The organism is Micromonospora sp. DT46 (assembly GCF_049841735.1).
Classification (GTDB): domain Bacteria; phylum Actinomycetota; class Actinomycetes; order Mycobacteriales; family Micromonosporaceae; genus Micromonospora; species Micromonospora reichwaldensis.
Genome location: NZ_JBNCKW010000007.1, coordinates 403,700 through 460,010 on the forward strand (window position 1 = coordinate 403,700; position 56,311 = coordinate 460,010).

Annotated in this window: 49 protein-coding genes (2 of these 49 cut by a window edge); 21 read left to right on the plus strand and 28 right to left on the minus strand. The window is 73.4% G+C overall.

Features of this window, described 5'->3' with window-relative positions; genetic code table 11:
- Positions 1–295, minus strand: the start of a protein-coding gene (locus ACLQ20_RS21615) for a maleylpyruvate isomerase N-terminal domain-containing protein (RefSeq protein WP_151457265.1). It extends 374 nt beyond the left edge of the window; 295 of the gene's 669 nt are visible here — the first part of the coding sequence; the start codon lies at positions 293–295; the stop codon falls past the left edge of the window.
- A 101-nt stretch (positions 296–396) separates the two neighbouring features.
- Between ACLQ20_RS21615 and ACLQ20_RS21620 the strand changes: the two genes are divergently transcribed.
- Entirely contained in the window at positions 397–849 is a 453-nt protein-coding gene (locus ACLQ20_RS21620; RefSeq protein ID WP_151457266.1) for a YbhB/YbcL family Raf kinase inhibitor-like protein, read from the plus strand.
- Between the two features lie 4 nt (positions 850–853).
- Here ACLQ20_RS21620 and ACLQ20_RS21625 read toward each other — a convergent pair whose 3' ends face one another.
- On the minus strand, positions 854–1,741 hold the full coding sequence (locus ACLQ20_RS21625; RefSeq protein WP_151457267.1) for a phosphatase PAP2 family protein: 888 nt from the start codon (positions 1,739–1,741) through the stop codon (positions 854–856).
- Between the two features lie 84 nt (positions 1,742–1,825).
- Here ACLQ20_RS21625 and ACLQ20_RS21630 point away from each other — a divergent pair, with 84 nt between their 5' ends.
- A complete protein-coding gene (locus ACLQ20_RS21630) occupies positions 1,826–2,518 on the plus strand; it encodes a DUF3159 domain-containing protein (protein WP_425857447.1) in 693 nt (230 codons plus the stop codon).
- A gap of 287 nt (positions 2,519–2,805) precedes the next feature.
- On the opposite strand, the gene ACLQ20_RS21635 is transcribed toward ACLQ20_RS21630, so the two are convergent.
- Entirely contained in the window at positions 2,806–5,697 is a 2,892-nt protein-coding gene (locus ACLQ20_RS21635; protein ID WP_192581586.1) for a glycoside hydrolase family 48 protein, read from the minus strand.
- Between the two features lie 959 nt (positions 5,698–6,656).
- On the opposite strand from ACLQ20_RS21635, the gene ACLQ20_RS21640 reads away from it, so the two are divergent.
- Positions 6,657–8,072, plus strand: a complete 1,416-nt coding sequence (locus tag ACLQ20_RS21640; protein ID WP_327028975.1) for a GH1 family beta-glucosidase — start codon at positions 6,657–6,659, stop codon at positions 8,070–8,072.
- Between the two features lie 99 nt (positions 8,073–8,171).
- On the opposite strand, the gene ACLQ20_RS21645 is transcribed toward ACLQ20_RS21640, so the two are convergent.
- The 3 genes from ACLQ20_RS21645 to ACLQ20_RS21655 all read right to left on the minus strand — a co-directional run bounded on the left by ACLQ20_RS21645 (position 8,172) and on the right by ACLQ20_RS21655 (position 12,619).
- Positions 8,172–8,594, minus strand: a complete 423-nt coding sequence (locus tag ACLQ20_RS21645) for a roadblock/LC7 domain-containing protein (RefSeq protein ID WP_088999490.1) — start codon at positions 8,592–8,594, stop codon at positions 8,172–8,174.
- Positions 8,591–11,140, minus strand: coding sequence for a sensor histidine kinase (locus ACLQ20_RS21650; RefSeq protein WP_151455264.1), 2,550 nt, complete (start codon positions 11,138–11,140; stop codon positions 8,591–8,593). Before ACLQ20_RS21650 ends, ACLQ20_RS21645 begins: the two co-directional genes overlap by 4 nt.
- A 99-nt stretch (positions 11,141–11,239) precedes the next feature.
- Positions 11,240–12,619 (minus strand): FGGY family carbohydrate kinase, encoded by a 1,380-nt coding sequence (locus ACLQ20_RS21655; protein ID WP_425857449.1) that lies wholly within the window; start codon positions 12,617–12,619, stop codon positions 11,240–11,242.
- Between the two features lie 254 nt (positions 12,620–12,873).
- Between ACLQ20_RS21655 and ACLQ20_RS21660 the strand changes: the two genes are divergently transcribed.
- Positions 12,874–14,814, plus strand: coding sequence for an anthranilate synthase family protein (locus ACLQ20_RS21660; RefSeq protein ID WP_425857451.1), 1,941 nt, complete (start codon positions 12,874–12,876; stop codon positions 14,812–14,814).
- Between the two features lie 135 nt (positions 14,815–14,949).
- On the opposite strand, the gene wrbA is transcribed toward ACLQ20_RS21660, so the two are convergent.
- On the minus strand, positions 14,950–15,567 hold the full coding sequence (wrbA, locus tag ACLQ20_RS21665) for an NAD(P)H:quinone oxidoreductase (protein ID WP_151455261.1): 618 nt from the start codon (positions 15,565–15,567) through the stop codon (positions 14,950–14,952).
- A gap of 355 nt (positions 15,568–15,922) precedes the next feature.
- Positions 15,923–16,312 carry a DUF4190 domain-containing protein gene (locus ACLQ20_RS21670; protein WP_425857452.1) on the minus strand — a complete coding sequence of 130 codons (390 nt, stop codon included), beginning with the start codon at positions 16,310–16,312 and terminating at the stop codon, positions 15,923–15,925.
- Between the two features lie 127 nt (positions 16,313–16,439).
- On the opposite strand from ACLQ20_RS21670, the gene ACLQ20_RS21675 reads away from it, so the two are divergent.
- Together ACLQ20_RS21675 and ACLQ20_RS21680 are read left to right on the plus strand one after the other, a co-directional pair.
- Positions 16,440–17,549 carry a winged helix DNA-binding domain-containing protein gene (locus ACLQ20_RS21675; protein WP_425857454.1) on the plus strand — a complete coding sequence of 370 codons (1,110 nt, stop codon included), beginning with the start codon at positions 16,440–16,442 and terminating at the stop codon, positions 17,547–17,549.
- A 181-nt stretch (positions 17,550–17,730) separates the two neighbouring features.
- Positions 17,731–18,465 (plus strand): PRC and DUF2382 domain-containing protein, encoded by a 735-nt coding sequence (locus ACLQ20_RS21680; protein ID WP_151455258.1) that lies wholly within the window; start codon positions 17,731–17,733, stop codon positions 18,463–18,465.
- 60 nt (positions 18,466–18,525) lie between these two features.
- Here the strand turns inward: ACLQ20_RS21680 and ACLQ20_RS21685 are convergent, their stop codons facing one another.
- The 4 genes from ACLQ20_RS21685 to ACLQ20_RS21700 are packed head-to-tail and all read right to left on the minus strand — an operon-like array spanning position 18,526 to position 22,907.
- Entirely contained in the window at positions 18,526–19,731 is a 1,206-nt protein-coding gene (locus tag ACLQ20_RS21685; RefSeq protein ID WP_425857456.1) for an ABC transporter ATP-binding protein, read from the minus strand.
- A gap of 9 nt (positions 19,732–19,740) precedes the next feature.
- Positions 19,741–20,574, minus strand: a complete 834-nt coding sequence (locus ACLQ20_RS21690; RefSeq protein WP_121400801.1) for a carbohydrate ABC transporter permease — start codon at positions 20,572–20,574, stop codon at positions 19,741–19,743.
- 1 nt (position 20,575) lies between these two features.
- Complete coding sequence (locus ACLQ20_RS21695; protein ID WP_425857458.1) at positions 20,576–21,571, minus strand: carbohydrate ABC transporter permease; 996 nt, start codon at positions 21,569–21,571, stop codon at positions 20,576–20,578.
- A gap of 46 nt (positions 21,572–21,617) precedes the next feature.
- A complete protein-coding gene (locus tag ACLQ20_RS21700; protein ID WP_425857460.1) occupies positions 21,618–22,907 on the minus strand; it encodes an ABC transporter substrate-binding protein in 1,290 nt (429 codons plus the stop codon).
- 231 nt (positions 22,908–23,138) lie between these two features.
- Between ACLQ20_RS21700 and ACLQ20_RS21705 the strand changes: the two genes are divergently transcribed.
- Positions 23,139–23,717: a DsbA family protein gene (locus ACLQ20_RS21705; RefSeq protein ID WP_151455254.1), complete on the plus strand. Its 579-nt coding sequence runs from the start codon at positions 23,139–23,141 to the stop codon at positions 23,715–23,717.
- Positions 23,718–23,980: 263 nt separating this feature from the next.
- On the opposite strand, the gene ACLQ20_RS21710 is transcribed toward ACLQ20_RS21705, so the two are convergent.
- Entirely contained in the window at positions 23,981–24,421 is a 441-nt protein-coding gene (locus tag ACLQ20_RS21710) for a hypothetical protein (protein ID WP_425857462.1), read from the minus strand.
- Positions 24,422–24,632: 211 nt separating this feature from the next.
- Here ACLQ20_RS21710 and ACLQ20_RS21715 point away from each other — a divergent pair, with 211 nt between their 5' ends.
- From ACLQ20_RS21715 to ACLQ20_RS21725, 3 genes are all read left to right on the plus strand, one after another.
- Positions 24,633–25,064, plus strand: coding sequence for a hypothetical protein (locus ACLQ20_RS21715; RefSeq protein WP_425857464.1), 432 nt, complete (start codon positions 24,633–24,635; stop codon positions 25,062–25,064).
- 47 nt (positions 25,065–25,111) lie between these two features.
- Entirely contained in the window at positions 25,112–25,387 is a 276-nt protein-coding gene (locus ACLQ20_RS21720; protein WP_121400795.1) for a hypothetical protein, read from the plus strand.
- A gap of 121 nt (positions 25,388–25,508) precedes the next feature.
- Positions 25,509–25,889 carry a YccF domain-containing protein gene (locus tag ACLQ20_RS21725; protein WP_101415103.1) on the plus strand — a complete coding sequence of 127 codons (381 nt, stop codon included), beginning with the start codon at positions 25,509–25,511 and terminating at the stop codon, positions 25,887–25,889.
- A 745-nt stretch (positions 25,890–26,634) separates the two neighbouring features.
- On the opposite strand, the gene ACLQ20_RS21730 is transcribed toward ACLQ20_RS21725, so the two are convergent.
- The 3 genes from ACLQ20_RS21730 to ACLQ20_RS21740 all read right to left on the minus strand — a co-directional run bounded on the left by ACLQ20_RS21730 (position 26,635) and on the right by ACLQ20_RS21740 (position 31,482).
- A complete protein-coding gene (locus ACLQ20_RS21730) occupies positions 26,635–27,342 on the minus strand; it encodes an HAD family hydrolase (RefSeq protein WP_425857466.1) in 708 nt (235 codons plus the stop codon).
- Between the two features lie 311 nt (positions 27,343–27,653).
- The gene (locus ACLQ20_RS21735; protein ID WP_425857468.1) at positions 27,654–28,232 is read right to left on the minus strand and encodes a TetR/AcrR family transcriptional regulator; all 579 of its coding nucleotides are present in this window, start codon (positions 28,230–28,232) and stop codon (positions 27,654–27,656) included.
- 541 nt (positions 28,233–28,773) lie between these two features.
- Positions 28,774–31,482 (minus strand): MGH1-like glycoside hydrolase domain-containing protein, encoded by a 2,709-nt coding sequence (locus ACLQ20_RS21740; protein ID WP_425857470.1) that lies wholly within the window; start codon positions 31,480–31,482, stop codon positions 28,774–28,776.
- Positions 31,483–31,524: 42 nt separating this feature from the next.
- On the opposite strand from ACLQ20_RS21740, the gene ACLQ20_RS21745 reads away from it, so the two are divergent.
- From ACLQ20_RS21745 to ACLQ20_RS21755, 3 genes are all read left to right on the plus strand, one after another.
- Positions 31,525–33,468: an amylo-alpha-1,6-glucosidase gene (locus tag ACLQ20_RS21745; protein WP_358122903.1), complete on the plus strand. Its 1,944-nt coding sequence runs from the start codon at positions 31,525–31,527 to the stop codon at positions 33,466–33,468.
- A gap of 139 nt (positions 33,469–33,607) precedes the next feature.
- A complete protein-coding gene (locus ACLQ20_RS21750) occupies positions 33,608–34,939 on the plus strand; it encodes a glycosyltransferase family 4 protein (protein ID WP_425857472.1) in 1,332 nt (443 codons plus the stop codon).
- Between the two features lie 212 nt (positions 34,940–35,151).
- The gene (locus ACLQ20_RS21755) at positions 35,152–35,961 is read left to right on the plus strand and encodes a metal-dependent hydrolase (RefSeq protein ID WP_311412960.1); all 810 of its coding nucleotides are present in this window, start codon (positions 35,152–35,154) and stop codon (positions 35,959–35,961) included.
- Positions 35,962–35,978: 17 nt separating this feature from the next.
- Here the strand turns inward: ACLQ20_RS21755 and ACLQ20_RS21760 are convergent, their stop codons facing one another.
- On the minus strand, positions 35,979–37,043 hold the full coding sequence (locus ACLQ20_RS21760) for a phosphotransferase (protein ID WP_425857473.1): 1,065 nt from the start codon (positions 37,041–37,043) through the stop codon (positions 35,979–35,981).
- Positions 37,040–37,567, minus strand: coding sequence for a hypothetical protein (locus ACLQ20_RS21765; RefSeq protein WP_358121733.1), 528 nt, complete (start codon positions 37,565–37,567; stop codon positions 37,040–37,042). The genes ACLQ20_RS21760 and ACLQ20_RS21765 overlap by 4 nt, the downstream gene beginning before the upstream one ends.
- Before the next feature lie 298 nt (positions 37,568–37,865).
- On the opposite strand from ACLQ20_RS21765, the gene ACLQ20_RS21770 reads away from it, so the two are divergent.
- Positions 37,866–38,450: an N-acetylmuramoyl-L-alanine amidase gene (locus ACLQ20_RS21770; RefSeq protein WP_425857475.1), complete on the plus strand. Its 585-nt coding sequence runs from the start codon at positions 37,866–37,868 to the stop codon at positions 38,448–38,450.
- A gap of 31 nt (positions 38,451–38,481) precedes the next feature.
- On the opposite strand, the gene ACLQ20_RS21775 is transcribed toward ACLQ20_RS21770, so the two are convergent.
- Together ACLQ20_RS21775 and ACLQ20_RS21780 are read right to left on the minus strand one after the other, a co-directional pair.
- Positions 38,482–39,075 (minus strand): nucleotidyltransferase family protein, encoded by a 594-nt coding sequence (locus tag ACLQ20_RS21775; protein WP_151453217.1) that lies wholly within the window; start codon positions 39,073–39,075, stop codon positions 38,482–38,484.
- 230 nt (positions 39,076–39,305) lie between these two features.
- On the minus strand, positions 39,306–40,118 hold the full coding sequence (locus ACLQ20_RS21780) for an NAD(P)H-binding protein (RefSeq protein ID WP_425857477.1): 813 nt from the start codon (positions 40,116–40,118) through the stop codon (positions 39,306–39,308).
- Positions 40,119–40,199: 81 nt separating this feature from the next.
- Between ACLQ20_RS21780 and ACLQ20_RS21785 the strand changes: the two genes are divergently transcribed.
- Positions 40,200–40,613, plus strand: a complete 414-nt coding sequence (locus ACLQ20_RS21785) for a winged helix-turn-helix transcriptional regulator (protein WP_425857478.1) — start codon at positions 40,200–40,202, stop codon at positions 40,611–40,613.
- Positions 40,614–40,628: 15 nt separating this feature from the next.
- Here ACLQ20_RS21785 and ACLQ20_RS21790 read toward each other — a convergent pair whose 3' ends face one another.
- Positions 40,629–42,332 (minus strand): bifunctional 3'-5' exonuclease/DNA polymerase, encoded by a 1,704-nt coding sequence (locus tag ACLQ20_RS21790; RefSeq protein ID WP_425857480.1) that lies wholly within the window; start codon positions 42,330–42,332, stop codon positions 40,629–40,631.
- Between the two features lie 225 nt (positions 42,333–42,557).
- Here ACLQ20_RS21790 and ACLQ20_RS21795 point away from each other — a divergent pair, with 225 nt between their 5' ends.
- Both ACLQ20_RS21795 and ACLQ20_RS21800 read left to right on the plus strand, forming a co-directional pair.
- Positions 42,558–44,288 (plus strand): ABC transporter transmembrane domain-containing protein, encoded by a 1,731-nt coding sequence (locus ACLQ20_RS21795; protein WP_425857579.1) that lies wholly within the window; start codon positions 42,558–42,560, stop codon positions 44,286–44,288.
- Positions 44,285–46,015, plus strand: coding sequence for an ABC transporter ATP-binding protein (locus ACLQ20_RS21800; protein ID WP_425857482.1), 1,731 nt, complete (start codon positions 44,285–44,287; stop codon positions 46,013–46,015). The genes ACLQ20_RS21795 and ACLQ20_RS21800 overlap by 4 nt, the downstream gene beginning before the upstream one ends.
- A gap of 11 nt (positions 46,016–46,026) precedes the next feature.
- Here ACLQ20_RS21800 and ACLQ20_RS21805 read toward each other — a convergent pair whose 3' ends face one another.
- Genes ACLQ20_RS21805 through ACLQ20_RS21825 form a run of 5 tightly spaced genes read right to left on the minus strand, consistent with a single transcriptional unit; the run spans position 46,027 to position 51,052 of the window.
- Entirely contained in the window at positions 46,027–46,956 is a 930-nt protein-coding gene (locus ACLQ20_RS21805; RefSeq protein ID WP_151453223.1) for a carbohydrate ABC transporter permease, read from the minus strand.
- Positions 46,956–47,864, minus strand: a complete 909-nt coding sequence (locus ACLQ20_RS21810) for a carbohydrate ABC transporter permease (protein ID WP_151453245.1) — start codon at positions 47,862–47,864, stop codon at positions 46,956–46,958. Before ACLQ20_RS21810 ends, ACLQ20_RS21805 begins: the two co-directional genes overlap by 1 nt.
- Positions 47,865–47,880: 16 nt before the next feature.
- Positions 47,881–49,317 carry an N-acetylglucosamine/diacetylchitobiose ABC transporter substrate-binding protein gene (gene ngcE / locus ACLQ20_RS21815; RefSeq protein WP_151453224.1) on the minus strand — a complete coding sequence of 479 codons (1,437 nt, stop codon included), beginning with the start codon at positions 49,315–49,317 and terminating at the stop codon, positions 47,881–47,883.
- Between the two features lie 26 nt (positions 49,318–49,343).
- Positions 49,344–50,093 (minus strand): sugar isomerase domain-containing protein, encoded by a 750-nt coding sequence (locus ACLQ20_RS21820; RefSeq protein ID WP_151453225.1) that lies wholly within the window; start codon positions 50,091–50,093, stop codon positions 49,344–49,346.
- A complete protein-coding gene (locus ACLQ20_RS21825; protein WP_327028992.1) occupies positions 50,090–51,052 on the minus strand; it encodes a MurR/RpiR family transcriptional regulator in 963 nt (320 codons plus the stop codon). Before ACLQ20_RS21825 ends, ACLQ20_RS21820 begins: the two co-directional genes overlap by 4 nt.
- A gap of 190 nt (positions 51,053–51,242) precedes the next feature.
- Between ACLQ20_RS21825 and ACLQ20_RS21830 the strand changes: the two genes are divergently transcribed.
- The 4 genes from ACLQ20_RS21830 to ACLQ20_RS21845 all read left to right on the plus strand — a co-directional run bounded on the left by ACLQ20_RS21830 (position 51,243) and on the right by ACLQ20_RS21845 (position 54,866).
- The gene (locus tag ACLQ20_RS21830) at positions 51,243–52,229 is read left to right on the plus strand and encodes an N-acetylglucosamine kinase (protein ID WP_425857485.1); all 987 of its coding nucleotides are present in this window, start codon (positions 51,243–51,245) and stop codon (positions 52,227–52,229) included.
- 196 nt (positions 52,230–52,425) lie between these two features.
- Entirely contained in the window at positions 52,426–53,121 is a 696-nt protein-coding gene (locus ACLQ20_RS21835; RefSeq protein ID WP_151453228.1) for a class I SAM-dependent methyltransferase, read from the plus strand.
- Between the two features lie 7 nt (positions 53,122–53,128).
- Entirely contained in the window at positions 53,129–53,929 is an 801-nt protein-coding gene (locus ACLQ20_RS21840) for a Stf0 family sulfotransferase (RefSeq protein WP_358121717.1), read from the plus strand.
- Positions 53,930–53,963: 34 nt separating this feature from the next.
- On the plus strand, positions 53,964–54,866 hold the full coding sequence (locus ACLQ20_RS21845; RefSeq protein WP_425857487.1) for an aldo/keto reductase: 903 nt from the start codon (positions 53,964–53,966) through the stop codon (positions 54,864–54,866).
- On the opposite strand, the gene ACLQ20_RS21850 is transcribed toward ACLQ20_RS21845, so the two are convergent.
- Positions 54,867–55,328: a hypothetical protein gene (locus ACLQ20_RS21850; protein WP_425857489.1), complete on the minus strand. Its 462-nt coding sequence runs from the start codon at positions 55,326–55,328 to the stop codon at positions 54,867–54,869.
- Positions 55,329–55,398: 70 nt separating this feature from the next.
- A protein-coding gene (locus ACLQ20_RS21855) for a prolyl oligopeptidase family serine peptidase (RefSeq protein WP_425857491.1) crosses the window boundary here: on the minus strand, positions 55,399–56,311 show its end. 1,181 nt of this gene lie beyond the right edge of the window; the window shows 913 of its 2,094 coding nt (coding positions 1,182–2,094); its start codon lies beyond the right edge, outside the window — the gene reads right to left on this strand; its stop codon occupies positions 55,399–55,401.

A 56,311-nucleotide genomic window follows, 5' to 3' on the forward strand; every position in this document is an offset into this window, starting at 1 on the left:
GCCCGTCGAGTTCCCGGGCCTCCCGCCGGCCGCTGTCGACGCGGGCGGCGTCCACGGACGGGGTGAACTTGGCGGCGCCGTAGTAGGCGGCGGCGTCGACCTCGGCGCGGGGCGGGGCGGGCTCGGCGAGCATGTCGACCAGCCGGCCCGCGCCGGTGCGTACGTGGGCCAGCAGTTCGCGTACAGCCCACGGCCGGCAGTCGGTCGGACGGTCGAGATCCGCCTCGTCGACGCCGCGCAGCACCTCGCCGAGCCGCTCGCACTCGTCCCGGAACGCCGCCCGTACGCTCTCCATGGCCCCCTCCCCCGTCCCGCCGACCCTCTCACACCGGCGCGGCCGTTTCGGGTCCCGTCCGGCGGGTACGCGCGGCCGGGCCGACGAGAGGAGCGCCAGGGATGGCCGGGATCATGCTGCGCAGCACCGCGTTCAACGACCACGACATGCTGCCGAGCCGCTTCTCGAAGGAGGGCGGCAACGTCTCGCCGCCGCTGGAGTGGGAGCGGGTGCCGGAGTCCGCCGCCGAGCTGGTCCTGCTCGTCGAGGACCCGGACGCGGGTAGGACACCGTTCCTGCACTGGCTGGTCACCGGGATCGCGCCGAGCGCCGCCGGGGCGCCGGAGGGCGGCGTGCCCCTGGGCGGCCGCGAGTGGCCCAACGACTTCGGCACCACGGGGTGGGGCGGCCCGCACCCGCCCCAGGGCGACGATCCCCACCGGTACTTCTTCCGGCTCTACGCGCTGGACCGGCCGCTGGAGCTGCCCGAGACGCCGCGGGCGGAGGAGGTGCACCGCCTGCTCGTCGAGCGGGACGCCGCGAGCGGGACGATGGTCGGCACCTACTCCCGCTGAGCGGTCAGCCCTTGACCCGGGGCACCAGCCGGTGCACGGCGGCGAGCACCAGCGCCATGACCACGCCCATCGTGCCGACGATCCCGGCGGCGCTGCCGGCGTAGCCGACGAGGAGGGGCCTGCGGGCCAGCTCGCTGGGCGGGGTGGCGCGCAGGTCGACCAGCCAGGAGAGGGCGAACCCGCAGGCCACCACCGCCAGTACGCCGCCGACGCCGAGCACCGTCGTGGCGACCCGGTGGGCGTCGGCCGACTCCACCTGCGCCTGTTCCCGCTGGGTGATCAGCAGCATCAGCCCGGCCAGCGCCGCCCAGACCCCGACCACCAGGAACGCGGCCACCGCGTCGCTGGGCCGGTGCCAGCCGGCGGAGAGGGTGGCCACCCCGGCGATCGCGGCGTAGCCGGCGCCGAGGAAGGCGCCAAGCACCCGCACCTTGCGCGGCAGGACGAGCATCAGGGCCACCGCGACGGAGGCGGCGACCGTGGCGTGCCCGCTGGGCAGGCTGTTGCCGGCGTAGATCCGTTCGGGGTCGATGCCGAAGTCGGGCCGGGCCAGGCCGTACTTGAGCAACTGGGTGGTGGCGTTGGCGCCGGCGATCAGCAGGGTGGCCGTGACGGCCAGGGCGATCCGGCCCCGGATCAGGGCGATGAAGCCGATCACCGCGGTCGCCGCCAGCAGCGAGACGACCGACATGGCGTTGAGGATCCGGTTCACCGGCTCCTCGATGTGGTCCTGCCCGATCCGGTTGCCGGTCAGGGCGACGGTGTCGACCCACTGGCCGATCTCGACGTGCACGGCGACCCGCCACACAGCGATGAAGGCCGCCGCCTGGACGAGCGCCAGGACGACCAACCAGACCGCGGTCCAACCCCTCGGCGTCGTTCGCACCCGCACACCGTAGCGGCAGGCGCGGCCCGGTCGGCGGGTGGCCTGTCGCTCGGCTACGGCTAGGTTGGTGGCGGACGTGAGGAGGGTGCGGTGACGCGTACACCGGAGGGTGCGCCGGCCCCGACGGACCGGCCGGCGACGCTCGCGGACCTGCTCGGCGGGCGCCGGGGCGCGGTCGACGCCAGCCTGCCGCCGGTGGCGTTCGCCCTCGGTTGGCTGCTCGGCGGGCACTCGCTCTGGGGCGGGGTGGGCGCGGCCGTGGTCACCGGCGCCGCGCTGGCCGGCTGGCGGCTGCACCGGGGCGACCGGCCGCGTTCGGTGCTGATCGGGCTGCTGGCCGTCTGCGTGGCCGCGCTCGTCGCGTTGCGCACCGGTCGCGCCGAGGACTTCTTCCTCGTCCAACTGCTGTCGAACGCGGCGAGCGCGCTGGCCTGGGTGGTCAGCATCGTGGTGCGCTGGCCGCTGCTCGGGACGGTGGTGGGCGTCGCGCTCGGCCAGCGGACCCGGTGGCGGCGGGATCCGGCGCTGCTGCGCGCGTACGGCCGGGGCAGCTGGGCATGGGCGGCGTCCTACGTGCTGCGGGTGGCGGTGTTCCTGCCGCTGTGGCTCGGCGGTCAGGTGGTCGCGCTGACGGTGGCCCGGGTCGTGTTGTCCTGGCCGCTGGTGGCGGCGGTGCTCGCGGTGAGCTGGGTGGTGGTGCGCCGGTCGTTGCCGGCCGGTCACCCGGGGCTGCGCCACCCGGTGGTGCCGGCCCGTGCGCCGGTGGAACCGGCGGGAAAGTAAGGGAGAGGCCGCCACGGGGGGAGCGGCCTCTCCGGTGACGTACGTTACTCCGTTCCGGCCCCATGCGTGATCCCGTGGTGGCCGGTTTTTCGGGCGTTTTCGCGCCCGGTGCATATCCGGGTGCGGTTGGGGTGGGCCGGCTGCCCCGCTGCGTCGGCCGGTTGACCGGCCCACCCCGGCCTGACCGTGGGAGTCAGGCCGTCCGCCGACCGGGCGTCTCCGTTCCCCCAGGCCCGCCCGGCCGGCCTCCGGGCGGGCGGGCCGCGCCACCCACCCGGAGGAGTCGGTCAGCCGTTGGGGAACAGCTTTCCGTAGTCGGCGTACGCCATGGCGACGTCCGCCTGGGCCCAGAACCGGTGGTACTTGAACTCCGGCTCGGGGCCGCCGTCCAGGTACGCCTGGACCTTCGGCCAGGCCGGGTCGTTCTTGTAGAAGGAGCGGATGTCGAGGAAGCTCTTGCCCGCGGCGATGGGGTCACCGTTGGCCATGGTCCCCGTCCAGCCCGGCGGCACGTAGAGGCCCTGGCCGGTGCTGGCGTCGTAGACGTCGTCGAAGCGGCGGTAGTCGCCCCGCTTCTCCACCGTGGACACGCCCTGGGCGTCGCTGGCGCCGTGCAGCGCGTCCAGCAGGCCCTTGGCGGTGTTCTTCGCCGCCGCGTTGCCCGACTTCGCCGCGTACGCGATGAGCGTGCGGGCGTAGGCGGCGGCGATGCCGACGTCCTGGCCCTTGACCGTGACCTCGACGTGCAGGTTGGTGTTGGGCTGCGGGTTGGCCGGGTTCCAGGTGGTCGGCTGGCCGGTCCACTTCATGTCCGACGGGATCGACCAGTTGGTGCCGACCGTGGTGTTGGCGATCGCCCACGGCACCCACTTGTCCAGCAGCGCCTTGGCCTTGGCGTTGCCGGTCTCCAGGTACAGCTCGGCGATGCGCTGCATCGACCAGGCCTGCATGCCGAACCACTGGTTCGACGGCGGGTCGTTGTAGACCGGGTCGACGTCGTAGTACATGCCGTAGAACGTCGACGTGCCGGCCGGCGGCTGGCCGTAGTGGCCGCCCCAGCTGTTGGTCGCGCCGCCGGCGATGCCGCCCTCGGCGGACTGGAGCCAGGTGTAGAACTCCAGCTGCCGCTCCAGGCTCTTGGTCCAGTCGGTGACCGCGGTCGGCGACTTCGGCTTGAGCTCGTTGACGTTGGTCAGCGCCCAGGCCGCGAACGGGTTCTGGTAGCCGAAGTGGTTGTGGCTGGAGCCGATCCGCCACGACCAGTTCTGGTTCGGCTCGTACGCGCCGCCCCAGGCGTAGTACCAGGACATCAGGTAGTGCGCCGAGTCCTTGCCGGTGCCGGCCGGGCAGGTGGCGGCCCCGACGCAGTTGCCGATCTTCTTGAAGTACTTGTCGAACATGGCGTAGCGCAGGTAGTCACCCATCTTGGCGGCCTTGGCCACGGTGGCCGCCACGTCGGCCTCCTTGCCCTGCTCCTTGGCCCAGGTCAGGGCCCAGTACGCGGCCTGCACGGCGCGGGCGTCGGCGTCGGGGGCGTTGGTGTACTTCCACTGCTTCGCCGGCGCGTTCGCCTCCTTGACGAACAGGTCGAGGTAGCCGTTGCGGCCACCGTGGGCGAAGGTGTCGCAGGACGGCTGCGGCACGGTCTCCCACACCGACTCCTGGGTGCCCCGCTGGAAGGTGTTGATGTACGCCGGCCGGGTGGTGCCGTCGCCGCAGCGGCCGTAGCCGTAGGTGTTGTCCACGTCCAGCAGCCAGTGCATGCCGTAGATGTCACCGGTGCCGTAGGTGTTCTGCAGCTCCGAGCGCAGCGGGTCCTGGCCGACCGGCACGTTCGGCTCCAGCTGCGACGGGTACTGGCTGGGCAGGTCGTGCTCGGCGGCGTACTGCGCGGTGCCGGCCGCGCCCGCGGTGGGCTGGTCGGCGTGCGACGGGATGATGTATTTCTCCATGACGTTCCAGGAGTTGTTGAACGGGGCCCAGTTCTGGGTCACCCGCCCGTACTGGGCCTCCAGCCAGAGCCAGAAGCTGAACGCCTCGGAGGTCGTCTCGTGCCCGTGGTCGGGCGCCTCGACGATCAGCGTCTCGATCGAGTGGTACGGCACGCCCTCGGGGCTGAAGTAGCCCGAGTTCTTGATCTTGCCGTACTGGTCGAGGAACCGCTTGACGTAGGTGTTGTCCCCGCCGCCGGTGTCGTTGTCGATCTCGGTGGCGGTGATCGCCAGCGGCGCGTAGCCGGTGGCCGAGGCGGTGACGGTGGCGGTGCCGCCGAGCGTGTCGGCGTCCTCGGCCGCCGCGACGGTCACGTTCACCCCGGTGTTCCAGTTGCTCGGGGTCAGCGTCACCGAGGCCGGCGAGACGGTGATGTCGGTGTCGCCGGTGCGGGCGAGGGAGACCGGCACGTTGGCCGTCGGCGCGGCGCTGAGCTTGAGGTTGACCGTCGAGCTGCCGCCCTCGGTCACGCTCACCGCCGACGGGGTGGCGACCAGCACCGGCCCGGACGCCGCCGTGACGGTGAAGGACTTCTCCGCGGTGGCGGTCAGGTTCGCGTTGTCGTACGCCTTGGCCTGCACCGTGTACGCGCCGGCCGGCAGGTCCTCCAGCGTGTAGCCGTACGGGGCGGTGGTGTCGGTGTTGACCAGCAGGCCGTTGCGGTAGAACTCGACCTTGCTGATCGTCCCGTCCGGGTCGCTGGCGGTGGCGCTCAGCGGCACGTCGGCGGGGGCCTCGAAGGGGCCGGCCGGCACGCTCAGCGCGACCGTCGGCGGCTGCTGCTGGGTGCCGCCGCAGGTGACGCCGTTGACCGAGAATGACGTCGGCTTCGGGTTGGTGCCGCCGTGCGAGCCGTTGAAGCCGATGCTGGTCGAGGCGCCGGTGCCGAGGTTGCCGTTGTAGGACTCGTTGGTGGCCGTGACCTGGTTGCCGGTCTGGCTCCACTTGGCCGACCAGCCCTGGGTCACCCGCTGGTCGCCGGGGAAGGCGAACTTCAGCGTCCAGCCGTTGATCGGGTCGCCGAGGTTCTTGATGGTGACGTTGGCGGTGAAGCCGTTGTTCCAGTCGCTGGTCGCGTAGACCACGTCGCAGGCGGGGGCGGCCTGTGCGGCGCCGGCCGGCAGGGTCACCCCGCCGACGGCGAGCGCGGTGGCGGCGACCATCGCCAGGCGGCGACGTCTTGCCAGATTTCTCATGTGCGCGGTGTCTCCTCGGACCTGGCCGGGGACGAAGGGCCCCGGCGGGGCGCCCTCCCGCGAACGGGATTCGGGGGCACCCGGGATGGTGGTCGCCCCGGCCCGAGGCCGGGGTACGGCGGGCGGCGCCCCCTGCGGGGCGGCTGCTCCGCCGACTGCGTCGGATGCCGTACCGGAGACACCGGCTGCCCTCGGCGACCCACGCTTGCGCGATCTGGCTCCGCGTCGCGGTGGCGACAGTGTGCCATGCATGGAAGCGCTCCCACAATGGCCGGAGGCGCACCGAAGCAGCAACATGTTTCGATCTCGTTTTGGGGCTTTCACAAAGCCGTGACGGGCGTTACAGTCGCAGCATCGGTCGATGGGAGCGCTTCCATCGACGGAGATCCAATTAGAAGATCACCCGGAGTCCGTCCATGACGGACTCCGGGGACTCAGCCCGAGGGCTGACGGCGGGCCAGCCCGGACACCGCCGTCAGCCGTTCCCACCGACATGGAGGGAGGTGGATCCTCTAGCCACTCGCGTGGCCCGGCTCCCGCGCGACACGCACGACAGGACGCCAATTCCGCCCGTGCGTGTGCAGCAATGGTGGGGACGGGGGTTGCCCTCCCCCGTCCCCACACACTAAACCCCCCGCCACGGCGGGAAAAGAGGCCGACGGGACTGGCCGTGTCGCCGTTCCGACCGGCCTCGTCCGCTGTCCGCCCGTACCGCCCGGTCGACGCCCCGCGCCCCGGCGCCCGCGTCCCGCGGCCGGCCACCCGAGCGCCCGGCGCCACCGCGCGCCCCCGCTCCCGCACCGCCGCCACGGGCGCATCACGCACGCACCTTTCCGCCGTCCCCGATCGCCCTTCGCCCGGCCGGGCGGACGCGACCGGCCGGCGGCTTCTGCCCTATGCTGGGAGCGCTCCCGGCCCGGCGGTGGCCACGCAGACCATGAGGAGAACCGATGTCGATGCCCACCCCGCGCCCGCCCCACGGCGCCGCGCTCTCCGCCACCGCCCCCGCCCCTACCGGCCCCGCGCCGCGCGCCGACGAGACGCCGTCGGCAGGCCTGCGCTTCCCGCCGGGCTTCGGCTGGGGGGCGGCCACCTCCGCCTACCAGATCGAGGGCGCGGCCAAGGAGGACGGCCGGGGCGAGTCGATCTGGGACACGTTCAGCCACACGCCGGGCCGCACCCGCAACGGCGACACCGGCGACGTCGCCGCCGACCACTACCACCGGTACGCCGAGGACCTGGACCTGATGCGCGACATCGGGCTGGACAGCTACCGGTTCTCCATCTCCTGGCCGCGCGTACAGGCCGACGGCACCGGCGCGCCCAACCAGCGCGGGCTCGACTTCTACCGCCGTCTCGTCGACGGGCTGCACGAGCGGGGCATCGCGCCGATGGCGACGCTGTTCCACTGGGACCTGCCGCAGTCCCTCCAGGACGCCGGTGGCTGGGAGTCGCGCGACGTCGCCCACCGGTTCGCCGACTACGCCGAGATCGTCTTCCGCGCGCTCGGCGACCGGGTGCCGGTCTGGCTGACCGTCAACGAGCCGAAGACGGTGGTGCAGAACGGCTACCTCGAAGGTCACCACGCCCCGGGCCGCCAGGACCCGGACGCCGCGTACCTGGTCGCCCACCACCTCCACCTGGCCCACGGGCTCGCCGTGGCGGCGTTCCGCGCCACCGGCTCCGGCCGGATCGGCCCGGCGCTCAACCTGCACCCCTGCTACCCGGCCGACGACTCGCCCGAGGCCGCCCGGGCCGCCCGGCTCTACGACGGCTACGAGAACCGCCTCTACCTCGACCCGATCCTCACCGGCCGCTACCCGCAGGACGTGCTGGACGACCTCGGCCCCGACAGCCGGCTGGTCCGCGGCATCCGCGACGGCGACCTGGCGACCATCGCCGCGCCGGTCGACCTGCTCGCCGTGCAGTACTACACGCCCTACTACCTCACCGGCGACGGCGCGACGGTCGGGCGCTGGCCCACCTCACAGGCCTCCTGGCAGCAGATCCACCCCGACGGGATGTACGACATCCTGACCCGGGTGACCCGCGACTACGGCCCGATCCCGCTGACCGTCACCGAGAACGGGCTGCCCACCCCGGACACCCTCGACGCCGACGGCACGGTCGACGACGCCGGCCGGGTCACCTTCCTGCGCGACCACCTCGCCGCCGCGCACCGGGCCATGGCCGCCGGCGTGCCGCTGGAGAGCTACCACGTCTGGTCCCTGCTCGACAACTTCGAGTGGGACGCGGGCTACGACGAGCGCTGGGGCCTGGTGCACGTGGACTACCAGACCCAGCGGCGCGTGCTCAAGCGCAGCGCGCACTGGTACCGCCAGGTCATCGCCGCCAACGGTCTCTGACCGCCGGGCATCCGCCACCCCGGCGCCGCTCGGCGGCGCCGGGGTGGACGCCGTCGGCGCGCCCGCCAGCGTGGACGCCGGGCGGGCGCGTCGACCCGGTCAGCGGGGCAGGGCCTGCTGGAGTTCCGCCCGCAGCGCCGGGGTGAGCATCTCCCCCGCCTGCTTGGCCAGCCGCGCCATCTCGTAGCCGACCACACCGATGTCGGCCTCCGCCCCGGCCAGCGTGGCCAGGATGGAACCGTCACGCACCTGCATGACCAGGAAGTAGCCGCGCCCCATCTCGACGACCGTCTGCTTGACGATGTCCCCGTCGAACATCTGCGCCGCGCCCGCGGTGATGCTCATCAGCCCCGAGGTCACGGCCGCGAGCTTGTCGGCGTGGTCCCGGGGCAGGTGGTCGGAGATCGCGACCAGCAGGCCGTCGGAGGAGACCACGATGGCGTGCACCACCCCCGGCACCCGCTCCGCGAACCCGCTGACCAGCCAGCTCAGGTCGCGGGCCTCCCGGCTCAACGTCGTCATCGCTGTCCCCCTTCGGTGCGTACGCCGCCCGGCGGCATGGAAATCTCCGTGGTGTCCTCGGCCTCGGCCCGCCGTACCCCGCTGTAGAACCGGGACAGCATCCCCCCGACCGCCTCCGGGTCCGGGTCGTGGCGTACCGCCGGCTGCTCCGGCCGGGCCGGCCGGGTGACGGCCGAGAGCTGCGCCATCGGCACCCGGACGGGCAGGCCGCGTTCGTTGGTCCCGCCGGTGACCGGGACGGCCGGCGGCGTGGGCGAGGCCCCCGGCACCGGACCGGGCGACGGCCCCTGCCGGGACCACCAGCCCCCACCGGTCGACGCGGGCGGCCGGGCCGCCGGGGCGAGCACGTCTTCGGCCCGCACCGGGACCGACCGGGCCTGCCGGGGCGGGGCCTCGGACCGCCGCCCGGCCGCCGGCAGCTCGCCCGCCGGTCGCGCACCGGCCCACGCCGGCGGCCGCCCGGCCACCGGCAACCCACCGGGCGGCGGCGTCCCGTCCCACGCCGCGGCGGCCAGCATCCGGGCCGCGACGGGCGCCTCCCGCTCGGGCGCCGGCGCCAGCAGGCCACCGGGCAGCCGTACCCGGGCGACGAGGCCCTCCTCGCCGCCGGCCAGGCGCACCTCGACGCGGAGCCGGGCGGCCAGGTGGCTGACCACGAACAGGCCCATCCGCTCGACCGTCGCCACGTCGGCGGCCGGCGGGGTGGCCAGGACGGCGTTCGCCTCGGCCAGCGCGGCCGGGCTCATGCCGATCCCCCGGTCGGTGATCTCGATGACCGCGCCGGCCCCCTCGCTCCGGGCGGTGACCGCCACGACCGTGTCGGGACGGGAGAACGAGGTGGCGTTCTCCAGCAGCTCGGCGAGGATGTGGACCAGCTCGCCGACGGCGTGGCCGACGACGTGCAGGTCGGCGACCGCCCCGTGCCGGACCCGCTGGTACTGCTCGATCTCGGCGCTGGCGGCGAGCAGCATCGGGCCGAGCCCCGCCGGCCGGTTCCACCGGCGGGTCGCCTCCGTCCCGGCGAGCACCAGCAGGCTGTCGTCGTTGCGCCGCATGCGGGCGGCCAGGTGGTCGAGCTTGAAGAGGTTCTCCAGCTGGTCCGGATCGCTCTCCTCGCGCTCCAGGTCGTCGAGCAGCTCCAACTGGCGCTCCACGAGCACCTGGCTGCGCCGGGCGAGGTTGACGAACATCGCGTTGACGTTGCGCCGGGTGGTCGCCTGCTCGACGGCGACGTTGACCGCGCTGCGGTGCACCGCGACGAACGCCTCCGCCAGCTCGCCGATCTCGTCGAGCGAACGGACCACCGCCGGCGGGACCTCGATGGCCGGGACACCCCCGGTCACGGTACGCAGCCGGTCCAGGGCGTCCGGCAGCTCCAGCTGGGCGATCCGCAGCGCCTGGCCGCGCAGCAGCCGCATCGACCGGGCCATGGACCGGCCGACGAGGACGGAGATGAGCAGGGCGACCAGCAGCACCGCGAGGATGCTGCCGACGACCAGCAGCGTGGTCCGCAGCTGCGTCGCGCTCACCCCGTCGGCCTGCCGTACGGCGTCGTCGAGCACCGACGCCTCGATGCGGCGGAGCAGCTCCTGACGCTGCTCGCCGGCCGCCCACCACTGCGGCGCCGGCAGCACGCTCGGCGCGGCGGCCCCGGTCACCAGGCTCTGCTCCTCCAACCGGGTGGCCGTCAGGAACCCCGGATCCGTCGAGGTCTCGTCGTAGCGGCGGACCTGCTCGGCGGTGGCGGCGACCCGGAACGCGCCCAGGGCGGTCAGCTGCTGAGCGCGCAGGTCGGTCAGGACCACCTGGTCCTCCACGCCGTACCGGCCGGCGCGGGCGGCCTCGTAGAGCTGGGCCCGGACCCGTGAGGAGAGCTCCTTGACCCGGGCGAGCTGCACGTAGCGCAGCACCGCGTCGCTGAGTGCGGGCCGGTCCTCGCCCGGCGAGGGCTCGGCGAGCAGGCGCAGCAGCGCGTCGACGGCCCGGTGGTAGTTGCTCAGGATGGTGTCGCTGCCCAGCACCGCCGGGGGGATCGCGGCCCGGATGTAGACGACCTGGTCGTAGGCCTCCAGCACCTCCGAGTAGGCGACCCGCCAGGAGGCGTCCGCGTCGGCCAGCGGCCCGGCGGCCCGGCGCAGGTCGCGCAGCGCCTGGTCGGTGGCGGCCTGCAACGGCCTCAGGACCACGATCGCCGAGTCCCGGTCGGCGCCCGCGCCGCCTCGGCGCAACTCGCCCAGCTCACCGGCGGCCCGGTCGCGTTCCTGCTGGAGCTGGTGCACCAGCGTGACGATCTCCCGGCCGATGCCGACCTGCTGGGCGAAGTCACCCAACGCGGTCGTCCGCCCGACGAGGGTGTGGGTCTGCACGCCGGCCAGCACCAGGAACGCGACCGACGGGATGACCAGCACGGTGACGAGCTTGGTGCGCATCCGCCAGTCCCGCAGCCGGAACGGGGAGCGGCGACGGTGCGGCACGACCCGGACGTCGAACCGGCGCCGGCGGTGCTGCGACACCCCGTCGTCGGACGGTTCCGGACCTGCCCCCACACCTACCCCCTCCCTGTCCCGCGTCCGCCGCGAGCCGGGGAGCGGAGTCCATCCAACCAGGCCCGCTAGCCGTGTCAACGGGGCGGGCTGAGGTGCTACTCAGGAGGGTGAGCCGGTCTCGTCCGTCCGGACGATGGCGGCGAGCCGGGAGGCGTCACCGATGCGCCCAAGGGCCACCAGCGCCGCGCCGCTCGCCCCGACCTCCGGGTTGCGCCCGTACCACACCGGCCGGGGCGCGAGCGCCGCCGCGAACGACGTACGCCACCAGTCGGAGGCCGCCACCGCTCCCCCGCCGAGCACCACCTCGACCGATTCGTCCACCGTGGACTCCAGCACGACGAGGTCGCCGGCGACCAGGTCGCACAGGCCCCGCATCAGCCCCGCCAGGATCTCCACCGAGGTGGTGCCGAAGCTCAGGCCCCCCAGCGCGCCCGAGCCGGCCGGGGACATCCCGGGCGGCCGGTCCCCGCCGAAGCGGACGTTCACCGGCAGGGTCCTGTCGTGCGGCACCCGGGCCAGGGCGGCCTCCAGCTCGCTGCCCCCGGGCAACCGCAGCTCCCGGTCGGCCCAGGCGAAGAGGTTGCCGCCGGAGGAGTACGCGGCGCCGGTCACCACGTGGTCGTGGTCGACCCGGTAGCGCCAGAGCTCCTCGGGCAGCGGCGGCATGGCCTGCCCCGCCGGGACGCGCTGCACCAGCCGCACCGCCGCCGACGTGCCGACCGTCACCGCGACCCGGCTCGGCTCGACGCAGCCCGAGCCGACGTTCGACGCCGCGCCGTCGCCCACCGGGCCGGCCCAGGGCGCGTCGGTGAGCTGCGGCCAGCGCCGCGCGTACGCCGGCCGCAGCCGGCCCCGCCATCCGTTCGGCGCCAGCTCGGGCAGCTCGTCGGTGTGGCTGCCGGCCAGCGCGCACGCCTCGGCGTCCCAGTCCAGCGTCCGCAGGTCCAGCAGGCCCGTGCCGGAGGCCTGGGAGATCGACATGGGCGCCGAGTCGAGCAGCTCGCCCAACACGTACTCCGCCAGGCCGGCGAACCGGGCGACCCGCCCGCCGGTGTGTTCCCGCAGCCAGGGCAACCGGACCGACCAGTAGCAGCGGTGCCACCACGTGCCGGTGCGCCGGTGGAAGTCGGCCGGGTCGGCCGGGCCGGCCGGGCCGGCGGGCGCCTCGGGACGGGTGTCCAGCCAGGTCAGCACCGGTCCGAGGGGCGCGCCGTCGGCGCCGAGCGGGACCACCGAGTGCCACTGCCCGGACGTCGCCACCAGCGACACGTCGCGCAGGTGGCCACCGGCGGCCAGCTCGTCCAGGCACGCCACCAGGCAGGCCAGGTAGCCGGGGCCGTCCAGCGTGCCGGTGCCGTCGTCGTGCACGGCGAGGCTCACCTTGCGCCGGGCCAGCGCGCCGGGCAGCGGGCGGGCGTCCGTGTCCAGCACGAGTCCGCGTACCGAGGAGGTGCCCAGGTCGAGCGCGAGAATGTTCATCGCGGGTCAAGTTACCCGGTGCGGCGCGCCCCGGCGTCCCAGCGCCTGGGCCGTACGCCCGATCGGCTTTCCGGTGCCCGCGCGGGGCCGTAGGGTGATCGCATGCCCGCGCACCTGTCCTGCTGGTGGCCCGCCGATCCGGCGGCCATCCCCCGCGCGTAGCTTCCCACGCGGCCGCCCGACGAGGCGGCCGCCGGTCTCTCCCCGGCCCTCCCGGTCGCCCCGCCGGGCGCCGCCCGGCCCGAGGAGACCCGATGACCCACCTGACCGAGTTGCTCGCCGCCGTCGCCAGCGGCGGCGACCCCGGCCCGTTCGCGCTCGTCCGCCGCGAGGGCGCCGCGCACCTGGAGCTGTTCACCGGCACGGTACGCACGGCGGGCCGGCTCGCCGACCTCCCCCTGCCCGGCGGGGCGCCCGGCCCCCGGACGCTGGCGCTGGTGCCCTACCGGCAGATCACCGAGCGGGGCTTCGCCTGCGTCGACGACGGCGTCCCGCTGGAGTTCCTCGAGATCGACCGGCACGAACGGGTCGTCCTGGCCGAGGCGCTCGCCGCCCTGCCCGACGTGCCCGTGCGCACGGCCGACGCCGCCTTCGACGTCACCGACGACGAGTACGCCGCCACCGTCGGCCGGGTGCTCGCCGAGGAGATCGGGCGCGGCGAGGGCGCCAACTTCGTCATCCACCGCTGCCTGCGCGCCACCGTGCAGGGTCCGCCGCTGGTCGCCGCGCTCGCCGCGTTGCGCCGGCTGCTGCGGAGCGAGCGCGGCGCGTACTGGACCTTCCTCGTGCACACCGGCACCCGGATCCTGGTCGGGGCCAGCCCGGAGCGCCACGTCAGCGTCGACGACGGCCTGGTCATGATGAACCCGATCAGCGGCACCTTCCGGCACACCGGCGCGGGCGCCGACCGGGCCGCGCTGCTGCGCTTCCTCGACGACCCCAAGGAGGTCGAGGAGCTGTACATGGTGCTCGACGAGGAGCTCAAGATGATGGCCACGGTCGCCGAGCACGGCGGCCAGGTGGTCGGGCCCCACCTCAAGGAGATGTCCCACCTGGCCCACACGGAGTACCTGCTCGCCGGCCGGGGCACGAAGGACGTGCGGGAGGTGCTGCGGGAAACGATGTTCGCGCCCACGGTCACCGGCAGCCCGATGGAGAACGCCTGCCGGGTCATCGCCCGGCACGAGGGCACCGGGCGGCGCTACTACGCCGGGGTGCTGGCGCTGCTCGGCCACGACGACGCCGGCCGGCAGAGCCTGGACGCGCCGATCCTGATCCGTACCGCCGAGATCTCCCCCGCCGGCGAGCTGCGGGTGCCGGTCGGGGCCACCCTGGTGCGGCACTCGACCGCCGAGGGCGAGGTGGCCGAGACGCACGCCAAGGCGGCCGGCGTGCTGGCCGCGCTCGGCCTCGGCCCGCAGGCGCCCGCCGGTGGCCCGGAGCCCGCCGTACGCCTCGCCGACGACCCGCAGGTGCGGGCCGCGCTGGCCGCACGCAACGCGCCGCTGGCCCGGTTCTGGCTCGACCAGCGGTCGCCGGGCGCCGGTGGCCTGCCCGGGCTGGCCGGCCGGCGGGCGCTGATCGTCGACGGCGAGGACACCTTCACCGGCATGCTGGCCCACCAGCTGCGCGCGCTCGGCCTGGCCGTGACAGTGCGGCCGTGGCACGCCGCCGGTCCGGTGGACGGCCACGACCTGGTGGTGGTCGGCCCCGGTCCGGGCGACCCGGGCAGCACCACCGAGCCGAAGATGCGCACGATGCGGGGGCTGCTCTCCGGGTTGCTCGCCGAGGGCCGGCCGACCCTGGCCGTCTGCCTGGGCCACCAACTGCTCGCCGGCCTGCTCGGGCTGGCGCCGCACCGCCGGGACGCGCCCTACCAGGGGCTCCAGCGGGAGGTGGACATCTTCGGCACGCGCCGCCGGGTCGGCTTCTACGCCACCTTCACGGCGCGCGCCGACGCCGACCGGCTGGACACCCCGTACGGCCCGGTGGAGCTGGCCCGGGACGCGGCGGACGGCGCGGTGCACGCCCTGCGCGGGCGCGGGTTCGCGGGGGTGCAGTTCCATCCGGAGTCGGTGCTCAGCCCCGACGGCGTGGCCGTCCTCGCCGATCTGGTGGGCGCGCTGCTGCCGGCGCCGACGGGACATCCGTCGACGGCGCACGGCGGGTTGTCGGGAGCGGCCGAGCGTGCATAGCCGCCCCGATCGGGGGTAGGGGTGCTGCGACCGGCGGCCCGGACGGGTCGAGAGCCCCCGCCCGGGCCGCCGGTCGCGCCGGTACAGCCGACCCGCTGGCAGCGCCGGTCCAGCCGGTGAACCGGCGACGCCGGGTCAGCCGGCCAGGCCCGCCTTCAGCGCCGCACCGATCCGCACCGCGCGCTTGGCGGTCAACGCGGTGGCGCCGAGCGCGATGTCGTCCGGCGCCGTCTCGCCGTTGTTGCTGGTGTGCGAGGCGCCGTAGGGGTTGCCGGCGACGAACTGGCTCGGGTCGGTGTAGCCGGGGGTCACCACGACTCCGCCCCAGTGGTAGAAGACGTTGAACATCGACAGCAGGGTGGCCTCCTGCCCGCCGTGCGAGGTGGCCGTCGAGCAGAACGCGGAATAGACCTTGTCCGCCAGGGCGCCCTGCGACCACAGCGGCCCTGTGGTGTCCATGAACTGCTTGAGCTGGGCGGCCATCACGCCGTACCGGGTCGGGGTCCCGAAGATCACCACGTCGGCCCACGACAGGTCGTCCAGCTGTGCCTCGGGGACGTCCTGGGTCTCCATCTGGTGCGCGTGCCAGCCCGAGTTGGAACGGATCGCCTCGTCCGGCGCCAGCTCGCGCACCTTGCGCAGCCGCACCTCGGCGCCCGCCTCACCGGCGCCTTCGCACGCCGCCTGCGCCATCTGGTACGTGATGCCGGTGGCGCTGTAGTAGATCACCGCGACCTTGGTCTGGGCAGCCATCGGGTGTTCCCTCCTCATGTCGGGTCAGCTCCCGCGACTACCCGATGTTTGCGCCGTCAAACGGTCACCCGGGGTCGCGCGCCCGGCCCGGGGCTTCGTGGACCTGCTCGTCATGCACCGCCCACTGTGACGGCCCCGCTGCCGTCGGTAGCTCAAGATGTCCGCAAGTTTCGATCCGTTCCGGTGCCGGTCCGACCGCCGGCCGGGAATGCTGGTGCCACGGCGCCGGCGGACCGGCAACCGCCCGGCACCGGCCACCCTGAACGGGGGATCGCGCTGCGCCGGCAGCGTCGCCGGCGAAGCGCGATCAGGGGAGCCGGCGCGCCCCGGCCTGCCCGCGGCAGGGGCCGCCGGGTCAGGTGTCGAGGCGGTCGCGCAGGTCGTCGACCTCCTGTTGGATCCGGTTCACGGCGTCCTCGTTGTTGAGGACGGTGGTGATCCCGGCGGCGAAGGCCAGCCCGATCAGCACCGCCAGGGCGCTGAGCACCAGGCCGCCGATCGCCACGCCCCGGCCGGTCACCCCGGGCCGACCGGCCATCCTGAGCCCGACGATGCCCAGGATCACGCCGATGATGCCGAGCAGCAGGCCGATCCAGGACAGGATCACGGTCAGCACGCTGATCAGCGCGGCCACCCCGAAGACCAGTGCGAAGGCGGCGGCGGCGCTGGTCTTGGCGGCCGGGCCGCCTCGGCCGGCGCGGGTCTGTGTGCCGGCGCCCCGGGCCGGCTCGCTGGACGCGGTCATGTCGCTCCCTCCGGGCGCGCGGACGGCGCGCCTGCTGGCCGGCCGCTTTCCCGCCGCGACGGCGGTCATGCGTCGGATGTCGGAGGTCGGCCCTAGTCTGGTGCCCCACCCGAGCGGAGGAGCCCCCATGCCAGCGGAGCTGACCGGGCGCGAGGCGCTCGCGCTGCGGATGACCGGCCTGCTGCTCCGCCCGCATCCCACGGCGGCGGTGGGCGGGGTCGAGGGCGTGGTGGGGTGGTTCGGGGCCATGCAGGCGCAGGACCTGGCCAGCGGCATGTGGTCGCTCGGGGTGCGGCTGCCCGCGCTCGGCCACGCCGACGTGCACGCCGCGCTGGAACGCCGGGAGGCGCTGCGCACCTGGCCGATGCGGGGCACCGTGCACCTCGTGCCGCCCCGCGACGCCCGCTGGATGCTGGAGCTGACCGGCGTACGCTCGCTGGCCGGCGCCGCCACCCGCCGCGCGCAGCTCGGGCTCACCGAGACCGACGCGGACCGCGCGCTCGACGTGCTCGGCGCCGCGCTGGCCGGCGGCGGCCGGCTCACCCGGGCGCGGTGCCTGGCCACGCTGGAGGCGGCCGGCATCGACACCGGCGACCAGCGCGGCTACCACCTGCTCTGGTACGCCAGCGTCCGCGGCGTCACCTGCCTCGCGCCCAACGTCGGCACCGAGCAGACCTTCGCCCTGCTCGCCGAGTGGGCGCCCGAGGCTCGCCGGCCCGAGCGGGACGAGGCCCTGGCGATGCTCGCCCACCGCTACGTCCGGGGGCACGGGCCCGTCACCGCCCGGGAGTTCGCCGGCTGGACGGGGCTGACGCTCACCGACGCGCGCCGGGGCTTCGCGGCGGCCGGCGACGCCCTGACCGTGGTGCGGGTCGACGGGCAGGAGGCGCTCGTCGACGCGGCCCTGCTCGACGCGCCCCGCGAGCCGGTCGACGACCTGCTGGTGCTGCCCGGCTTCGACGAGTACCTGCTGGGCTTCAAGGACCGTTCGCTGATGCTGGACCCCGCCCACGCCGAGGCGATCGTGCCGGGGCGCAACGGCGTTTTCCAGGCCACGGTCGTCCGGGACGGGCGGGTCGTGGGCACGTGGAAGCGCGCGGTCGGCAGAAACCGGGTGACGGTCACGGTGTTCCCGCTGGTGCCCTTCGAGGAGCGGACCCGGGCCCGGGTGGCGGTCGCGCTGGACCGTTACGCCGACTTCCTGGGCCTGCCGCTACGGATCGTCTGGCCCGACTGACCGCCAGGCCGAAGGCGCGACCCGTCCCACGGATCCCATCGGCCCCACTGGCCCCGGTGGACCGCCTCGCCCGCCGCGCCCGCCCGAAGGCCGGTGCTGCTCCTATCCGGCCGGCCGTCGACGAATCCGTGCCGGCCGGCCGGGTATCCGGCCCATGACACGAGAGGGAGGTCGACGACCGATGAAGCTGAGTGCACAGCAGGCCAACTCGCTGTACGGACAGGACGTCAAGGACCGCTCGGGTTCGAAGATCGGAAGCGTGGGCCAGATCTGGGCCGACGCCGCCGGCGAGCCCACGTGGGTCAGCGTGCAGACGGGCCTGATGGGCCGCAAGGAGTCGATGGCCCCGCTGGACAAGGCCCGGATCACCGACGGCGGACTCACCGTCGACTACGACAAGTCGACCGTGAAGGACGCCCCGGCCGTGGACGCCGGCACCGAACAGCCGCTGGACACGACGCAGATCCAGCAGCTCTACGGCCACTACCGCCTGACGCCGCAGGCGCCGCAAGCCCCCGACCGGGGACGGAAGCCCGCCGCCGGCGAGGACATGATCCGGTCCGAGGAGCGGATGCGGGTCGGCACGGAGAGCCAGCCCGCCGGCACGGCACGGCTGCGCAAGTACGTGGTCACCGAGGACGTGCACACCACCGTGCCGGTCGAGCACGACGAGGTGCATGTGGAGCGGGAGCCCATCGCCGCCCGCGACGCACGCGGCATGCGCGCCGACATCGGCGAGGCCGAGCAGGAGATGACCCTGCGGGCCGAGCGGCCGGTGGTCGGCAAGGAGACGGTGCCCGTCGAGCGGGTCCACCTGGCCAAGGACGAGGTCGTCGAGGAGCAGCCCATCGACGACCGGATCCGCCGGGAGCGGGTGGACGCGGACATCCCGGAACGCAGTCGGCGACGTCGCTGACCGCTGACACGGCGACGGGCGGGTGGGTCGGTTCGACCCACCCGCCCGTCTCGGCGTACGTCAGTCGGCGAGCGCGCCCGCCGCCCGTCCCTCGTGCAGGGTCAGGTTGCGCCCGTCGGACGGGTCGAACAGGTGGATCTTCTCCAGGTTGAACCAGACGCGCCGGGTCTGTCCCTCCTCTACCGGGGACTCGGCGGAGAGCCGGGTCACCAGGCTGGCCCCACCGCCACTGAAGTCGGCGCCCGCGTCGGCCGCCAGCTCCTCCAGTTCGGCGGCGCTGGCCCGCTCCCCCTCGACGCTGAAGTAGACGTACTTGTCGGAGCCCATGGACTCGACGATGTCGACCGGCGCCTCGAACTCCGCGCCCCGGCGGCGGGTGTCGTCGTCGATCAGCGCGGCGTCCTCGAAGTGCTCCGGCCGGATACCGAGGATCAGCTCGCGCGGGGCGTCCGCCCCCTCCAGCTCGCGCCGGATCCGCTCGCCGATCGGCACGTCGCCCAGCGCCGTACGCAGCTTGCCGTCCTCGATCGCGGCGTGCAGGAAGTTCATCGACGGCGAGCCGATGAAGCCGGCGACGAAGAGGTTGCGCGGGTGGTCGTACAGCTCCTGCGGCGGGCCGACCTGCTGCACGGCGCCGCCCCGCATGATCACCACGCGGTCGCCGAGGGTCATCGCCTCGGTCTGGTCGTGGGTGACGTAGACGGTGGTGGTGCTCAGCTTCTTCTGCAGGCGCGACACGACGGTGCGCATCTGCACCCGCAGCTTGGCGTCCAGGTTGGACAGTGGCTCGTCCATCAGGAACGCCTTGGGCTGCCGGACGATCGCGCGGCCCATCGCGACCCGCTGGCGCTGACCGCCGGAGAGGTTGGCCGGCTTGCGGTCCAGCAGCGCGGACAGCTCCAGGACCTTCGCCGCCTCCTCGACCTTCCGGTTGATCGTCTCCTTGTCCAGCTTCGCCAACCGCAGCGGGAACGCCATGTTCTCCCGCACGGTCATGTTCGGGTAGAGGGCGTAGGACTGGAACACCATCGCGATGTCCCGGTCCCGGGGCGCCTTGTCGTTGACCCGCTGGCCGCCGATGCGCAGCTCGCCGGAGCTGATGTCCTCCAGGCCCGCGATCATGTTGAGGGTGGTGGACTTCCCGCAGCCGGACGGGCCGACCAGGATGACGAACTCGCCGTCGGCGATCTCCAGGTCGACGTCGGCCACCGCGACGGTCCCGTCCGGGAACTTCTTGCTCACCTTGTCGAGCACGATGTCAGCCATGAGTACCACCTATCCCTTGACTGCGCCGGAGGTCAGGCCGGAGACGATGCGGCGCTGGAAGAAGAGGACGAACAGGATGATCGGAACGGTGATCACCACGGCGGCGGCGCAGATCGCCCCGGTGGGGTCCTCGAACTGCGACTCGCCGGTGAAGAACGACAGCGCCACCGGCACCGTGCGCGCCCGCTCGGTGGAGGTCAGCGTGATGGCGAAGAGGAAGTCGTTCCAGCAGAAGATGAAGACCAGGATCGCCGTGGTGAACAGTCCCGGCGCGGCGAGCGGGGCGATGACCCGCCGGAACGCCTGGGCCTGCGTCGCGCCGTCCATCTTCGCCGCCTTCTCCAGGTCCCACGGGATCTGCTTGAAGAACGCCGACAGCGTGTAGATCGCCAGCGGCAGCGCGAAGGTGATGTACGGCAGGATCAGGCCCGGCCAGGTGTCGAAGAGGCCGAGCTGCCGCTCGATCTCGAACAGCGGCGACACCAGGGACACTTGCGGGAACATCGCGATCAGCAGGGAGACCCCGACCAGCAGCCGCTTGCCGGGAAAGTCCAGCCGGGAGATCGCGTACGCGGCCATGGCGCCCAGCACCACGGCGATCACGGTGGCGATCAGCGCGATGCCGATCGAGTTGACCAGGGCCCGGACGAACTGGTCGGTCTGGAAAATCGTCCGGTAGTTGTCGAGCGTCCACTCCTGCGGGATGAACTTCCCGTCGGTCAGGGTCGCCGGCGTCTTGAACGACAACGACATGATCCAGAGCACCGGCACCAGCGCGAAGACGACCACGATGGCGTCCAGCAGGCCCCAGCGCAGCTTGGCCCGGGTGGTGGTGTCAGCCATCTCAACGCCTCTCCCCGTCGTCGCTGCCGGGGGCAGCGGTACCGAACAGCTTCACGAAGACGAAGGCGATGATCGCCACGGTGAGGAAGATCAGCACCGACATCGTCGACCCGATGCCGAGGTTCAGGCCCCGGATCAGGTTGTTGTAGGCGAGCATCGACACCGATGAGGTCTCGTTGCCGCCCGCGGTCAGCACGAAGATGTTGTCGAACACCCGGAACGCGTCGAGGGTGCGGAACAGCAGCGCGACCAGGATCGCCGGCTTCATCACCGGCAGCATCACCTTGGTGAAGCGCTGCCAGGAGGTGGCGCCGTCGGTGGAGGCGGCCTTGAGCAGGTCCTCCGGCACCAGGGCGAGGCCGGCCATGAGCAGCAGCGCCATGAACGGCGTGGTCTTCCAGATCTCGGCCAGCATGATGATCGCCAGCGAGCTGGCCCGCTCGGTCAGGGGCGCGCCGTCGCTGAACAGGTTGGCCAGGTAGCCCGTGCCCGGCGTCCACGCGTACCGCCAGGAGAAGGCCGCGACGACCGTGACGATGCCGTACGGGATCAGGGCGGCGGTCCGCACGATGCCCCGGCCGACCAGCGTACGGTGCATGATCAGCGCCAGTCCCATGCCGAGCGCCAGCTCGACGGCGACGGTGACCACCGTGATCAACGCGGTGACCCCGAAGGCCGTCCACCAGAACTCGTTGGTCAGCACGGTGGCGTAGTTCTCCAGCCCGACGAACTGGCGCTCGGCGGGAAAACGCAGGTCGTAGCGCTGGAGGGACAGCCAGACCGAGTAGATGATCGGGTACGCGGTCACCAGCACCATGACCAGCGCGGCGGGTGCGCAGAGCAGCCAGCCCAGCCGGCGCTCGGCCTTCTTGTTCTCGCTCAGCGGGGCCTTGCGGCCCCGACCGGCGCGCTGGGCCGGCACCTTGGCGTCCCGGCCGGGCCGGGCCGTCTCGTCGGCGGCCACGTCGGCGCCGGCCGGCGTGGCGTTGACGCTCATGCCGCCACCTCCGGGCGGTCGGCGTCGAGTCGCCGGGTGCGCTGGCTCACGGCAGGACCCCCTTCGATTCGAGGGCGTCGGCGATGGCGTCGCGCAGCTCGTCGGCGGTCTGCTCGGGCCGGATCGCCGACGGCGGCGACAGGATCGCCGACATGACGGTGGAAATGCTCTGGTACGCCGGGGTCAAAGGCCGGACCGCCGGCTCCCTGAGCTCTTCGAGGATGGTGTCCCGCATCGGGTACGCCTCAGCCATCTCCGGATCGGCGTAGACCTTCTCGATGGTCGGCGGCACGCCGTCGTTGACCGCGGAGAACTTCTGGTTCTTCTCGTTGCGGATGCAGCGGGCCGCCTCGAAGGACTCCTCGGGGTACTTCGAGTAGGCGCTGACCGCCATGTTGATCCCGCCGATGGTGACCTTGCTCGGGGTGTTCTCGTCGACGCCCGGGACACGGGCCCAGCCCACCTGCTTCGCCAGCTCCGGGTCGGCCTCCTGCAGCGCCGGGTAGACGAACGGCCAGTTGACCTGGAACGCGCCGTCGCCGGACTGGAACTCCAGCCGGACCGGGTCCTCGGTGGCGTTGCTGAACGACGGCGACGTCACGCCCGACGTGGCGAAGCGCTGGAGCTGCTCCAGCGCCCGCACGGTGCCCCCGTCCATGACGGCCTTCTTGCCGTCGTCGCTGAGGATCTTGCCGCCGGCGCTCTCGGCGAGGGTGTTGTAGAGGACGACGAGGCCCTCATACTGGGCGCCCATGGTGAGCACCTGGTGCGGCTTGCCCTGCTGCTTCAGCTCCTGGGCGGTGGAGATCATCTGGTCCCACGTCTTCGGCGGCTGCGGCACCAGGTCCTTGCGGTACCAGAGCAGCTGGACGTTGGTGTTCTTCGGCGCGCCGTAGAGCTTGTCCTCGTAGCGCGCCGTCTCCAGCGGGCCGGCGAGGGTGCCCTGCTCGACCTCGGCCCGGTCCTGCCCGGTCCACTCCCTGATCCAGTCGGCGCTGGCGAACTCCTGGGTCCAGGTCACGTCGAGGCCGAGGACGTCCATGCCGCTGTCCTGTGCCGCCAGCCGGCGGACCATCTGCACCCGTTGGTCGTCGGCCTGCCGGGGCAGCACCCGGTAGGCGATCTTGTAGCGCCCCTGGGCCTGCGCGTTGCAGTCGTCGACGACCTTCTGCAGGTTCTGCTCCGGCGGGTAGTACAGGTTGATCGTGGGTGTGCCGCCGTCCCCGTCGGAACCGCAGGCGGCCGCCATCGGTGCCACCAGCGTCAACGCCGCGGCGGCAGCCACCGCGCGCACGCGTGGCCGCCGTCGGCGTCCGGCCTTGTCAGGGTCGCTCATCACCCCTCCCCTCGTGTCGGCCAAGGCCGGGGAGAGGCTCCGCGCCCCGGCGCACGGCGAGCCGTTCGGGCCGTCTGACCAGCGGTTGCGTCGCCCGGACGTTTCGTGGCCCCAACACTGCCCGACCTGCGAAGTTGCGAAACCTGACGCTGTTGGGACGGCGCCGGAGGCACCGGCTGTGGCGCGGATCACCGCCGTGCGGGCCGGCCCGGTCGCCCGTAGGCTCGGCCGATGGACGCCACCTTCTTCCTCGACCCGGCCTGCCCGTGGACCTGGCGCACCTCCCGCTGGCTCGTCGCGGTCGCCGACGCCCGGGGCCTGCACATCGAGTGGCGGGCATTCAGCCTGGCCATCCTCAACTCGGGCGGGGTGCCGCCGGAGTACGCCGACGCGATGACCGCCTCCAGCCGGGCGCTGCGGCTGGTGGAGGCGCTGCGCGCCGAGGGCCGTCACGACGACGTCGCCCGGTTCTACGCCGAGGTCGGCGCCCGCAGCCACGACGCGGGCAACCCGCTGTCGGCGAAGATCGTGGACGCGGCCGTCGAGGCGGCGGGCCTGCGAGAGGCTGCGCCGGCACTCGACGACGACCGCTGGGACGAGGCGGTACGCGAGTCGCACGCCCTGGCGTACGCCTCGGCCGGCCCGGACATCGGCGCGCCGGTGCTCATGGTCCCGGGCGCCGAACGGGGCATCCACGGCCCGATCCTGACCGAGGTCCCCGGCACCGACGACGCCCTGACGATCTGGGACTCGCTGCTACCCCTGATCCGGATGCCCGCCTTCCACGAGGTCAAGCGCGCCCGCCACTGACCTGCGGCGTCGCCTGCCGGGGCCTGCGGCAGTCGGCTGCCCGGGCCTACGGCAATCGCTCGCCCGGGCCTGCGGCCGTCGCCTACCCGGGCCTGCGGCAATCGCTCGCCCGGGCCTGCGGCAATCGCCTACCCGGGCCTGCGGCGCCGTCGCCTTCCCGGGCCTACGGCCGTTTGCCCTCCCGGGGCCTGCGGCGTCGCCTGCTCGGGCCTCCCCGGTCGAGGCGCCTCGCCCGCTCGGGGAGGCGTGGGTGGCTGGCCCGGTCAGGGCCCGACGCGGCGCCGGTTGGTGATCGCGCGCACCAGCAGCACCACCCAGCCGATCGCGGCGAGCGCGCCGGCCCCCGCCAGCCCGGAGAAGAGCAGCCAGGTGTCGCCGCCCTGGACGGCGAAGACGCCCCTGCGGGCGCCGGTGTCGCGGGCCGCCACGGTGGTCCCCTGGGTCAGCCGGTCCGGCCCGTCGTAGACGATGACGTCGTGACGCGGCGTCCCGCCCCCGTCCGGGACGAGGTCGCCGTACCAGACGCAGTAGCGGCTGCACTTCTCGTGCAGTGCGGTGAACGTGCCCGCCGTGCCGCCACCGGACTTCGCCTGCCAGGCCGGGGCAACGTCGGGTACACCGAGGGCCAGCCCGAGAAGGGCGAGGAAGGGAAGCCCGGCCCAGAGCAGGACCTTCCTCCCCCAACCAGCCGCTCCATCCGCCACGACCACACCGTAACAAGATCCCCCCACCCCGCCCCTGCCTCGTTGATCATGACGTTGGCGTGGCGATTCGTCCGTTTCGTCGCGACCAACCTCATGATCGGCGTCGGGCGCCCCGGGCCGGTCGGTCCGCCCCGATCGGTGGGTTCTCGCGGGAACCTCCGCCGCCGCCGGCTGCGTTGGGCAGGATCGTTGCCAACGAGGAGGTGCCGTCGTGCAGGACACACGCGCTCTCGCCCTGACGTTCGAGGTGAGTGGCCTGCCACCGGTCAGGACCGAGGCGCTGTCCGTCTTCGCCGCCAGGCACCGGCAGGCGACGAGGGTCCGCGCCCTACTCGAGGCGGCCTGCGAAGCGGCCCAGCGCACCGGCTGGACGCCGCTGTCGGGGCCGGTCGAGGTGGACCTCGTGCTGCGCTGCCCGCCCGGGCACCGCACCTCCGACGCCAGCGCCCTGCTGGGCGGGGTGTGTGGGGTGCTCCAGGACAAGAAGCGGGTGGCCAGCATCGGTCTGGCCCACCTCGGCGTCCTGGTGGACGTCGCCCTCTACGACGACGACCGGCAGATCCGCCGGCTGTCGTACGCGCAGGAGCCGGCCGAGAACTTCTCGTACCGGGTGCGGGTGGCCGCCGTACCGCACGTGGTTTGACCGATGGCCGCGGTGGGGTACCGCGGACGCCGACGAAGGGAGCGCCGATGTCGGAGCCACATGTCACGCTGGACCCTCGCGGGCTCGATCCCGTGCAGCAGAAGCTGCAGGGCCCGCTGGAGGACCAGCTGACCTCGGCGTTGCAGGCCGCCACGGAACGGATCAGCGCCAGCTACGCCGGTGAGCCGGTGGAGCAGGTCTGCCAGCGGCTGCTCGACGAGACGCGCTCAGGGCTGCACCCGGACATCGCCGCCGGATTCAATCCCGACATGGACGAGTTCTGCCGGGTGGCGGTGGCGATCGTGCGCGGCGAGGTCTCCTGAGACGTACGCTCCCGCCGCTCCCGCCCGCCCCGGGTCCGGTGGCGGGCGGTCCCACGCTGCAGGGCGCCCGACGGGCCGGACGGCCGACACCGGGTGGTACCGGTCGGTCATGCTCGAAGACATGATCCGATTTGTGCTCAACGTGCTGTGGCTCGTCTTCGGCGGCGGCATCGTCCTCGCCGCCGGCTACGGCATCGCCGCGCTGATCTGCTTCGTCCTGGTGGTCACGATCCCGTTCGGCGTCGCGTCGCTCCGGCTCGCGGTCTACTCGCTGTGGCCGTTCGGGCGCACCGTCGTGCCCAAGCCCGGCGCCGGGATCGCCTCCGGGCTGGCCAACGTCCTCTGGGTGGTGCTCGCGGGCTGGTGGCTGGCCCTGTCCCACGTCCTGGCCGGTGTCGCGCTGTGCCTCACGGTCATCGGCATTCCGTTCGGAATCGCCAACTTCAAGCTCGTTCCCGCCGCGATCTGGCCCCTCGGACGCGAGGTCGTCGACGCCCCGTGACGTGCCCGGCAACGCTCGTTACCGGCCGGGCCGCCACGTCGCGGGCCGAGCCGGCGGGAGTAGCCCCTGCCCTGCCGCCCTCCGCAGGGCTCGGCCGCAGCGGCCCGCGACGGTGATCCGCCGGCGCAGTCAGGCGACCAGTGGGCCCACCCGCCGGCCCGCCGACGCACCGGTCACCGAATCGAATGGTGATGCCCACGGTGGCGCTTTGCGACGGGGGGCTTTTCCGTCGTCGGGCGGCGCTCTGCGACGGCGGGTCTTCCGCCGTCAGGCGGCGCTCTGCGACGGCGGGTCTTCCGCCGTCAGGCGGCGCGACGGAGAGGCGATCCGCCGAGGGTGTCAGGACCGGGGCCGCAACTCCCCGGTCCTGCCCCCAGCCGTCCGGCGTCGTAACGGACGCACCGCGTGAGCACGTGGGCGTGGCACGCCGCCCACGCCGGGCTCGACGCGGCGAGCCTGCCGCCTGCACTCAGCTCCGTGTGCCCGGCAACCGGACTTCGGCACGCTCCCGGCCCACCCCGAAGGGCCGTGAGCGCCGAATCAGGCTAGGCGTGCCGCCGGGGCCCGGACAAGGACGAGCCGGGGCCGAGGCGGCGTGATTGATGTCAAGGTGGAAAAGCGGCATGTCGACGTAACACGCCCCTCGGGGCCAACGCTGTTTCCCGTCGAGGCGACCATTGTGTCCGGTGCGCCGCCGCCGCTTCCCGGCAGCCCGGCTGTGGCTCCCCGGCGGCCCGGCTGCGGCTCAGAAGTGGCGCAGCAGATCGGGGAACGCGGACAGCCGCAGCACGCCCGGGTCGGCCGGGTCCAGCTCGTCGTGCTCCAGCACCCAGGTGTTGTCGTTCGGGATGAACACGGCGTTCAGCCCGGCGGCGCGGGCGGGCAGGATGTCGGACTTCGGGGAGTTGCCGATCATCCACGTGACGGCGGGGTCGACGCCGTGTTCCCGGACCAGCCACCGGTAGGTGTCGACGTCCTTCTCCGGCACGATGTGCGCGGCCCGGAAGTGGTGCAGCAGACCGCAGGCGTCGAGCTTGCGCTGCTGCTCCTCGCGTTCGCCCTTGGTCAGCAGCAGCAGGTGGTGCCGGCCGGCCAGGACGTCCAGCGCCTCGGCCACCCCGGGCATCAACTCCACCTGGTGCGCGACCAGGGCCGCCGCCAGCTCCTCGATTTCGCGCCGCTCCGCCTCGGTCACGGGCCGCTGCCGTAGTCGCTCCAGGCACTCCCCCAGGCTGCGCAGGAACACCTTGCTGCCGTAGCCGTGCGCGACCGCGTTGGCCCGCTCGATGTCGTCCAGGATGGCCCGGGTCTCGGCCCGGTCGAGGGTCGGATGGTCCAGCCACTCCAGGAAGTCGTCGATCACCCGCTCGAACAGGACGTTGTTCTCCCAGAGCGTGTCGTCGGCGTCGAAGACGAGCACCTGCCCGTCGCGGCGGCGAATCGCGTCCCCCATGCCTCCCCGTCCCCTCCCCGCGATGCGATGCGACTCCGGGCCGTGCTGGAGGCGCACCTAGCTGATCTTGGACAGTTACCGTGCGGTGCGCACCGTAACTGTCCAAGATTCCGAGCGGCAAGCGAGTTGCGAGCGGTCGGCGGGGCGGTGGGGCCGCGCAGGTTGGGGCCGGGGAGGGGCCGAGCCGCCGGGTCGGGGGCCGAGCCGCCGGGTCGGGGGCCGAGCCGCCGGGTCGGGGGCCGAGCCGCCGGGCCGGGGGCCGAGCCGCCGGGCCGGGGGCCGAGCCGCCGGGCCGGGGTTGGGCTGCGGGGTCAGGGGGCGGCGAATATGCCGGACATGATCATTTCCTCGCGCTGTTCCTGAACGTCCGGGCGCAGCCGCCCTCCCCGCGTCAGCATGACCGTGCCGTGCAGCAGCGCCCACCCGACCTCGGCGAGGGTGTCGGGGTCACGGCCGGCAGCCAGTGGCGTCAGGGCCGCGCGCAGCTCGGCGGAGGCCGCCCGGGGCGCCCCGGGCCCCGGGTCGCGGCCCAGCGTGAGGTCCGCGGTGTGCGCGAGCATCGCGTCGTAGACCTCGGGACTGGCGTACGCGAAGTCCAGGTAGGCCATCACCACGGCCGGCCACTGCCCACGCTCGCCTCCGGTGGCGGTGTCCCGGGCGGCGGCGAGCGCGGCGGCCAGGTCGGCGAAGCCGAGCACCGCCACGGCGGACATCAGCGCGGCCAGGTCGGGGAAGCGACGGTAGAGGGCCTCGATGTCGATCCCGGTCCGCTCGGCCAGCCGGCGGTGGGTCACCGCCGCCCACCCCTCGGCCTCGGCCAGCTGTCGGGCGGCCAGAACGAGGCGCTCCCGCTCGGCCGGCGCGGCGTCTGCTTCCTCTGCTGGCGACACGCCGCCGATGCTAGCGACCGTCACCGTCCGTGAGGCATCCGCGACGGATTGACGACTCTGCGCCCCGGCGCATCGCCGTCGCCGTCGCCGTCGCCGTCGCCGTCGCCGTCGCCGTCGCCGTCGCCAGAGATCTTGGTACCGGAGCGCCCCAAGAGGGGCCGATTCCTGCCAAGATCTGCCCCGTTCGCCTCGCCGTGCCGCGACCGTTCGGGGAGCGGGCCGGCCGCACCGAGCCAGGACGGGCCACGCGCGGCGGAACGGGGCGCGGCGGAACAGGCCGAGGGCAGCGAGGGCGGGCCGACCCCCGACGCGCCGGCACGGCGACCCGCCTGCGTCACGGCAGCCTGACCCGCCTGCGGCACGATAACCACGGCCCGCCCGGCACGGCGGCTTGGCCCCGCCCTGACCCGCCTGCGGCACGGCGGGCACCACCCGCCCGGGCTCAGGGCGGGCACCATCCGCGGCTCAGGGCGGGCACGGCCCGCCCGGGCTCAGGGCGGGCACCGCCCGCGGGCTCAGGGCGGGCACGGCCCGCGCGGGGTCAGCGGCGCAGGGTGAGGATCAGGTCGGCGACCAGGGCCGTCCAGCCGGTCTGGTGCCAGGCGCCCAGCCCGGCGCCGTTGTCGCCGTGGAAGTACTCGGGGAAGCAGATCAGGTCCCGCCAGTCCGGGTGGGTCTGGAAGAGCTGGGCGGCGCCGTAGATCGGCCGCCGGCCCCAGTCGTCGCGGGTGAACAGGGAGATCAGCCGCGCGGAGAGGTCGTCGGCGATCTCGTCGAGGGTCCGCTTCACCCCCGACCGCGTCGGGTACTCCACCTGGAGGTCGTCGCCGAAGAAAGCGGCGTAGTCGCGCAGCGCGCTGATCAGCAGGAAGTTGGTCGGCATCCAGATCGGGCCGCGCCAGTTCGAGTTGCCTCCGAACAGGCCGCTGGTCGACTCGGCCGGCTCGTAGCCGACGCTGAACTCCTGGCCGCCGAGGGTCACCGAGAACGGCTTGTCGAGGTGGGCCCGGGACAGCGTGCGCAGGCCGTACTCGGAGAGGAACTCGTCGGTGTCGAGCATCCGGGCGAGCAGCCGGACGATCTGCTCCGGGCCGACCATGGACAGCAGCCGGTGCTGGCGGCCGTCGGGCCCGAGCCGGCGGGCGCCGATGACATCGGCGTACTCGGGGCGGTTGGCGAGGAACCAGCGCAACCGGGCGTGCAGCTCGGGCAGCCGGTGCAGGGTGTGGGCGGTGAGCCGGGTCGTCGCGGCCAGCGGCAGCAGGCCGACGACCGAGCGGACCTTCAGCGGCACCTTCGAGCCGTCGGCGAGGCGCAGCACGTCGTAGAAGAACGCGTCCTCGGCGTCCCACAGGCCCTGCTCGTACGCGGCGGCGGCGATGTAGGCGAAGTGCTCGAAGAACTTGGTGGCGGTGTCGACCCAGGTGCGGTCGTGCTCGGCCAGCACGACGGCGATGTCGAGCAGGTTCAGCGCGTACATGCCCATCCAGCCGGTGCCGTCGGACTGCTCCAGCACCCCGGCCACCGGCAGCGCCGCCGACCGGTCGAACGGGCCGACGTTGTCCAGCCCGAGGAAGCCGCCCTCGAAGACGTTGTTGCCGCCGGTGTCCTTGCGGTTGACCCACCAGGTGAAGTTGAGCAGCAGCTTGTGCATCACCCGGGCCAGGAAGTCGTGGTCCCGGCTGCCGTCGATCTCGAAGACCTTCAGCGCCGCCCACGCGTGCACCGGCGGGTTCACGTCGCCGAACGCCCACTCGTACGCCGGGATCTGGCCGTTGGGGTGCAGGTACCACTCGCGGAGCAGGAGCAGCAGTTGCTCCTTGGCGAAGCCGGGGTCGACCCGCGCGATGCTGACGCAGTGGAAGGCCAGGTCCCAGGCCGCGTACCAGGGATATTCCCACGGGTCGGGCATGGAGATCACGTCGAAGCTCGTCATGTGCCACCAGGCGCTGTTGCGCCCGTGCCGGCGGCCCGAGGGCGGGGGCGCGGAGCCGGGATCGCCCTCCAGCCAGCGCTTGACGTCGAAGTGGTAGAACTGCTTGCCCCACATGAGCCCGGCGATCGCCTGCCGGGCGATGAGGGTCTCGTCCGGTGTCGCGGCGGTCGGGATGACGCCGGCGAAGAACCGGTTCGCCTCCGCCCGCCGGGCCCACACCACCGCGTCGAAGCCGTCACCCAGGTCCGCCGGCGGGGGCGGGGCGCCGCCGGGCGGTGGGGCGGTACGGGTCAGCCGCAGGCGGATCCGCCGCTGCGCCCCGGCCGGCACGTCCAGCACGTAGTGCAGCGCCCCCTTGGTGCCCTCCCGGGCCGGGTTGACCGTCGGGGCGCCGTCGACCACGTGGTCGTTGATGCCGTCCTTCGGGTAGGCGGAGCGGCCGGGCAGCCCCCAGAGCCGCTCGGCGTTGGTGTCGTTGTCGCAGAGCAGCGGCGTGGGCTCCCCGTCGCCCTCCAGCAGCAGCTGACCGAGCACCCGGTGCTCGCCGACGAGCCGCGATCCCTCGCCGACCAGCCGGGGCACCCGGTCGCCGCCGGGCAGCCCCCACGCCCAGGTGTTGCGGAACCAGAGGGTGGGCAGCACGTGCAGGGTGGCCGCCCGGTCGCCCCGGTTGGCGACGGTGACGACGACGCACAGGTCCGTCGGGCTGGCCTTGGCGTAGTCGACGGTCACCGCCCAGTACCGGTCGTCGTCGAAGATGCCGGTGTCGACCAGCTCGTACTCGGTGTCGTCCCGGCCGCGCAGCGCGTTCACCGCGACCAGCTCGTCGTACGGGAAGGCGGCCTGGGGGTAGTGGTAGCGCCAGCGCATCCACGAGTGGGTGGGGGTGGAGTCCTCGTACCACCAGTATTCCTTGGCGTCCTCGCCGTGGTTGCCGCCGTCGCCGCCGAGGCCGAACATCCGCTCCTTGAGGATCGGGTCCCTCCCGTTCCACAGGGCGAGGGCGAAGCAGAACGTCTGCCGGTCGTCGCAGACGCCCGCCATGCCGTCCTCGCTCCAGCGGTAGGCTCTGGACCGCGCGTGGTCGTGCGGGAAGTAGTCCCAGGCCGTACCGTGCTCGCTGTAGTCCTCCCGTACCGTCCCCCACGCCCGTTCGGACAGATAGGGACCCCATGCGCGCCAGTCCTGCTCCCCGGCGTCGGCCTGAGCCAGCCGGAGCCGTTCGGGGTCGGGCGCGGAGTCGTCGGGGGGCGGCACGTCGGTGATCACTCGCACATCTTCGACGCCGCCGGGGGACTTCACCACAGGAGCCATTCTCGTCGTGGCGTGTTGCACCCCGCCGCCGGTGGAGGAAAGTTGATCGACATTCGCTTCGGCCCGCAGGTGTGCGGCGACCTGACCGGCGGCGCCGCCCGGGAGTGGCTGGTCACCGACGGTCTCGGCGGCTACGCCACCGGCACGGTGAGCGGGCTGCGCACCCGCCGGTACCACGGGCTGCTCGTGGTGGCCGGCGAGACGCCGGCGTCCCGCCGCGTGGGACTGGTCGGCCTGGACCCGGCCGTGCTGTTCCCCTCCGGCGCCCGGGTGCGCCTGGGCGCGCACGAGTGGGCCTCCGGCGACGTCGACCCGCGCGGCTTCGAGCTGCTGGAGCGCTTCGACCTGACCGACGGCCTGCCCCGATGGCGCTGGCGCGTCGGCGACGTGGTGATCGAGCGGGAGCTGGCGATGACGCACGGCCGCTCCTGCGTGGCCGTCGTGCACCGGCTCGTCTCCGGCGGGCCGGTGCGGCTCGAACTCGCGGCGGCCTGCACCTGGCGGGACGCGCACGGCGAGCGCCGCGCCGACGGTCCGGCCCCGCGGGTGGAGCCGGTGCCGGGCGGGGCGGTGGTCGAGGGCGCGTTCCGGCTCGCCGGGCCGGACTGGACCCCGCAGGGACAGTGGTGGCTCGGCGCGCATCACCGGGAGGAGGCGGCGCGGGGCCTGAACCCCGACGAGGACCTCTGGTACGCGGGCCGGTTCTCGGGCGAGCTGGAGCGCCCGGGCGACACGGTGTCGGTGCTCGCCTGGGCCGGCGAGCTGGCCGAGGAGCCGCCACCGGCGACCGAGGTGGTCGCGGCGGCCCGGGCCCGTAACCGGCGGGTGGTGGCCGCGGCGAAGCCGGCCGACCCGGTCGAGGCGACGCTCGCGCTGGCCGCCGACGCGTTCGTGGTCCGCACCTCCACCGGGCCGGACGTGGTAGCCGGCTACCCGTGGTTCGGCGCCTGGTCGCGGGACACGATGATCTCCTACGAGGGGCTGTTCCTCTGCACCAACCGGGCCGACGAGGGCCGGGAGCTGCTGCGGGCGTACGCGGCGACGCTGTCGGAGGGCATGCTCGCCAACACCGCCGACACCGGGCGGGTGGAGTACAACACCGTCGACGCGACCCTGTGGTTCCTGCACGCGGTCAGCCGGCACGTCACCGTCACCGGCGACACCGACCTCGGCGACGAGCTGCTGCCCGCGCTGCACGGGGTGGTCGACGCGCACCTCGCCGGCACCCGCTTCGGCATCGCCGTCGACCCGGCCGACGGGCTGCTCACCCAGGGCGGCACCCCGGGCACGGCGCTGACCTGGATGGACGCCCGGGTGTACGGGGTGCCGGTCACCCCGCGTACGGGCAAGCCGGTGGAGGTCAACGCGCTCTGGGTCAACGGGCTGGCCGGCCTGGCCGAGCTGACCGAGCTGGCGGGGCGGGACGCGGGCGAGCTGTGGCGGCTGCACGAGCGGGCCAGCGCTTCGTTCCGGCACCGGTTCCCGGCCCCGACGGGCTGGCTGCACGACGTGGTGGACGCGCCCGCGCCGGCGTATCCGCTGGGTGGGGCCGCGCACCACGACGACGACCTGCTGCGCCCCAACCAGCTGCTGGCCTGGTCGCTGCCGTACGCGCCGCTGGAGCCCGACGAGCCCACGGTGCGCCGGGTCGCCGGCGGGCTGCTCACCCCGCTGGGCCCGCGCAGCCTCTCCCCCGACGCGCCCGAGTTCGTCGGGCGGCACCGAGGCGGCCCGGCCGAGCGGGACGGCGCCTACCACCAGGGCACCGTCTGGCCGTGGCTGCTCGGCCCGTACGCCGACGCCGCCCGACGGGCCAAGATGCCGGTCGATGACCTTTTCGTCGGCATCGAGGCCCATCTGACCGAGTATGGCCTGGGATCGGTGAGTGAGACGGCCGACGGCGTCGCGCCGCACGCCGCCACCGGGTGCCCGTTCCAGGCGTGGTCGGTCGCCGAACTGCTGCGCGCCCGCAGGAACGGCCGGTAGCGCTTTACACGACCGCAACGGCGGCGTCTCCGGCGGTTAGCCAGCCGCCAGCAGGATGGGTCCCGATCCAGTCCCGACCGTCCCGGGCACCGCTCCGGTGCCAGCGGCGCGCACTCGGGGAAAACTCAAGGGGGCCGCATTGTCACCTGACGCCGACGTGATCGACATCCATCCCGCCCGGCGACAGCGGGTGCTGATGCTCTCCTGGGAGTACCCGCCGGTCCTCGTCGGCGGCCTCGGCCGGCACGTGCACGCCCTCTCCGTCGCCCTCGCCGCCGCCGGCCACGAAGTCACCGTCGTCACCCGCCACACCGACGGCGCACCCCTCGAGGAGTACGCCGACGGCGTCCGCATCGTCCGCGCCGCCGAAGACCCCGTCACCTTCCCCCTGGCCACCTCCTCCCTGCTCGCCTGGACCATGGCCTTCAACCACACCCTCACCCGCGCCGCACTACGCGCCACCGAAGCCGGCACCTACGACGTCATCCACGCCCACGACTGGCTCGTCGCCCACACCGCCGTGACCCTGCGCGAACACCTCGACATCCCCCTCGTCAGCACCATCCACGCCACCGAAGCCGGCCGACACCAGGGCTGGCTGCCCGAGGAGATGAACCGCACCATCCACGGCGTCGAACACTGGCTGAGCAACGCCTCCGCCCGGGTGATCGTCTGCTCCGGCTACATGCGCGAGCAGGTCGCCACGCTCTTCGACGTGCCGGCCGGGCAGGTCGACGTGGTGCCCAACGGGGTCGACGACCGGGCCTGGCGCGCCCGGCCGGGGGCGGTCACGGCCGCCCGGGCCCGGTTCGCCGGCGACGGCCCGCTCGTCGGGTACGCCGGCCGGCTGGTCTACGAGAAGGGCGTGCAGCACCTGGTGCACGCCGTGCCGTACCTGCGCGACCGGCACCCCGGGCTGCGGGTGGTGATCGCGGGCGACGGCCCCTACCGCGGCGAGTTGGAGGAGGAGACCCACCGCCTCGGGCTCGGGCAGACCGTACGCTTCGCGGGATTCCTGGACTCGACCCGGCTCCCGGCGCTGCTCGGCGCCACCGACGCGACCGTGGTGCCCAGCCTCTACGAGCCGTTCGGGATGGTGGCCCTCGAGGCCGCGGCGGCCGGCGCGCCGCTGGCCGTGGCCCGCACCGGTGGCCTCGCCGAGATCGTCGAGCCGGGCGTGACCGGGGTGACCTTCCCGCACAGCGACCCGGGCGCCCTCGGCGAGGCGGTCGACCAGCTCCTCGGCGACGAGGTCTTCGCCCGGCGGGTGGCCCGGCGGGCGCGCGCCATGGTCGGCCGTCACTACGGCTGGACGACCATCGCCGCCCGGACCGCCGGCACGTACGCGACGGTCGGCCGGGAGCACGGCCCGACGCAGGCCCGGCGCGCCGCCGCCCGGCTCGGCGGGGCCCGCCAGAAGATCACCATCCCGGAGGGGAACCTGCTCGCGGTCGGCGGCGCCGTCCGCTGAGCCGCCGTCGCCGCCGCCCCACCGTCCGGTGGCCGACAGACCGGCCCCGATTGCCGCCCGGCAAGGGCATACTTCCTGCCGGTGCGGCAGATCCACCCACCCCTCCCCGCCACCGTCCCCGGTGGACCGTCCGGGCGATGCCCCTGCGGAGCGTCGGCGAACTACAGTGGCGTAGTTTTGGCGCTCAAGATCCCTGGGGAGGGTGAGCCGACATGATGGGACCGTCCCACGCGCTGTCCGGCGCGGCGGTGTGGCTGGCCGGATCCTGGGCGCTGCAACAGTTCGCCGACTACCACCAGTCGCCGCTGGAGCTCGCCGTCGGCACCGCCGTCTGCGCCGGTGGCGCGCTCTTCCCCGACCTCGACCTCTCCGGCAAGGTGACCCGCAACCAGGGCGGGGCGACCGTCGCCCGTACCTTCGGCGTGTTCTCGCTCTTCATCGCCGAGGTGATGGAGAAGGTCTCCCTCGGGGTCTACTACGCGACGAAGCTCAGCAAGGATCCACGCCGCAACAACGGCCACCGCACCCTGACCCACACCATCCCGTTCACCCTGCTGGTCGGCTGGGGCACCACCACGCTCTGCGCCGCGTACGGCAAGTGGGCCGTCATCGGCATCCTCTTCTTCATGTTCGGGCTGGCGCTGCGCGGCCTGTTCGACAAGTGGGCGGAGCGCGCCGGCTGGGTCATCGTCACCCTCGCGTCGGCCGCCGCCGCCTGGTACACCTTCGCCAACCTGCCCGGCGGCCGGGGCTATCCGCTGATCGGCACCGCCGTCGGGGTCGGCTGCTTCGTGCACATCCTCGGCGACATGATCACCCGGGCCGGGGTGCCCATCCTCTGGCCGATTCCGATCAAGCGTCGGATGTGGACGCCGATCGGGCTGCCGAACAAGATCGCCCTGCGGGCCGGCAGCAAGACCGAGGTGGTGGTCGTCCGGGCCGTACTGACCGCGATCTCGGTGCTCGCGGCGGCCGGGCTGGTCGCCCCGTCGGTGCTGCAACGGTTCAACATCGACGTCTGACGGCCTGCCCGCGCCGGTCAGTCCCACGCCTCGGCGGCCCAGCGGGCCAGCAGCTCCAGCACGGGCCGGCGGCCCGCCATCATCTCCGCCTCGTCGCGGGCGTCGTAGGTGCCGCTGATGGCGGAGCGGCCCAGCCGGCCGAGCATCATCGGCGCCAGCCAGAAGTACTTGGCCGCCCCGGTGAGCCGGACGGCATGGGCCACCTCCCCCGGCGCGACGGCGCCACGCAGCCCCTCGGCGTACCGGTCGGGCACGGTCGCGGCAACCTCGTCGAGCAGCGCGACGTCGACCAGCCCGTCGAGGAAGGTGTCCAGCACCAGGTTGGCCGCGTCCTCGCCGACCGGCCCGGGGCCGACGCCGGACCAGTCCAGCAGCACCGGGCCGTCGGCGGCGAACACCAGGTTCATCGGCCAGCAGTCGTGGTGGCAGAGCGTACGCGGCAGCCGGTCGGTGGCGGCCAGCACGTCGTGCCGCCGCTCCCACAGCACCCGCAGCGCGTCGCGCAGGGAACGCGGCCAGGCGGCGACGGCGACCGGGTGCTCCCACGGCACCGGCGCGGCCACCGGGCGGCTCAGCGTGTAGTCGCGTAGCCAGTCGCGCGCCAGCCAGTCCGGCGGGCGACCGCCGGCCGCCAGTTCCCGCGCCTCGGGGTCGCCGAGCCAGCGGGCGTGTCCGGCGCCGAGCCGGACGGCCACCTCCCCGAGGTCGGCGGGCGTGCAGGCGACGCCCGGCCGGCCGGCGACCTCGGGCAGCCACAGCGCGACCGAGCCGTCCGGCCGGTCGTCGACCGCCAGCGCCGTCGGCGCGGCCAGCCCGGCGTCGGCGTACGCGGCGGCGGCCAGCCCGCTGCGGTACGCCTCGACCTCGCGGCGCCAGTAGTTCCAGTGCCCCGGCTCCTCGCTGCCGGCCCAGTGCGCCGGGCCGGGGCGACCGGGCGGGGTGAGGAGTTTCAGCACGGCCGACCGCCCGTCCCGGCGGGTGCGCCAGATGCCGTCGGTCACCCCGTTGAGCATGTTGTGGGTGAGCTGCCCGGCCGGCACGTCGGCGGGGACGAGGTCGGTCGGCGGGCGGGACGTGGTCACGGGGCCTCAGAGCCGCCGGGGTGGTCCACCGAGGACGCGGACGGAGCGACCGTGGCCGGCGAGCCGGGGCGGCACCAGCGGGCCAGCCACCCGGTCGCCGCCCGCGCCCCCTGCACCACGGCCGCGTGGACCACCACCGGGCAGAGCACGACCGTCGTCGTAAGAAACCAGGCCAACGCCGCGTCGGCGACGACCGCCCCGGTGACGGCCGCGATGCCGGCGACGTACAGGCCGACGAGGAACACAGCCACCCCGCAGGCCGCCAGCGTGCGAGCGAACGCGCCACGGCGGGCGAGGGCGACGTCGCCGATGACGACCGCCGGCACCACCACGAGCAGCACCAGAACGGCACCCGGCAGGGCGGCGTCCAGCACCATGAAGGGCCTGGCCAGTGGCCCGCCCGGGCCGGCGTCGGCGACCAGGGCCAACGCGAGCCGCGCCAAGAGGCCGAACGACCCCTCGGCGACGTACACCAGCCAGGCGGCGACCGCCCCGGCTATGTGCCGGGTCAACGTTCCGATCATCGGCCGGCCTCCCCCGTCGTCAGCGGCCCGCCGCGGTGTGCCACGGCGGCGGTGCCGCGCCCGCCGACGCTAGCGGAACAGCGGCCCGGCATGGGGGCGGTGGCCGGAGCGGACAGCCGCCGACGGGGTGCAGGCCGAGCGGAGGGCCGATCTGGGCGATCCGCCGTCAGCGACCTGCCCCGGGCGCACACGACCAGTCGGCCGAATCGCCGGCAACGGGAGTGGGGACGACGATACGTTCGGGTTGTCGAGCCCGCGGCCGGCCATCCGCACCGGCGTCCGCCGAAAGGAGCATCCGATGGCCCTCTGGGAGGATCTCGCGAGCTGGCGCGGCCCCACCGCCAACCGGGTCCCGAACGGCATGGTGGAGGTTCGCGGCCTGGTGGTACACATCGCCGACGGCACCTATGAGGGCACCATCAGCCACCAGCAGGACCCGGACACCGAAACCTCCTCGCACTTCATCGTCAGTCGTGAGGGTGACATCGCGCAGATGGTCGACACGGCGGACAAGGCCTGGACCCAGCGAGCCGGCAACGGGCACTGGCTCTCGGTGGAGTGCTCCGGGTTCAGCGTCGGCAGCCCGCACCACGCCAGCCATCCCGGCTGGGAGAGGCTGACCGACGAGCAAATCGCCGCCCTCGGCCGGATCTTCGCCAGGGTGCACGAGGAGTGCGGCGTCCCGCTCGCCCTGACGGCCGACACGTCGGGCACAGGCCTCGGTCATCACAGCATGGGAGGCAAGGCCTGGGGGCACGACAAGTGCCCCGGCCCGCCGATCATCGCGCAGAAGCCCGACATCCTGGCCGCCGCCCGGCAGGTCGCCCGTCCGTCCGGGCCCACGCCCTCACCGGGACTCGTCGTACGGCGCGCCGCACCCTGAGACCGCCCCGGGCCGCGCGACTGTCGGTCACCTAGGCGCCGATGCGCTGGGGTGGAACGGTCAGCCCGTAGAGCGCCATCAGTTCCGGGGTGTCGACCCGGCTGCCGTCGGCCACCGAGTCGCAGGAGATGTCGACGATCTGGTCCTTGTGCGCGAGCAGGTAGGGCCGGGCGCCCACGTCCGCGCTGGCCAGGGTGGCGATGCCGGACCAGTGCCGGCGTCCGAACAGCATCGGGTAGCCGCGCAGCCCGTCGTAGGTGGCGCAGACCAGCACGTCGGGGTACGGCAGCGCGACGACCCGACGCACGGCGGTGGCGGTCAGGCCGGGCATGTCGACCGGCACCACCACGACTGCCTCGATGCCCTCGTCGTCGAGCGCGGCGAGGCCGGCCCGGATGGACGAGCCGACGCCGGTCCCCCACGCCCGGTTGATCACCACCGTGGCCTGGCTCAGGTCCGCCGTCTCGCGGACCTGGTCGGCCGCGGCGCCGAGCACGACCACGATCCGCTCGCAGCCCGCCTTGGTCATCGTGTCGATCATCCGGTTCACCAGGGGCTTCTCCCCCTGGTGCAGCAGCGCCTCGGGACCGCCGATGCGGCGCCCCCCGCCCGCGGCGATGATCATTCCTGCGATCCGGTTCAGCTGGGCCCCCTCCACCGTGGAGCGGGCCGTGGCACGAGGGCACGGCCCGCTCCGTCGTACGGACATCGGGAGCAACGAGGAGAAGGCAGACCGGGTAGCGGGGCGAAAAGGGAAAATAGTGCAACCGTTACCGGCCCGGAACCGCACCGCGTCGCCCGTCTCCGGCGTGGCTGGCGCGAAGGTGGGCAGCCCCGTCGAGGCTGTGCGTACGGTCAGGACGGCGCCCCGGCGGCAGCGACCGCGACCGGCATCGGGTCGCGGGGCGGACGCGACAGCAGGCGCGCCAGGTCGCCGTGGGTCCGCGCGAGGAACCCGGCCGCCGTGGCGGAGTAGATCGACATGAGCATGGCCGGCTGGAACGGCAGCAGGCCCGGGCCCGTCAGGGCGGCACGCCGCTCGCCCAGCGACACCGGGCGGTAGGGCACGCCCAACCCGGCGGCGACACCGGCTGCGGTGAGCGCGACGGGCCCGGTCAGCTCGTACGTGCGGCCGCGATGGACGGCCGGGTCGGCGGCCACCCGCACGGCGGCGTCGGCCAGATCCTGTCGGGCCACCGCGGCCAGCGCTCCCGTGCCGAACGGGGCCATGACCGCGCCGTCGACCGGGGCGGCCAGCTGACCGAACAGCTCGGCGTAGAGGCCGTTGCGCAGGATCGTCCAGTCGAGCCGGCTCTCCCGCAGTCGACGCTCCGTCCACCGGTGCGCGAGCGCGAAGGCAAGGTGGTCGCCGTCGCCGACCAGGCTCGTGTAGACCACGTGCCGTACCCCGTGCCGCTCGGCGGCGGCGATCACCCGGTCGTGGCGGGCGACGACGACGTCGTCCTCGCCGTAGCCGGCGGAGACCAGCACCAGCACGCGTACGCCCGCCAGGTCCGGCCCCGCCGGGTCGTCGAAGTCCACGCTCCGCCCGGCGTCGCCGAAGCGACCGGGCGTACGGGTGCCGGCGAGCGGGGCGAGCCCTCGCTCGACCAGCCCGGCGTGGATGAGGGAGCCCAGGTGCCCGGAGGCGCCGGTGACCAGCAGCATGTGGCGAGCCTTTCGGTGGTACCGAATCGGAACTAGCCTCATCGTTGGGAACCACGGACGCGGCCACAAGGAGGCACTTCGATGTCGGCAGGGCACACGGCGGTAACCGACGCGCTGGCGCCCTGCGGCCTGCCCGAGCACCCCGACTGCGGCATCCGAGACGTGCTCGACCGCATCGGCGACAAGTGGTCGGTGCTCGCGATCGTCGAGCTCTCCTCGGGCGTCCGCCGGTTCCGGGAGCTGCAACGGGCCATCCACGGCATCTCGCAGCGGATGCTGACCCTGACCCTGCGCCGCCTGGAGCGCGACGGCCTGGTGCTGCGCACCGCGTACCCGACCGTCCCGGTGACCGTCACCTACGAGCTGACCGAGCGCGGCAGGAGCCTGACCCACCTGGTGCGGCAGTTGGCCGACTGGTCGCTGGCGCACAAGGACGTCATCGCCGAGTCGCGGCACGCGTGGGACGCCGCCAACCCCGGCTCCGCCGTCTCCTGACCGGGGCGGGAACCATCAGGCCGCGTCGGCGTAACAGTCGACGACGGAGAGGTCCAGCGGGAAGCGGACCGGGGTGTCGCCGAAGAGCAGCGCGGCGGCCTGCTCCCCGCACCGGGTGACCGCGTCGGCGACCGCGTCGGCCCGCTCCGCCGGGCAGTGCACGATCACCTCGTCGTGTTGGAAGAAGACCAGTTCGCCGCCGGTGGCGGCGAGCCGGCCGCGCAGCGTCGCCAGCAGGGTCGAGGCCCACTCGGCGGCGGTGGCCTGGATGACGAAGTTGCGGGTGAACCGTCCCCGGGACCGGGCCGCCCGCGCCCGCGGCGACTGCGGATCGTCGCCGCCGTCGGGCAGGTCGGCGTCGGGGTCGCCGAACCCGGCCGTGCCGGGCGGGCAGGTGCGCCCCAGCCAGGAGCGCACCAGCCCGCCGGCCTCCCCCGTGCGGGCCGCCGCCTCCACGTAGCCGAAGGCCGTCGGGTAGCTGCGCCGCAGCACCGCCAGCGCCGGCACCGCCGCCCCGCCGGTCTGCCCGTACATCGCGCCGAGCAGCGCCACCTTGGCCCGGGGCCGGTCGCCGCCGAAGGCGTCCTGGGCGAGGGCGGCGTAGAGGTCGCCGGCACCACCGGCGGCGGCGAGCCGGGCGTCGCCGGAGACTGCGGCGAGCACCCTCGGCTCCAGCTGGCCGGCGTCGGCCACCACGAACCGCCAGCCCGGATCGGCCACCACCGCCCGCCGGATCACCTTGGGGATCTGCAACGCGCCGCCGCCCCGGGTGGCCCAGCGGCCGGAGACGACCCCGCCCGGGACGTACTCCGGCTGGAACCGGCCGTCGCGCACCCAGGCGTCGCGCCAGGCCCAGCCGTGCGCCGTCCAGATCCGGTAGAGCTCCTTGTATTCCAGGACCAGCGGCACCGCCGGGTGGTCCACCCCGCGCAGCACCCAGGCCCGGGTGTTGGGCAGCTCCACCCCGGCCCGGGCGAAGGCCCGCAACAGCTCCGCCGGGGAGTCGGCGTGCAGCTGGCGTACGCCGAACGCGTCGGCGATCCGCGCGGCCAGCTCGGCCAGCCGGCGGGGCGGGCCGCCCACCGGCGACGGCTCACCGAGCAGCTCCGCGAGGAGTCGGTCGTGCACGTCGGCCCGCCAGGGCAGCCCCGCGGCCCCCATCTCCACGGCGATCAGCGCGCCGGCCGACTCGGCGGCGACCAGTAGCCGGAACCGGCCGGGATGCTCGGTGGCGGCGATCCGGGCGAGCTGGTCGGCGTACACCCGGGTCAGTGCCTCGACGCCGGGGCCCGGCGGGCCGGGCAGGGCGTCGAAGAGCGCGGCCTGCCCGTGGCCGGGTGGCGCGGCCGGCCGGGGCGGCGGGTCGGCCGGCACCGGCGCGCCGGTCAGCCGGGCCCAGGCCGCCGCGAACGAACGGGGCTCGCCCCAGCGGCCGGCGTGGCCGAGCAGCAGGGTCTCGGTCAGCTCGACGTCGTGGCAGCGCTCGACCCGCACCCCGGCGCGCAGCAGCGCCGGGTAGACGGTCGCGCCGGAGGCCCACACCCAGCGCGGCCGGTCCGCCGCCTCGCGCGCCGCGACGGCCGCGGCCAGGTCGGTGACCGGCTGCACCGGGCCGACGGGCTGCCCCGCGGCGTCGAGGGTTTGCAGCGCTCCCCCGCCCCGCTCGTCCGAGACCACCGCCACCAGCACGGATGTGATTCTGCCTCGCCCCTGCGACACTCCACCCACCAACCACCCCGGCGGCCCCCGCGCCGGGACGGGTCGGCCGCAGGCGCCGGCGACGAAACGACGGCGCGGTACGGCGGAAACGGGGCGGTGCGGCGGTGCCCGGCTCGCTAGCGTTGACCGGTGCCACCACGGATCCCCCATCCCGAGCCCGGCACCCCGGACATCCGGGGGCCGATGCGGTACCTGTGGTGGTTGGTCCGCTGCCAGCCGTGGCGGGTGCTGCGCGGCAGCCTGTTCGGCACGGCCTGGATGACCGGCCTGGCGGTCCGGCCCTACCTGATCTCCCGCGCCGTGGACGACGGACTGCGGGCCGGCGACAACCGGGCCCTGGCCCTGTGGGTGGCGGCGATCGTCGTCGCCGGCGTCGGGCTGTCCTGGCTGGGCATCATGCGGCACCGCACGATGACCTTCATCCGGGAGGACGCGAAGGCGCGCTCCGCCGCCGTGGTGCTCCGCCGGCTGTCCCGGGTCGGCGCCGTGCTGCCACGCCGGGCCGCAGCGGGCGAGGTGGCCACGGTCGGCGGCACCGACATCGACCGGGCGGCGCAGGTGATGACGGTGACCGGGCCCGGCATCGGCGCGGTGGTCGCATACCTGGTCGTCGCCGTCGTGCTCTGGTCGATCTCGCCCCTGCTCGCGCTCTGCGTGCTGGTGGGCGTGCCGTCGGTCGTCCTGGTCGTCGCTCCCCTGCTGCGCCGGCTGGAGCGGGCGGAGTCGGTCTACCGGCAGCAGCAGGGTGAGCTGACCGCCCGGTCGGGCGACATCGTGGCCGGGCTGCGGGTGCTCGCCGGGGTGGGTGGCCGGGGCCTGTTCGCCCGCCGGTACGCGGCCCGCTCCCGCGACCTGCTCGTCGAGGGATACCGGGTGGGTTCCGTGAACAGCTGGATCGACGCGGCGACGGTGGCCGTCCCCGGGCTGTTCCTCGCGGCGGTGGTGTGGCTATCGGCCCGGATGGCGGTCACCGGCGACATCAGCGTCGGGGAGCTGGTCGCCGTCTACGGCTACGTCGCGACTCTCGTCGTGCCGGTCTGGTTCCTGCTGGAGGGCGGCCACCAACTGATCCGGGGCCGGGTCGCGGCCCGCCGGATCGTCGCCCTGCTCGCCGTCGAGCCGGACAACGTGGGCGGGCCGCGCGACACGCCGGCCCGTGCCCGCGCGGCGACGGTTCCCGGCAGCCGCCAGCCGGCCCGCCCCGCCACCCCGGTCGCGGCCCCCGGCGATCCAGCCGGCCCTGTCCCGGCTCCCGGCGGCCCCGCCGACCTGTACGACCGGTCGAGCGGGCTGACCGTCCGGGCCGGTCGCCTCACCGCGGTGGCCGCCGCCGACCCGGCGGACGCCCTCGCGCTGGCCGACCGGCTCGGTCGGTACGCCGTCAGCGACGCCACCTGGGGCGGCGTGCCGCTGACCGCCGTCGAACTCGACCAGGTGCGGGCCCGCATCCTGGTCGCCGACCACGACGCCTACCTGTTCGCCGGGACGCTGCGGGAGGTGCTGCGCGGGGCTCGCCCCGACGGTGACCGGGAGCGGATCACCTCCGCCCTGCACGCCGCGTCGGCCGAGGACGTCGTCGACGCCCTGCCGGACGGGCTCGACACCCCGCTGGACACCCGGGCCCGGTCCCTCTCCGGCGGCCAGCGACAACGGGTCCGGTTGGCCCGGGCGTTGCTCGCCGAACCGGAGGTGCTGATCCTCGTCGAGCCGACCTCGGCGGTCGACGCGCACACCGAGGCGCGCATCGCCGAGCGGCTGCGCCGCGCGCGGGCCGGACGGACCACCGTCGTGCTCACCACCTCGCCGCTGCTGCTGGGACGGGCCGACGAGGTCGCGCACCTGGTCGCGGGGCGGGTCGCCGCCACCGGCTCACACGCCGACCTGCTCGACCGGGACCCGGGCTACCGGCGGCTCGTGGCCCGTGGCGACGCCGACGCCGAGCAGGCGCTGCGGTGAGCGGGCTGCCGGTCGCCGACCGGGCCACAGTGCGCCGGGCGACCCGGGGCCTGATCGCCCGGGACCGGCGCGCGGTCGGAGTCGTGCTGGCGCTGCACGCCGCCGCCACGGTCGCCGGGCTCGCTCCGCCGTGGCTGCTCGGCAGCATCGTCGACCGGGTGTCCGCGGGGGCCGGCGTCGCCACCGTCGACCGGTTCGCCCTGGCGATCGCTGGGGCCGTGCTGGTGCAGACGTTGCTGTCGCGCTACGCGCAGTACGCCGGCCACCGCTTCGGCGAGCGGGCCGTGGCCCGGCTGCGCGAGGAGTTCGTCGAGCGGACGCTGAACCTGCCCGTCGGCGTCGTCGAGCGGGCCGGCGCCGGGGACCTGGCGACCCGCAGCTCGGTCGACGTGGCCACCGTCGGCCTCACGGTCCGGGACGTGGTGCCCGTCATCGTCATCGCCTCGGTGCAGCTGGTGCTGCTGTTCGGGGCGGTCTTCCTGCTGCACCCGCTGCTCGGGCTCGTCGCGCTGGCCGGGCTGCCGACGATCGCCCTGGTCACCCGGTGGTACCTGCGGCGCGCCGGCCCGGCGTACCTGGCCGAGGGGGCGGTCGCCGCCGAGCTGACCGAGACGCTGACGAGCACTGCGGAGGGCGCCCGTACGGTCGAGGCGCTGCGCCTCGCCGACGAACGGATCGGGCACGGCACCGCGCGCATAGCCCGGGTCTGGGCCGCCCGGCGGAAGACCCTGGCGCTGCGCACGGTGTTCTTCAGCGTGGTGGAGGCCAGTCACCCGCTGCCCGTGGCCGCGCTGCTGCTGGTCGGTGGCCTCCTGCTCGCGCGGGGTGCGGTCTCCCTCGGCGCGGTGGTCGCCGCCGCGCTCTACCTTCAGCAGGCGATCGACCCGCTGGACCGGATCCTCATGTGGACCGAGCAGGCACAGCGCGGCCTCGCCTCGTTCGCCCGGGTGCTCGGCGTCGGTCAGGTGCCGCCGGAGCGGCCCGGTCGGGCCGCCGCGCCGGTGGACGAGCGGCTGGTCGTCCGGGGAGCCCGGTTCGCGTACAGCGGCGGACCCGACGTGCTGCACGGCATCGACCTCGAGGTGCGGCCCGGCGAACGGTTGGCGCTCGTCGGGCCGTCGGGGGCCGGGAAGTCCACCCTGGCGCGGCTGCTCGCCGGGATCGACGCGCCCCGGGAGGGGGTCGTCAGCGTCGGCGGCTGCCCGGTCACCGACCTGGACCCGGCCGAACGCCGGCGGCGCATCGCCCTGGTCACCCAGGAACACCACGTGTTCATCGGCTCGCTACGCGACAACCTCGCGTTCGCCGCCCCGGACGCCTCCGACGACCGGATGCGCGCGGCGCTGGCCACGGTCGGCGCCGACTGGCACGCCCGCCTGCCCGACGGCCTCGGCACCCTGCTGGGCGACGGGGCGCACCAGCTCGGCGCCGCCGAGGCCCAGCAGCTCGCGCTGGCCCGGCTGGTGCTCGCCGACCCGCACACGCTGATCCTCGACGAGGCGACCGCCGCTCTCGACCCGACGACCGCCCGGCGCACCGAGCGGGCCCTGGCCGCCCTGCTCACCGGGCGGACCGTCATCGCGATCGCGCACCGCCTCAACACCGCTCACGACGCCGACCGGGTGGCGGTGCTGGAGGGCGGCCGGATCACCGAGCTCGGCAGTCACGACGAGCTCGTCCGGGCCGACGGCCCGTACGCCGCCCTGTGGCGCTCCTGGCACCCCTGACCCGCCCGGGTCTACTTCACCGCGCCCGAGGTGAGGCCCGACTGGATCTGGCGCTGGAAGATCGCGTACACGATGATCATCGGGAGGATGGCGATGGTCAGGGCGGCGAAGAGGCCGGACCAGTCGGCCTCGTAGCCGGCGTTCACCGAGATGTCCGCGATGCCCTGGGTGAGCACCCACTTCTCCTTGGCGTTGGAGAGCAGCACGAGCGGCAGCTGGTACTGCGCCCACTGGCCGATGATGTTGAAGATCCCCACGCTGATCAGGCCCGGCTTCGCCATCGGCAGCATCACCTGGAAGAACAGCCGGGTGTGCGAGCAGCCGTCGATCATCCCCGCCTCGGCGACCGACGTCGGCAGCGTCTTGAAGAACGCGGTCAGGAAGAACACGGTGAACGGCAGCGAGTAGGCGATGTAGACCAGCACCAGCCCGGTGTGGGTGTCCAGCAGCCCCAGGTTCTTCACCACGAAGAAGAGCGGCACCAGGGCGAGGAAGACCGGGAACGCCAGCCCCGAGACGAACAGGTAGTAGACCGCCCGGTTGCCCCAGAACTTGTAACGCGCCAGCACGTACGCGGCCATCGAACCGAACAGCATGGTGCCGAGGACGCTGAACGTCACCACGATCACGCTGTTCAGGAAGTATCGGCCGACGTTGGCCTTGGTCCACGCCCGGGCGTAGTTCTCGAACCGCAGCTCCGCCGGGAGCGTCCACGGGCTGCTGAAGATCTCCGTGGTGTTCTTGAACGAGGCGAGGAAGGTCCAGAGGATCGGCACGATCACGATCACCGCCCAGACCGCGAGCGCCACGTGCCCGAGGCTGGCGAAGAACCGTACCTCCGAGCGTCGGCCCCCGCCCCCGCGCTTGCCCGCGGCGCCCGGCTTGACGTTCTTCGGCGGTAGTGCCGCCGGTGTCGGCGGCAGCGTCGTCTGCGGGTTCATCAGTACTCCACGCTTTCCCGCTTGGTCAGCCGCAGCGTCAACGCCGCGAACGTGAGGGTGAGGAAGAACAACGCCACGCCCATGGCCGAGGCGTAGCCGTACTTCGAGTAGACGAAGGCGTTGCGGTAGATCTCCATGGCCAGCACCGTGGTCGCGCCGTCCGGGCCGCCGCCGTCCACGGAGAGCACCGAGACGATGGCGAACGCGTCGAAGGCGGCGATGCCCAGGTAGACCCAGGCGACCTGGAGGGTGTCCCAGAGCAGCGGCAGGGTGACCCGGAAGAAGAGCGTCACCCGGCTCGCCCCGTCGATCTCGGCGGCCTCGTAGATCTCGCCCGGGATCGAGGCCATGCCCGCCGAGAAGAGCACCACGTAGAAGCCGACCGCCTGCCAGACCAGCACCGCGATGATCGACCAGAGCGCCAGGTTCGGCCGGATCAGGAAGAGCACCGGGTCGAAGCCGAGCTTCATCAGCACACCGTTGATCAGGCCGGACTCGTTCGGCCGGTAGACCATCTGGAACAGCACCGCGATGATGGCCACCGCCAGGACCTGGGGGAAGAAGAACACCACCCGGTAGAACTTCGACCCCCAGACTCCCTGGCGCTGCCCGCCGCTGCTCTTCCCGCCCACGTTGAGCATGAACGAGAAGAACAGCGCGATGGCGATGGTGATCAGCGGCAGGGCAAGCAGCAGTACGCCGTGGTGCTGGACGGCCTTCCAGAAGTTGTCGTCGTCGAACAACCTCCGGTAGTTGTCGAAGCCCACCCACTGCGGGGCGGAGAACCCCCGCCAGTTGGTCATCGAGATCTGGAACGCCTGCGCGTACGGCGCGATGACGAAGACCACGTACAGCGTGACCGGGACGAAGAGGAACCCGATCACGAACGGATACTTGCCGTGCCGCATGACCCTCACGCCCCGATCAGCGCTTGAACTTGGTGATGGAGCTGTCCTTCTTGATCGCGTCGGCACGCTTCTGGATGCGCTCCACGAAGGCGTCCGCCTTGATCCGGCCGAACATCAGCTCGTTGGTGGCCGTGCGGACCTCCGTGTCGAGCTCCTTGTACCAGCCGTCGAAGTAGATGTTGAACACGTCCTGGCCGGCGGCCTTGAGCGCGGCCTGCGAGCTGGCCACGCCGGGCGGGAAGGCGAAGCCCTCCGAGCCGGCGGTGACCACGGTCGGGGCCTTGACCGTCTCGGTGAAGCCCTTCGCGCCGGCCACCGAGAGCATCTGGCGCATGTACTCCAGGCCGCCCTTGGGGTTCTTGCTCTTGGCCGAGACGAAGTAGCCCTCACCGGCGGTCGCCCGCAGCGCCGTCGCCGGCAGCTTGTCCGAGGCGGACAGGCTCGGCACCGGCATCAGCTGGTAGTCGAAGCCGGACGGGGTGTCCTTCTTCTGCTCGCCCTCCAGCCAGTCGCCGCTGGGGTAGAACGCCAGCTTGTACTGGTTCTGCCGCAGCTGCACGTCGGTGTGCTTGAGCCCCTCGAAGCTCTTGTCGACGTACTTGGCGCCGATCTCGGCCCACGCCGTGGCGGCCTGCTTGACCGCGTCCTGCTGCCAGGCGCCGTCCTCCAGGTTGTCGATGTTCTTCAGCACGTCGGTGCCGCCGATCTTCGCCGCGTGGGTGAGGATCACGTTCCACTGGTAGTACGCGGCGTTCGCACCGGCGTAGCCGTACGGGGTGATGCCCTTGGCCTTGATCTTGTCGAGCAGGGCGGTGAACTCGGACCAGTCCTTCGCCGGCGCCCAGCCGTTGTCCTTGAACAGCTTGCCCGAGTACCAGATGCCGAAGACGGTGGAGACGTAGTACAGGACGTACGGCTTGCCGTTGAAGGACCCGACGTCGACGGTGCCCGGCACCACGGTGTCGCGGACCTTCTTGTTCGGGTCGTCGACCGACGGGGCGTCCCACAGCTCGGTGAGGTCCTGGAGCTGGCCGTCGGCGACCAGGGCGCCGAAGTCCATCATCTTCTCGCCGGAGTTGTTCACGAACTCCGGCGGGTTGCTCGAGGCGAACCGCGGCTGGAGAACGGTGGAGACGGCCTGGGTCGACTGGTGCTTGATCTCGGCCTTCGGGAACGCCTTCTTGTACAGCGGCTGGTGCACGTCGGTGGCGTACTTCTCGCCGTAGCCACCGTTGAAGATGACCACCTCGATGGGGGCGTCCTCGGCCACCCCGAGCGGGTTGGTGGCGCTCTTCTTACCGTCCGCGACCTGCTCGTTCTTCTCGTCGCCGCCGCTGGTCGCGCAGGCGCTCAGCAGGCCTACGGCCGGGGTGGCGAGCAGACCCACGGCGGCGGCCCGGCGCAGCACGGTCCGGCGGCTCAGGTCGGCCGGGTTGTCGGGGGTAATCGACATCGTCGTCTCTCCTTGGGATGTTCGGGTCAGGCGGTCCGCCGGAGGCGCCCGGCGTACCTCGACTCGAGGGCGTGGTTGTGCTCGTCCCCGCCGGGGACGTTGGCGGAGAGGTAGATAGGGGGTACCTCCCCGGCCTGGTGGAACCGTCGTACGACCTCGGCGGTCAGCAGCTGCGCCAGCAGCGCCGCGGTGACCGAGGAGACCGCACAGACCGCGCCGCCGCCCTCGAGCGGCAGCAGTGCGTCGCCGTACGGCGCGCCGTTGTCCAGCACGACGTCGGCGAGGTCGGCGAGGCGCCGGCCGGACGGGTGCCGCGGGGCGACCCGTGCGGTGTGCGCGACCGAGGTGACCGCGATCAGCGGGTGGCCGCGTCCGGTGACCAGCGTCGCCAGCTCGACCACCGAGCCGTTGATGCCGGACTGCGACGCCACCACGAACACGTCCCGCGGCTGCGGGGCCGCCAGCGCGTAGAGCTGGTGGGCGATGGCGGGGTCGCGCTCCAGCTTCGGGTCGGCGAGCACGTCCCGCGGCGCGTCGCCGTGCAGCACCAGGTCGTGCAGGGAGAGCCGGTTGGTGGGCACCAGGCCGCCGGCCCGGGCGACCAGCTCCGCGGCGAACGCCTCGGAGTGGCCGGCGCCGAACGCCTGGAGCACCCCGCCGGAGCGCAGGCTGGTGGCGATCAGGTCGGCGGCGGCGCCGATCGCGTCGGCGCTGGCGTCGACGAGCCGGTCGAGCACCGGGCGGACGGCGTCGGCGTACCCCTGGGCGCTGATCATGCGGTGGCCCCCTTCGCGGCCTTGTGCCCGTCGACGGCCTGGGCGGTACGCCGGAAGGCCGCGTGGGCGCGGTCGTGGGTGCGCTGGGCGACGGCGATGTAGAGCAGGTCGAGCACGACCAGCTGCGGGTGCCGGGCGGAGAGCGCGTCGGGGCGGAAGGTGGTGGCCTGGCTCGCGGTGAGCAGCACGATGTCGGCCAGCTCGGCCAGCGGCGAGCGCGGGAACCCGGTCAGCGCCACGGTGGTCGCGCCCCGGCTGCCCGCCTCGGCGAGCATCTCGATGGTCTCCCGGGTCTGGCCGGTGTGCGAGATGCCGAGTGCCACGTCGCCCTGGCGCAGCAGGGCCGCGCTGGCGAGGCCCTCGTGCACGTCGTTCCAGGCCCAGGCCGCCACCCCGATGCGGTGCAGGCTGAACTGCATCTCCTCGCCGACCAGGGCGCTGCCGCTGGCCCCGAAGATGTTCACCCTCGACGCCCCGGCGATGGCGACGGCGGCCCGTTCCACCTCGGCGAGGTCGAGCAGCGCGGCGGTGTCGTGCATGGCGCGGGTGTCGGCGGCCATGATCTGGTCGAGCACCCGGGAGAGGGGGTCGCTGGGCTGGATCTCGCGGCCGATGTCGACGGTCCAGCCCGCCGAGCGGGCCCGGCCGGTCTCCGCGGCGATGCCGAGTCGCAGGTCGGCGTAGCCGTCGAAGCCCATCGCCCGGCAGAACCGGGTGATCGTCGCCGGGGAGGTGCCGCTTCGCTCGGCCAACTCCACGATCGTCGCCCGGGCGGCGGCCTCCGGGTCGCTGAGCACGTGCTCGGCGACGCGGCGCAGTGCCCCCGTCAGCTCGCCCGCGCCGGCCCGGACCCGCGCCAGCACGCCGTCGGAGCCGACCCCGAGCGCACCCCGCCGGTCGACCGCGCCGGCGTCGACCACCGCGGTCCCCGCGGAGGTGTCCACCTCGTGATCAACCATGGGGCACCTTTCGGAAAAGAGTGTTAACTGTTAGTGGTAAAAGTTCTTACTAAAGGCCCCTCCGTGTCAAGGCTGCGGGCGAAGTTTTCAAACTGTTACCTGGCGCACGGCTCCCGAGCCTGTCCGCCCCTTGCCCACCGCCGCCGGGCCGACCAGCATGAACGCGGCGTCGATCGAGAGGTGGGTGCGGATGTCCGACAGCGTCGTGGTCGGCCTCGACGTCGGGGGTACGTCCACCCGGGCGACCGCCCTGACCCTCGACGGGCGGCGGCTGGGCAGTGGCCGGGCGGGCGGCGGAAACCCCACCAGCCACGGTGCCGAACGGGCTGCGGGCGAACTCCTGGCCGCCCTGCGGGAGGCGCTCGCCGGCGTCGATCCCGCCCGGGTGCGTGGCGGCACGATCGGGCTGGCCGGGGCGGGCCGGTTGCTCGCCGATCCGGCGGGCCGCGACGCCTTCGACCGGGCCTGGCGCGACGCCGGCCTACGCTGCCCGTACGCGGTGCACGGCGACGCGCTGGTCGCGTACGCCTCGGGCACCGCCAGCCCGGACGGCACGGTGCTGATCGCCGGCACCGGGGCGATCGCCGCCGGGGTCCGGGAGCTGCGGCTGGACCGGGTCGCCGACGGTCACGGCTGGCTGCTCGGCGACGCGGGTTCGGGCTTCTGGCTGGGCCGGGAGGCGGTCCGCCGGCTGCTGGCCGACCTCGACCGGGGGCACGCACCCGGCCGGCTGGCGACCGGGGTGCTCACCGAACTGCTCGGCTCCGCCGAGGTGGCGGCCCGCCCCCGGGACACCGTCGACGCCCTGGTCCAGACGGTGACCCGGCGACCCCCCGTGGAACTGGCCCGGCTCGCGCCCCTCGTGGTCGCCGCCGCCGTCGACGACGAGCCGGTCGCTTGTGGGCTCATCGACGAGGCCGCCGCGCACCTGGCGGAGAGCGCGGCGCGGATCCGCCCGGCGGGTGAGGTCTCCCCCATCGTGTTCGGCGGCGGCCTGCTGACCGGCGACACCCCGCTCGCCGCGGCGGTCCGGGTCGAGGTCGGCCGGCGGTGGCCCGACGCGCCGCTACACAGCGCCGGCGACGGCGCCGCCGCCGCGGCCTGGCTCGCCGCCCGCGACCTGCCCGAGGTGACGGATCCGCAGGCCCTGCACGCCCTGCTGGTCCCGACGCGCTGAGCCCACCGGTCGAGCCCACTCCCTCGACCGGTCCACATTCGGATCGCGGAACCTGGTACACGTCGTTCGAATTCGGCCGCACGCCACGTTCCTGTGGCGTCCCGGCACGAACTGAAATAAGAGCCATGCATCGAGGTGCGTCTTCTGGGCTCATCGCCGCCCACCGTCGGCACCCGCCCCCGGGAATTGTTCGGCAATGCCCGCCGACCTCGCCAGGAGCGCCGGCATCGGTGCCCCACGCGCCGGCGCGGATGGTGCTAACTTGGCTGCCGTGAAGCCCGATTCAGGCTGGCATCGCCTCCCCTCGCGTCTTGAAGCCGATCAACTCGTCGTCGACGACCACTACAAGGTGATGAAGCGGTGGGAGACCCCGCTCATGCAACGGATGGCAGAGATCCTGCTCGCGAACCTGGAGCGGACCCGCATCATCGAGGTCGGCTTCGGCATGGGGATCTCCGCAGGTGCTCTCCAGGACCAGAAGATCGAGCGCCACACCATCATCGAACCCCACCCGGAGATGTTCGAGCGCCTGCAGCAGTGGCGGGCCGAGCGCCCCCAGGCTGACATCCGGCCCGTGCACGACTATTGGCAGAATCAGGCAGGCCTGTTCGCGGAGGCCGACGGGATCTTCTTCGACACCTACGCCGAGGATGTGCCCGCCCTGGTCGACGAGAATGTCTCCTTCCTCGTCGAGGCGGCATCGCACCTCAAGCCGGGGGCCGCCGTCGCGCTGTTCTGGATCCTGCCGACCATCGACGAGGTTCAACAGGAAAAACTCTACAGCCACTACCGGCGAATCGTGATCGAGCGGGTTCCCGTGGAGCCGGGGACGACCGGCGTCAACGCGCTCGCCCGCCTGGGCTTTCTTCTCGCCATCATCGCGATCAAGTAGGTCGCCGGTGTCGCTGACCTACGTTGTCTGCGCCACTCCGCGCGTCGGCAGCACCTACCTCTGCGAGGCATTGGGGCGCGTTCGGGGCGCCGGCTCACCGCGGGAGTGGTTCGGCCGTCCACGCATCCACCATCTGGCCGGCACCTGGGACCTGCGGGCACCGCAGTCCACGATGGACGAGCCGCGGCTGACGGACCCGTCGGCGTATCTCCGCAGAGTGCGCGCCGAGGCGGACAGCGGCGGAGTGCTCGCCCTCAAGCTGCACTGGAATCAGGTCGAGTGGTCGCGTGACAACCTCGGTGTCGATCCACTCGCCGTTCTCGATGGCCGGCAGGATGTGCGGTTCATCCGCCTCTACCGCGACGACCTGGTCCTGCAGACGGTGTCCAGCTATCTCGCCGCGGTGACCAAGGAATACGTGCGCTGGGCCGGGACGGGCCACACCGACGACGACGAATTTCGCGACGCCGTGGCGGGGACCCCGGCCTACGACTTCGACGTCCTGTTGGACACCCTGCAGGCGTTGGCGGTCATCGAGCACGGGTGGAGCCCGTTCTTCGCCGAGCGCGACACAGCACCCTACACCCTGAGTTACGAGGAGCTGGACGACGATCTGGCTGGCTCGGTCAACGGTGTCCTTGAGTACCTCGGCCTTCCCCGGCAGTCCGTGGTGACGTCTCCGGTGGTGCGGCAACGGACGGCCACCAATGACGACCTGGCACAGCGGTTCCGGTCCGATCTGGTGAGCAGCGGGGTGGTCGATGCGCTCCCCGCCGACCTGCGCCGCCGCTGCGGCGTGCCGGTGTGAGTGGCAGAGGATGCAGCTGAGGCCCCTGGGCGGGTTGGCCGTCTCCGGCTACGGCCTGGGCACGTGGACGTGGGGCCACGAGACCGACGAGGACTCCGCACGGGAGCAGTTGTGGTGCTTCCTCGATGCGGGCGGCACGCTCGTCGACACCGCAGCCGTCTATACGGACGGTAACGCCGAGCGCATCCTCGGCCGGTTGCTCGCGTCGGTGCCGCGTGACGCCGTCGTCGTCAGCACCAAGGCCGGCGTGACCGCGAACGGCGTGGACACCACCCCCGATGCCCTGCTGGCCCAGCTCGACGCGTCGCTGCGGCGTCTCGGTACGGACCATGTCGACCTGTGGCAGCTGCACGCCTGGAGCGACGCGACACCACTGCCGGCAAGCGTCGAGGCGCTACGTGTCGCACGTGATTCGGGCCGCGCCAGGGCGGTGGGGGTGTGCAACTACACGCCCCGCCAGGTGGACGAGGCATTCGCGGTCGCGGAGCGGATCGGCATGCCGATCAGCGGGGTGCAGCTCCAGTACTCGCTGCTGGTTCGGGCGGCCGAAGCCGTCGCGGAGCGGGTCCGTGCGCACGGTGCGGGGGTGCTGGCATGGTCGCCACTGGCCAGCGGGGTCCTGACGGGGAAGTATCACCGGGGTGTGCCGCCCGGTACCAGAGGCGCTGACCCCAGATACTCGCCGTTCATCGCGCCTTTCCTGTCCGCTCCCGAGGTGCCGGCGGCGCTCGAGGTACTCGACCTCGTCGCGGGGGCGCTGGGCCGCAGCTGCGCCGAGGTGGCGCTGGCCTGGGTTCGCGACCGCCCGGGGGTCGCCGGTGTGCTTCTCGGCGCACGTGACGCCGACCAGGTGCGGGCCCAGCTCGCCAGCGTCGACCTGGAGCTGCCGGCGGAGGTGGCCGACCTGCTCACCAGCTCGGTGATGCCGATCGGATGATCACTGGTGCTGGCCCGACGCCCGTTCGGCGAGCATCCGGTGGAGTTCCTCGACGGTGTACTCGACGGGGGGCGCCTCGCGACCGTGTTCGTCGGCCCCGGGTAGCGGCCGGCACCGGGGCGGTCTGCCTTCGCTCTTCGGTAGGAACTCGTAGTCCCGGCAGACCACGATGCGCAGCTGTTCGCGGCGATGACGGGTGATGAGGGCCGGGCACATGCCGAGCGAGTAGACACCGCAGTCGAGGTGCAGGGGCGGCTCCTTGAAGGTCACATCTTCGCTGTATCCGACGAAAATGATCAGGTCGTCACGGGCGATGTCGAACCCGCACGCCTGACACCGCCGCTCCACCATGCAGAGCACGGACTTGCCGGTGTCCACGAGTTTGAGCACGGGTGCTCCGGTCTCGTCCCGGAACGCCACGTGTGTGGCGAGGAACCCTCTGTGGTCCGCCTCGCCGTGCATCCCCGCGAGCAGGCGATCCGGGGGTGGAACTGATCGTCTCGACACGAGCGGGTCCTTTCAGGAGGAGGCGTCACGGCACCTGGTGGAGTGCCTTCAGTGCCCAGGCGCAGACGAGCGCCGCCTTTCGCTTACGTGCGTCGCGGTCGGTGCTGCCGCCGTGGCCGGCTGACAGGTCCGTCGACAGCAGGAACGGTCCGCCGTGGGCCTGCTCGCGCAGGCGGGACACGTACTTGAGCGCTTCGTGCGCCCCGACCCTGCTGTCGTTCAGCGCGGCGAACACCAGCACCGGCGGGTACTCGCGGGAAGAGATGTTGTCGTAGGGCGCGTAGGCGCTGATGGCGGCGTAGGCGCGCGCGTCGGCCAGCGGGTTGCCCCACTCCGCCCGGTCGACAGTGGTGAGCGCCGCCTCGGAGTCGAGCAGGGTGCCGAGCGGGTCGAGGAACGGAACGTCGAGCACCAGCCCGGCGAACGATTCCGGCGAGGTGTTGCAGGCGGCAGCCGCGACGAGGGCACCGGCGGACGCGGCGCTGGCGACGACGCGCCCCGGTGGCAGGTCACAGGTTCGGACGAGTGCCTCCACGCAGGCCAGGTAATCGTTCACGCTGGTCGCCTTGTGCTCGCCACGGCCAGCCTCGTGCCAACCGGGTGGCCCCTCTCCCCCACCGCGGACATGAGCGAACGCGTAGATGCCGCCACGGTCGAGGAACGGCAGCCGCGCGGGATCGAAGTCCAGCGGTACGACGGCACCGTAGGCACCGTAGACCTCGAGCACCGCGCCCGGTGGCGGTGGCGCACCAGCGCTGCGACGTTGCCGCACCACGGTCAACGCCACCGCCGTCCCGTCACGGCCGTGGGCCACCAGGTCGAGTTGTTCGTACCTGGCCGGATCCCAACCGGGAACCACCGCCCTGTCCACGATGTCGGTGCTGCGGCTGTGCGGGTCGTACGCCGCGGTGATCGGCGGGCAGACGACCGAGGAGGCG

Coding starts and splice junctions, on each gene's coding strand:
- ACLQ20_RS21645 (WP_088999490.1), bottom strand. CDS start 8,594: ATGACGACGTTGAGCCGGGAGGCCCGCGACCTGAGCTGGCTGGTCAGC.
- ACLQ20_RS21730 (WP_425857466.1), bottom strand. CDS start 27,342: ATGGGGGACGCGATTCGCCGCCGCGACGGGCAGGTGCTCGTCTTCGAC.
- ACLQ20_RS21810 (WP_151453245.1), bottom strand. CDS start 47,864: ATGCGGCACGGCAAGTATCCGTTCGTGATCGGGTTCCTCTTCGTCCCG.
- ACLQ20_RS21680 (WP_151455258.1), top strand. CDS start 17,731: ATGAAGCTGAGTGCACAGCAGGCCAACTCGCTGTACGGACAGGACGTC.
- ACLQ20_RS21755 (WP_311412960.1), top strand. CDS start 35,152: ATGATGGGACCGTCCCACGCGCTGTCCGGCGCGGCGGTGTGGCTGGCC.
- ACLQ20_RS21775 (WP_151453217.1), bottom strand. CDS start 39,075: ATGATCATCGCCGCGGGCGGGGGGCGCCGCATCGGCGGTCCCGAGGCG.
- ACLQ20_RS21705 (WP_151455254.1), top strand. CDS start 23,139: ATGGACGCCACCTTCTTCCTCGACCCGGCCTGCCCGTGGACCTGGCGC.
- ACLQ20_RS21620 (WP_151457266.1), top strand. CDS start 397: ATGGCCGGGATCATGCTGCGCAGCACCGCGTTCAACGACCACGACATG.
- ACLQ20_RS21770 (WP_425857475.1), top strand. CDS start 37,866: ATGGCCCTCTGGGAGGATCTCGCGAGCTGGCGCGGCCCCACCGCCAAC.
- ACLQ20_RS21695 (WP_425857458.1), bottom strand. CDS start 21,571: ATGAGCGTCAACGCCACGCCGGCCGGCGCCGACGTGGCCGCCGACGAG.
- ACLQ20_RS21670 (WP_425857452.1), bottom strand. CDS start 16,312: ATGACCGCGTCCAGCGAGCCGGCCCGGGGCGCCGGCACACAGACCCGC.
- wrbA (WP_151455261.1), bottom strand. CDS start 15,567: ATGGCTGCCCAGACCAAGGTCGCGGTGATCTACTACAGCGCCACCGGC.
- ACLQ20_RS21660 (WP_425857451.1), top strand. CDS start 12,874: ATGACCCACCTGACCGAGTTGCTCGCCGCCGTCGCCAGCGGCGGCGAC.
- ngcE (WP_151453224.1), bottom strand. CDS start 49,317: ATGTCGATTACCCCCGACAACCCGGCCGACCTGAGCCGCCGGACCGTG.
- ACLQ20_RS21675 (WP_425857454.1), top strand. CDS start 16,440: ATGCCAGCGGAGCTGACCGGGCGCGAGGCGCTCGCGCTGCGGATGACC.
- ACLQ20_RS21690 (WP_121400801.1), bottom strand. CDS start 20,574: ATGGCTGACACCACCACCCGGGCCAAGCTGCGCTGGGGCCTGCTGGAC.
- ACLQ20_RS21700 (WP_425857460.1), bottom strand. CDS start 22,907: ATGAGCGACCCTGACAAGGCCGGACGCCGACGGCGGCCACGCGTGCGC.
- ACLQ20_RS21740 (WP_425857470.1), bottom strand. CDS start 31,482: ATGGCTCCTGTGGTGAAGTCCCCCGGCGGCGTCGAAGATGTGCGAGTG.
- ACLQ20_RS21805 (WP_151453223.1), bottom strand. CDS start 46,956: ATGAACCCGCAGACGACGCTGCCGCCGACACCGGCGGCACTACCGCCG.
- ACLQ20_RS21725 (WP_101415103.1), top strand. CDS start 25,509: ATGATCCGATTTGTGCTCAACGTGCTGTGGCTCGTCTTCGGCGGCGGC.
- ACLQ20_RS21825 (WP_327028992.1), bottom strand. CDS start 51,052: ATGGTTGATCACGAGGTGGACACCTCCGCGGGGACCGCGGTGGTCGAC.
- ACLQ20_RS21835 (WP_151453228.1), top strand. CDS start 52,426: ATGCCCGCCGACCTCGCCAGGAGCGCCGGCATCGGTGCCCCACGCGCC.
- ACLQ20_RS21640 (WP_327028975.1), top strand. CDS start 6,657: ATGTCGATGCCCACCCCGCGCCCGCCCCACGGCGCCGCGCTCTCCGCC.
- ACLQ20_RS21765 (WP_358121733.1), bottom strand. CDS start 37,567: ATGATCGGAACGTTGACCCGGCACATAGCCGGGGCGGTCGCCGCCTGG.
- ACLQ20_RS21830 (WP_425857485.1), top strand. CDS start 51,243: ATGTCCGACAGCGTCGTGGTCGGCCTCGACGTCGGGGGTACGTCCACC.
- ACLQ20_RS21785 (WP_425857478.1), top strand. CDS start 40,200: ATGTCGGCAGGGCACACGGCGGTAACCGACGCGCTGGCGCCCTGCGGC.
- ACLQ20_RS21655 (WP_425857449.1), bottom strand. CDS start 12,619: ATGAACATTCTCGCGCTCGACCTGGGCACCTCCTCGGTACGCGGACTC.
- ACLQ20_RS21780 (WP_425857477.1), bottom strand. CDS start 40,118: ATGCTGCTGGTCACCGGCGCCTCCGGGCACCTGGGCTCCCTCATCCAC.
- ACLQ20_RS21820 (WP_151453225.1), bottom strand. CDS start 50,093: ATGATCAGCGCCCAGGGGTACGCCGACGCCGTCCGCCCGGTGCTCGAC.
- ACLQ20_RS21850 (WP_425857489.1), bottom strand. CDS start 55,328: ATGCACGGCGAGGCGGACCACAGAGGGTTCCTCGCCACACACGTGGCG.
- ACLQ20_RS21685 (WP_425857456.1), bottom strand. CDS start 19,731: ATGGCTGACATCGTGCTCGACAAGGTGAGCAAGAAGTTCCCGGACGGG.
- ACLQ20_RS21720 (WP_121400795.1), top strand. CDS start 25,112: ATGTCGGAGCCACATGTCACGCTGGACCCTCGCGGGCTCGATCCCGTG.